The sequence below is a fragment of the Pseudoalteromonas sp. NEC-BIFX-2020_015 genome, assembly GCF_012952265.1.
Classification (GTDB): domain Bacteria; phylum Pseudomonadota; class Gammaproteobacteria; order Enterobacterales; family Alteromonadaceae; genus Pseudoalteromonas; species Pseudoalteromonas neustonica.
This window is the reverse complement of the sequence record NZ_JABCJL010000027.1, coordinates 1-57,671: the sequence shown is the minus strand read 5'-3', so window position 1 is coordinate 57,671 and position 57,671 is coordinate 1. Positions and strand designations below refer to the sequence as shown.

The window sequence follows — 57,671 nt, the reverse complement described above, 5'->3', positions numbered from 1 at the left end:
CGCTTTCACGCCGGCAAGTACTTCTGATGTGTTAACAGTATCAAATGCTGCTTCACCAACGGCACACGCTAATGGGTTGCCGCCATAAGTAGAACCATGAGTTCCCACTTTAAGATGCTTAGCAATTTCAGTCGTTGTGATCATCGCGCCGATTGGAAAACCGCCACCAAGCGCTTTAGCTGTTGTTAAAATATCAGGTGTTACATCCAAACCTTGGTATGCGTATAAATCACCAGTACGGCCAACACCGGTTTGTACTTCATCAAAAATAAGCAACGCATTGTGCTTAGTACATAACTCACGAACGCCTTTAGCAAATTCATCCGTTGGTGAAATAATGCCGCCTTCGCCTTGCAAAGGTTCCATCATTACTGCGCATGTTTTATCTGAGATAAGCGCTTCAAATGCCGCTAAATCATTGTAATCACAATGTACGATATCGCCTGGTTTTGGACCAAAACCGTCAGAATAAGCAGCTTGACCACCTACTGTTACGGTAAAAAATGTACGGCCATGGAAGCCTTTGTTAAATGCGATGATTTGTGATTTTTCGGCACCAAAGTTTTCAAGTGCTAAACGACGCGCAAGTTTAAGGGCAGCTTCGTTTGCTTCTGCACCAGAGTTGGCAAAATATACTTTTTCAGCAAATGTCGCATCTACTAACTTTTTAGCTAAGCGCAGTGCTGGCTCATTCGTCATAACATTTGATAAATGCCAGATCTTCTCACCCTGCTCTTTTAATGCTTTAACTAATGCAGGATGACAATGGCCTAGACAATTAACAGCGATACCACCGGCAAAATCGATATATTCACGGTCTTGCTGATCCCATACGCGTGAGCCTTCGCCACGAACTGGAATAATGCTTGAAGGTGCGTAGTTAGGAACCATTACTTGATCAAATAAATCGCGATTAACTGTCATTTTATATCCTCTTAATTGTGAGCACACAGAGAGTGTGAATATCGAAATGATGGTATAAAATACCATTCTCTTTGGCGTAGATGAGCATAGCTTAAATTGCCAAAAAATACTCTCTGGTTCAATTTTCAGACACGCATTATTTCAGAATTTTAGTCATCTGTCTCTTAGAATACTTTCATACAGCCCTTGTAAATAAAGGGTTTGAGATATTATTTCAGAGATAGTGAATAACTATTTGAAAAAGAAAATCACAATAAATTTGTTCTAAATTGCAGCCTATAACATGCCCAGCAGAGCTATTGAACTAAAATACAGCGCTACTGGTGAGCTTAATGATGAATGAATAGTCGCAAAAAAAATTAACAATTATTTTATAAAACTAGTCAATTTTAATATGAAAGTGTTGAAAATTAGTTTTTTCGAGTAGATTTAGCTCAGATTGCGTAAAGTTGAGGTGTTTTAGCCAAACAGTTTTTTCATCAGCTTCGATCAGTTGATGCTCTTCCAGAGTGATATATTGTGAATAGCAGCGAGCCTTCTGCATTAATACCGTTAATGGCAATAAAGATTCGCCTTTAGGAAGCGGTGCCGTTAGTTGCTCCATTACTGTATTAAAAGGCAAATAACGAAATGACATTTTCTCAATCACTTTTGCAGTTACTTTTAATGCATGCTGGCTGAGTAGCGTGCTTAAAAACAACGGATCTGGTTTAAGTTCCAGTAAAGCCGTATGTAAGTCTTTATGTTGCTCTTCGCGCGCGATAGACACTTTACGCTGCCAAACAAGTTCAAAAGTTCGTAAGTAAAGCCTAACTAAAGCAATTTTACCCACATCTAATAGCATCCCCAGCGTGAAAGCATGCATTTCATTCATACCATTTACCTTAGCCAACTCTTGTGCAGCAATAGCGCAGGCCATCGAGTTATCACGTAAGCGACGCTTTAATAATGGGAAAGGTTCAGTACTGTGTGGCATCCAGTGGCGTACCGCAAAGGTGGGGACTACAAACTGCAAGTTATCTAAGCCAATATAACGCAGCGCCAAAGATGGGTTATCAACTTTTACTGATGTGTGCTTATTACGCTGCTTACGGTAATAAGGCAGATTCACAAAAGAGACCAGTTCTCGACCTAACCAACTTAAATCATTTACTAGGGGCTCTAAACGCCCTACCGACGCAGATTTAACGGCTAAAACTTCTAAAATTGCAGGAACGTTATCCTCTATACCTATTGTTTCATGCAATACCGTGTCTATATCTGCCAATTGTTTATTCATGGCGGTTTCGATCACTTGATGTAATTGCTGGCTTGCTTGAGCGCGATACTTATGATGAGCCGTACTGGATTTTTGTCGCTTTTTTTGCGCAGCCATTTCAACTTCAAGTAAAGTGCGCTGCTTCATTGGCGCGCCATAATCAATTTCTAAAGTATGAATATAGCCGATTTGACGTTGCGCAAAACTGTGACCAAGCAGCAGATCATGAGCTCGCTGTTCAAGTACTTTTGCCGTTCTGTGTTCGCGCATTTCATCAGTCATTCATTAATATCTTTCTTTAAGTAAAATCAAACCAGTTTAAGCCTAGAACCGAGTTATAAAGTTGGCAAGTAATTCAAGCCCCTGCTCCGTTAATATTGCTTCAGGGTGGAACTGTACCCCTTCTAACGCTAAGCTTTTATGCACTAAGCCCATAATCTCATCAAACTGACCATCGCTGGTCTGACTCCATGCAGTGATCGATAGCTCAGCAGGCACACTGTTTTTTTCGACAACTAACGAATGATAACGACACACCGTTAGTGGATTAGCCAATCCTTTAAACACGCCTTCTCCTGTATGGCAAATAGCAGAAGTTTTACCATGCATCACTTGCTTTGCTTTTACCACTTTAGCACCCAATGCTTGTGCAATTGTTTGATGGCCTAAACATATTCCTAATATAGGAAAATCACCTTTCAATTTGTCAACAACATCTAATGAGATACCAGCCTGATCGGGTGTACATGGCCCAGGAGATAACACTATATGTTGAGGGTTCAACTGTGCAATTTGGCTTACGGTGATTTCATCATTACGCTTTACTAACACATCCTGATCTAAACGCTGAAAGTATTGCACTAGGTTATAGGTAAACGAATCGTAGTTATCGATCATTAACAACATCTGGTTAGTAACTCATTTGTATTTAGTAGCTAAAAAGCAATATGATAATTCGCCCGCATTCTAACTCAATCAAAAAGAACTTTCAGTTAATTGTCGATTGAAAACATCATGCAGATGCAAAATTAACTTTTCATTTTGTTCATATTATCCTTTTACCGATACTAACCTTGATAAAAACACACAATAAAACCTTATCCCGCATCATAACCTTTAACGATAAACCATTGATTATAAACCAATTTAAAATCTAAAACCTTATAATTAAATTGCTCATATCTAGATAAGCGACTTATTCCCTATCACCCCTTAATATTCACTCATCGCTACCGCTTAGCGATAACATTTTTTAACTTAACATTACTTACCACATCACATATTGGTAGTAATACAGACTAAATAATAAAGGAATAAATCATGAAATCATTTACTAAAATCGCAACAAAAACCGTTTTAGCAAGTACGCTTGCAGCAACTTTATTTAGTGTAAACGCAGCAGAGAATGACATTGAAACACACACTATTACTCCTGTAACAGCCTCAGTACAAGTAAAGGAAGTAACAACAGTTGAATATGATTTCACGAGTGACTTTAACGCTTCAATTGAAAACCAATTAAATCAAATTGATGCTGCAATCAACAAAAAGATTGATAGTTCAATTCAAAAAATAAACCAAACAATTGCAGAAAAATTAGCAAGCTTGTTTAATTAATATCGTTTTTAATCACCAAACAATAAGGAATGAGGGATGTTCAATTTTCGCAAAAATTTATTAAATAAAAGCCTACTTATAGGCTGCTCTTTGCTAACTTTAAGTGCCGCCGCCCAAACTTCTGTTTGGCAAGTTAAGAAAGGTGAAGATACAGTGTATATCGGCGGCACTTTACATATTTTACCTAGCAGCCAAATGCCACTGCCTGCTGAGTTTGAATTTGCTTATCAGCAAAGCGATACCGTTATTTTAGAAGCTAAAATGCCTGATCCAACGGATGCTCAAGCACAAATGAATATGATACAAACATTGTCATATAAAAATGATGAAACGCTCAGTGAAAAGCTGACGCCACAAGTAAAGAAGCAACTTGAAGCTAAACTGGCACAATTTGGTACTAGTTTGAATGAGCTTAATAGCTTTAGACCATTTATGGTCAGTGTTGTTTTAATGTCAATGGAGCTACAAAAGCAAAGTTTAATTGGTGAAGGTGTCGATGCGTATTTTGCAAAACGGGCTAGTGCTGATAATAAACCACAGCAGTATTTAGAAGATATTGCATTCCAGCTGCGGTTATTTAAAGAAATGGGTGAAAACAACGAGAATAAATTCATTCAATCTAACTTAGACCAACTCAATGATTACAGCACTTTATTTAATAGCATGATGAAAGCGTGGCGCAGCGGCGATACTGAGTTGCTCAATGAATTAGTGGTATTACCTTTACTCAAAGATGATCCTGATACATTCAAAAAGCTTTTAAAAGATCGCAATTACAATTGGTTACCTAAAGTAGAAGCCATGTTTGGTAATGAGCAACAAGAGCTCGTCCTTGTAGGTGCAGCGCACTTGGTTGGTGAGCATAACTTACTATCGCTATTAACAGAGCAAGGCTACACAATTACTCAGCTAGATATCGCAGGTCAACAATAATGAATAGAACAGATAAACAGGCAATTTCTATGCTCACTATTTTTGCAACTTTAATGCTGGCGAGCATAGTGCTACCTAGGGCGTGTTGACCTTTCGTGATTGATTTTGCAGCAGTATGTTTGGTATTTAGGCAAGGCAGCGCCTATGCAATGTGGTTGTTCCCCATAAATAGGCGGTAACGCAGTATAAATGCCAAGCATGCGCTGCCCAAGGGGTTCTTCCTAGGGGCGATTGACTCTTTGTTGCTCGGTTTTTACTTAGCCCGCTAGGTTACAAACCTCGCGCCGCGATTAAATCGCCCCTAGATTGAACAAATTTCAATCCACAAAGGTCAACATGCCCTAGCCAAGCAGCCACTGTGGACGCAACGACTGTTAATGCAAGTAGTGAAGTATTAACCACACTGCCCGCCGCCCAACAATGCCTGATTGGCAGTGATATTTTCTTACAGTGATGCAACCAACCAATACGCTGAAGCGCAACCACTTCAGCGTATTACTTATCGACTAAATGATCCGTTAACGCTGCTTTTTCATTTTGCGATAATGGGGTAGAACTTTTATTTATAAAATCATATCGCACCATGACTGTTTTCCCTACTGCACAGCATTTACCTTGCTGATATGCCTCTTGACGAATAACAAATGAGCTTGAACCAATATGTTCAACGGTTGATTTTACTTCAACCTCATGACCATAAAATAATTCCCCCAAAAAACTCACCTCTACTTTAGCTATGATCAATTTCCAATCATGTGGATTGAGATCTGGCGTAAAAAATCTAAAAATAGGTGCCCGCGTGGCTTCAAACCATACGGGGAGTACGGTATTGTTAATGTGTCCGAGCACATCTGTTTCACTAAAGCGCGGCATGATTTTTTCAATAAACATAATAATCCAATAATAATTATATAAAGGCAGCCCATGACGGACTTTATTCGCGTTTACGATAACGCCCTGAGCAAAGATTTTTGCAATAACTTTATTACTGAGTTTGAACAAAGCCCGCATCTTAAGCAAGGGATGACATCGGGCGGTATCGATTTAAATAAAAAAGACAGCCATGACTTACACCTCAGTAACCACCCTGAATACACAGAACAACTAAAACACATTCAACAAACAACGGCCGGTTACGTATTTAAATACCTTGAAGAACATATTTTTATGATGATAGGTGCATTTGGTTTAAAAGTGTATCATCCAAAAACTGGCGTACCCACTGACTTGACGCAAGCGAACTTTGAAGAGGTGGGAAAACCTCAGCTACCACTACTTGTCCAGCAAATTTTTCGCTTAGGTAATATCCAAGCACAAAAATATCAAATCAATAAAGGTGGCTACCCATATTGGCACAGCGAAGTGTACCCTCAGACTGGCCATAATGAGGCTTTGCATCGCGTACTGTTATTTATGTTTTATTTAAATGACGTGCAAGAAGGTGGTGAAACTGAGTTTTACTATCAAGAACGTAAAATATCACCAAAACAAGGTACCATGGTGATTGCCCCTGGTTACTTTACCCATACACATAGAGGGAATAAACCCATTTCAAATGATAAATATATTCTCACATCGTGGGTGTTGTTTAACCGCGCCGAGCAAATATATGGGCAACCACAATCGTAAGCGGTAAGCGGTAAGCGGTAAGCGGTAAGCGGTAAGCGGTAAGCGGTAAGCGGTAAGCGGTAAGCGGTAAGCGGTAAGCCAAAAATCTACTCAATTCAGATTTTATGTCAAGGCTTACCAAGCGCTCTGGTCGCTTAAAACTTACAGCTTATGACTTATAGCTCTAAAGTAATTGATCAAACAAATTAAACAACTTATCTAGCTCTTCGATGGTGTTGTAATGCATACAACCGATGCGCACAACACCACCGGAATCTAATACACCTAACTGCTTACATAAGCCTTGTGCATAGAAATTACCATCCCATACACAAATATGCTGCTTACCTAAAAATTCGGACACTTCACGTGGGGTAAGTCCTTCAAAGGTTAAAGCAAAAGTGGGAGTGCGCTCAGCTAAGCGATCTAAATCATCAATTCCAAACAGCTTAATATTAGGGTAATTAACTAAGCGGGTTAGGAAGTACTCACTTAATGCCATTTCGTGCTGTTTTGTTTTAGTAAATGCCACGGCCAATTTTTCACGGCGTGGGTGGCTGTCATCTAATTCACTTATTGCAGCAATGTAATCCACTGCAGCAATTAAACCTGCGAGTGCTTCAAAATTTTGCGTGCCCGTTTCCCAGCGACCTGGGATCACGTCTTTTGCTGGCTCTACTTTATAAGGCGTAAACCCTTCTAAGTGTTCGCGCTTACCGTAAACCATACCTAAGTGTGGGCCAAAAAACTTATAAGCTGAACAGGCTAAAAAATCACAATCTAAGGCTTGAACATCAATCAGTTCATGCGGCGCATAATGCACGGCATCTACATACACCAATGCACCTACAGCGTGTGCAAGCTCAACAATGCGCTTAATATCGTTAATAGAGCCGGTTGTATTTGATGCATAGGTCACAGCAACTAACTTAGTATTGTTGTTTAGTAAGCTTTCAAAATGCGCTAAATCTAAACTGCAATCAGCTTCGTTAATAAGGGCGGTATTAACTTTAACACCTTTATCTTCTGCTGCTTGCTGCCATGATGATACATTTGAGAAGTGATCTGCATTAGTAACAATGATCTCATCACTTGCTTGCCAGTCCCGTGAAATCGCGCGGCTAAAACTAAACGTTAGACTCGTCATATTTGCGCCAAATACGATTTGATCGCTCGATGGCGCATTGAGTAAATCAGCAGCCGCTTGACGAGCATTAGTCATTAGTTCAACGGTTTTATCGCTTGAGAAAAAAGCACCACCTAAATTAGAGTTGTAATAACCTAAATAAGCCGACATGGCGCTTAATACTGATTGCGGGACTTGCGAGCCACCTGGGCCATCTAAAAATATGGGCGACTTTCCTGCTACTTGCTGCATTAATGCTGGAAATTGACGTCGTAGTTTAGTTAAATTCATCGTTATTCCTTAAGCCGTCAACACAAAACAATCAAGGTAGCCTGCTTTACTCGCATCAATTTTATTCATTGGAGTCGCGTTGTGCCACACTTCACGGTCATTAATAAGCGCAAACATACCGTCTTTAATTTCCATTTTGAAACACGGCTCAGCTTGTTTGTTTTCATACACAAGTAGCTCGCCACCTTCTAAATTCTCATGTGAGACACCACAAATACACACATGGTCAAAACCATCTTGATGAATACCTTCGGGCGCTGGCGGTGTGTTGCTTTCAATTGCAAGCATGCGAAATTGATGAATTTCAATATCACGTTCTTCGCTTATACCTGTAATAGCACGAAACTCATTCACGATGCTTTTCATACCATTGCTTGCTAATAAGCTCGGCTCTAGATTTTCATAAGTGCGCTCTACATTACCTTGAAAAGTATTAATTGAATCATCTTGTACAAATGCTTTTGTAGCTTGTAATACTAGTTCATCATTTTGGACTTTAATCACTGAATAACGGCGTTTACGGAAAGCACCGTCGGCATACGGATTAGCCGGAAGATTAGCGAATGATGGCTTAACTGCCTCAATATGAGCTTGGTTTACAAAACGAAGTTGTAGGAGGTTTTGGTTGTTTAATGCTGTCATAAAGATCTCGCCTAAAAATAAGAGGATTAACCCATAGAATAATGCGAGGATTTTAATGCAAACTCAGTAGATAATTGATTTTATATCGACACAAAGAAAAAATAGTTAACATTAATATTGCTCTAAATAACTAAAAATCAAATTAAATAACCAAACAAATTAGACTCTCCTGAATTGGTAGCTGCAATAGTTAGATATAAGAAATAAAAAAGCCTGCAGTGCAGGCTTTTATCTAACGATTAAGTAATATTTAAACTGCTTGCTGAATGATCACTTGGTCTGCTTTTTTAGTATAAGCAGGCATGCGATGGAAATTTAAATAACGGTATGTATCTGCTGCTGTTGCATTGATTTTCGCTGCATATTCTTGATATTCATCAGCCGTTGGTAGCTTACCTAAAATAGCCGCTACTGCTGCAAGCTCAGCTGATGCCAAGAATACATTTGCGCCATTACCTAAACGATTTGGGAAGTTACGGGTAGAGGTAGAAACCACTGTGGCTTTATCTGCTACACGTGCTTGATTCCCCATACATAATGAACACCCAGGGGTTTCGATTCGTGCACCAACACGACCAAAAATACCGTAGTAGCCTTCCTCTGTGAGTTGGTCTTTATCCATCTTAGTTGGCGGAGCAACCCACAGCTGCGTGGGAATGCGACCTTCAAAGCCATCGAGTAGTTTACCCGCTGCACGAAAGTGACCAATATTAGTCATACATGAACCAATAAATACTTCGTCGATTTTCTCACCCGTAACATCTGATAATAAACGTGCATCATCAGGATCATTTGGCGCACAAAGTATGGGTTCTTTAATGTCAGTTAAATCAATTTCAAGTACGTGTTTATACTCTGCGTCTGCGTCAGCTTCCATTAGTTCAGGGTTTGCTAACCAGTCTTGCATTGCTGTAATTCGACGCTCAATAGTACGCACATCACCGTAGCCTTCAGAGATCATCCACTTAAGCATTACAATGTTAGATTCAAGATATTCAGCGATAGACTCTTTAGAAAGTTTAACCGCACAACCCGCAGCTGAACGCTCTGCCGACGCATCAGATAATTCAAACGCTTGCTCAACAGTTAAGTGCTCAACGCCTTCAATTTCTAGTACGCGACCAGAAAACTCGTTGATCTTACCTTTTTTCTCAACGGTTAATAGGCCTTCTTTAATACCGTAGTAAGGGATTGCATGTACAAGGTCACGTAACGTGATACCTGGTTGTATTTCACCTTTAAAACGAACCAAAATAGACTCTGGCATATCAAGTGGCATTACACCGGTTGCAGCTGCAAATGCAACGGCTCCTGAACCTGCGGGGAATGAAATGCCTAATGGGAAACGTGTATGTGAATCTCCGCCCGTGCCTACGGTATCTGGTAATAGCATACGGTTTAACCATGAGTGAATTACACCATCACCAGGGCGAAGAGAAACGCCTCCACGGTTCATGATAAAATCAGGGAGCGTGTGATGTGTGTTTACATCAATAGGTTTAGGGTAAGCCGATGTATGGCAGAAAGACTGCATTGTTAAATCTGCTGAGAAACCTAAACAGGCTAAATCTTTAAGTTCATCACGCGTCATTGGGCCTGTTGTATCTTGCGAACCCACAGTGGTCATTTTAGGCTCACAGTATTGACCTGGGCGAATACCTACAACGTTGCATGCTTTACCAACCATTTTTTGAGCCAATGTAAAGCCTTTGTCAGATGCTTCCGTAACCGCAGGTACTTTAAACACATCTGTTGCATCTAAACCAAGTGATGCACGCGCTTTATCAGTTAAACCGCGACCAATAATCAGCGGAATACGACCACCTGCACGCACTTCATCTAAAATCACCTCAGATTTAAGTTCAAAAGTAGAGATAAATTCATCAGTACCGTGGCGCTTAACAACACCTTCGTATGGATAGATGTCGATTTGCTCGCCCATATTGAGTTCATCAACATTTAACTCGATTGGTAATGCGCCTGAGTCTTCCATTGTGTTGAAAAAGATTGGCGCAATTTTATTACCTAAACATACACCACCAACACGCTTGTTAGGTACAAACGGAATATCATTGCCCATAAACCAAAGCACAGAGTTAGTCGCAGATTTACGTGAAGAGCCCGTACCTACAACATCACCTACATATGCAAGTGGCAAACCTTTTGCTTTTAATTCTTCAAGTTGTGTAATGGGGCCAACTTCGCCGCCTTTATCGGGTGTGATCCCATCACGTTCAATTTTTAACATTGCTAAAGCATGCAATGGGATATCAGGACGAGACCATGCATCTGGTGCTGGCGACAAATCATCAGTATTTGTTTCACCCGTTACTTTAAATACAGTCACTGAAATTTTTTCAGCAACCGCGGGCTTAGCCATAAACCACTGTGCATTTGCCCAAGATTCGATGATTTGCTTAGCAAAAACATTACCCGCTTTTGATTTTTCTTCAACATCATAGAATGCATCAAACATTAATAATGTGTTTGCAAGGCCCTTAGCTACAACTGGCGCTAATGTTTCGTCATCAAGTAGGTCAATCATTGGCGCAATATTATAGCCACCTAGCATGGTGCCTAATAATTCAGCTGCTTTTTCTTTTGATATGAGTGGTGAAATGGCTTCCTCTTTAGCAACCGCCGCTAAAAAACCAGCCTTAATGTAAGCAGCATCATCCACTCCAGGTGGCACACGATTTACTAATAAATTTAGAATAAACTCTTCCTCACCTGCAGGTGGAGTTTTTACTAATTCGATAAGATCAGCCGTTTGCTGAGCATCCAATGGCGCTGGTACGATACCTAACGCAGCACGCTCTTCGACGTGTGTACGATAATCTTGTAGCACAATATTTGCCCTCTTGGTGACGTTAAAGTAGTCAGCAGTGCGCGCTTTCACGAAACTTACCAAATACTTATAGAATTTTGACAATTAATTATAGAGCTTTTAAGTATAGATTAAAGCCCATACAGTAAAGCTAACCGCAATACCCACTATAAATAAAATGAATACAACTTAAAGAAGTCACTATTCACATGAATACCAATTGCGAATCATTATTATCAGACATAAAAAAACCCAGCACTTGGCTGGGTTTTTAAATACTATAACTATTAACGTTTAACTTTTACACGCTCAACAGTTGATACATGTGCTTCAACACGACGGTTTTCTGCGTGTGCAGCTCGTGTGTTAGCTGTATTTTTAAGACGCTCTTCACCGAAACCAACAGTAGTGATACGGTCTCTTGAGATGCCATCTTTAACTAACTCATCAGCAACATCATCTGCGCGCTTCTTAGAAAGTTTTTTGTTGTAGCTTGCGTCACCCACAGCTGAAGCATGACCTTCAAGTAATACTGTTGTATCTGTATGCTCTTTTAAGAACTTTGATACTGAAGCAATATCATCGAAGTACTGTTGCTTAACCATTGCAGAATCATGCGGGAAAGTAACTAATAAGCTAGTTGTTACTTTAGTATCTTTATACAAAGTACAACCGTTAGCATCAACTGCATCAGCCATTGGTGTATTAGGGCAGTTATCATTTGCATCAGCAATATTATCGTTGTCGCTATCAGTAGGCTCTACAGCAACAGGTACTACAGCAGCAGTCACTGGCGCAGGTTTAACTGGCGCAGCTGACGAAGTTTGATTACCAAATAAGTAGCTTAAACCTAATTTACCAGCAACATCTGTGTAACCACGGTCAAGGCCTTGGTAGATAGACGTTTCAGCATTAAATGCAAAGTTATCTGTAAAGTAATGTTGGTAACCAGCACCTACGTTTGCAAAAGTAAGTTTTTCCATAACATCGATCTGTTTAAGACCGAAGATGCCATAAAATGGACCGCCGTCGATGTGGTAAAGACCATCGATACCTAAGCGATCGCCGCCCATACTTGTTTTTGTCATAGCAGGATTTGCATTTGAGATATCAAAATCCATATCAGCGTACTCAAGACGTGCACTCCAGTAATCGTTAAAACGATAACCTAGTTCAGCACCCCAGCCTGTTGAATCATCAACGTTAGTACCAGCGCTGCCACGTACATTTTCCCATGAAGCATCGTAATAATCGCCAAATGCGCCAATAAAGAAACCTTCTTTCTCAGCAGCGAAACTTGAAGCGCTAGTTGCAGCTAGTGCTAATGCAATTGTAAGTGATTTTAATTTCATTGTTTTCTTCCCATTTTAACAATTAAAACTGTAGCTAAGTAGTCCTAGCTCATTAAGTGTGCCCAGAGTACCGAATCTTTTGTTAATCATTACTTAACGAAAACACTTAAATTGTATTTTTTTACAAAATAAAGTATTTATTAAAAATAAAGCGCCCTACATTATAGTTCAGATAAAAAACTTTACCTAACCTACTTAAATCTCGTACTGGATTAGTTAGTTAATAGATGACAACCATTTACAGTTGAATAACATCTTAAGGAACAAGGCCTTTTTTCACTAATCCTAGTGGTGTGCATTATATTGGTTAATTTTAAATCAACAAGTAGAAAACGCATTTATTTCATATAATAAGTAAGAAATAATCATGAAAAATTCCTTTTATCATGATAAATGCTGTAGCTTGATTATTACCTTTAATAATTAACCCATTATAGGTCCGAAATACATCTATAAATTCATCAATTTAGGTACCACAAAAGGTTTTATATTGCGCACCGCCATCGGCAGGTGGTTGTAGCCATTGTGCGTTCTCTATCATTAACTTATACGGATTTTGCAGTGCAACTAAATATGCAGCCAATACCTCACTTGAACCTTTATTCTCAAATTCTTCAATAATAGCTTCAACAATATGGTTACGTGGGATCATCATTGGGTTTGCCGCTCGCATTATCGCAAAACTATGTTGGTCGGTGCGTTTTAGCCACTTTAGTGACCACGCTTTTAGTGGCTGAGATATTACCTGCTCACCCTGCAGTGACTTGGTAAGCTCATCAAAGGTATTGGTATAATCTAATTTGTGGTCTTTTAATATCGCCAATAACTCAGCAACTAACTGCGCATCATCTGTATGGTGACCTGCAAAACCGAGTTTTTGAGCCCACATTTGCGTAAACGCTTGGTTAAACTGCTCAGCAAAACCATTTATTAATGGGCTAAGTAATTCGACGGCTTGTTCATCATCTTCGTGTATGAGTGGCAGTAAGCTCTCAGCCAAACGCGCACAATTCCAGTTAGCTATGTTAGGCTGACTGCCAAATGCGTACCGCGCTTGTCGATCAATTGAGCTAAACACAGTATCAAAATCAAATTGATTCATCATCGCACATGGGCCGTAATCAATCGTCTCACCACTTATTAGTGTATTATCTGTATTCATCACGCCATGAATAAAACCAACCCGCATCCAACTTACGACCAAAGTGATTTGCTTTTCAATAACAGCTTTTAAAAATGCTAAGTAACGATCTGACCCTGTGGATTGAATTTCAGGGTAATGGCGCGCAATTGCACTATCAGCTAATGCCTGTAGCGCTGACACGTCCCCTTGAGTTGCTAAATACTGAAAAGACCCCACTCTAATATGGCTACTTGCAACACGCGTTACTATCGCACCTTGCTGTGGTGGTTGCCTATAAACCGTTTCTCCACTGGCAACCACGGCTAAACAGCGTGTAGTCGGAACACTTAAGCCATGCATTGCTTCACTCATAATGTATTCACGTATCGCAGGGCCAATAGCACAGCGCCCATCACCACCACGAGAGAATGGCGTAGCACCGGACCCTTTTAACTGAATATCCCACAGCTGTTGATGTTGATCAGATACGGCACCCAATAAATGCGCGCGGCCGTCTCCTAAGCGTGGTGAAAAATGCCCAAATTGATGCCCTGAATACCCCAACGCAACGGCCGCAACAGTGCTGTTACTGGTATTTCCGCTAAAGATGGATGCGCGCTCTGACGGACTCACTTGAATATCGAGCTGTTTAGCTACCGCCTCATTCCAAAGTAATAAAGTTGGTGCAACAACAGGGCTAGGTAAATCAGGGACTGCAAAATCTTCTGCAATATGAGTATAGCGACTAACAAGTTTCATTGGATTCCTTAGGCTTCGGTTGTTTGTATGCCAACGCGGTTATCACCCACGCTGTATGCCACTAATAAACTCAGCACTTGGAGGCTTAAGCCACTTTGCTGCTGTAATTCATTAAAAAAGTGTTGTGCGCTATTTAGTGATTTTTTAGTTTGCAAACCACCATCAATAATTTTATGCCCACGAAGATAAGCCTCAACATCACGCGACAACAAAAAGGTATCTTTGCCTAATGCGCGCAGTGTGTACGGGCCTGTGTTACCCCCTAAACGTGCACCGTGCTTTTTAAAATACGCCCACAAACCAATTATATCGTCACTTGGCCAATCAGCCACAAACTGACTAAAACTGCCATGCTGCTGAGCAACGTCGTGAATCATATATGCATTTTCTGGAATAGTTTGTACTTTTTTAAAGTTGCGAATAATACGTTCGTCAGTTGCTTTTTGCTCTAGCATATCAGGTGGCATCATCAGTAATTTTTCTATATTAAAGTCCCAAAAAACCTCTCTAAAGCCTGTCCATTTACTATTAATAACCGACCAATAAAAGCCGCTTTGAAATACCTTACGGGTAAATTCTTCAAGCCATGCATCATCAGGCAAGCATTTTAGTTGCTTATTAGAAAGCGGCGCGTAAAGCAATTGCTCAAGCATCGCTTCACTGCCTTTACGCTGCGCTGCTCGCTGATAAATTTCCTGAAATTTTTCCATTACTGAATACCCTTAAACCGACTTTGTTTGCTAGTGTACGAAAAAAAACATTAATACGTAACCACCCTCTCGAAGCGATCGTTCAAAAGCCAACTTGACACCTAGACGGCTAAAATGCTTTAATCACTGCCATTACCCCTATTTAAGGTGTAAGTTTTTTATTTAATGAAACTTACACTGTGGGCTAGAAGAGGTGCGTTATTCAGGTAACGTATGTGAGGAGCACACACTCCAATGATCATACGTGAGGGGAATTAACGCCGAGAAGTAACACTTTTTGTGAAGGGTTACTTCGGGCGACTGGGTTGAATCCCAGCGACTGTCACCAATAACAGCGCTGCTGTTAAATTTTTTGGTGGAGAGCTTCTGGTCTTAGCATGATAAGGCCATTGCGCCCTATTATATTAAGTCCATTCGCTCTTCGGATTATATTAGTTCGAATGACTACGATGCGGCGCACTTTCACGTACCCCACAGCATACTCATCGAACACTCTATAAGTTCGTTGTAGATGAAAAACAATTTTGATTTAAACAACTATCCTTTATGGACAGCACTTGTAACGCCTTTTACTGACGCTGGCGAAGTCGACTATGCGATTCTTGATCAATTAGTTGCGCAACAGCAAGCAGCAAATAACGGCATTTTACTGCTTGGCAGCACAGGCGAAGGCCTTGCCTTAACGCTTAAAGAGCAACAAGCCATTGTTGAACATGTATGCCAATTAAATCCGACCGTACCGCTTATGGTTGCTGTTGGCGGTATGAACCTCAAACAACAAATTGCTTGGGTTGAATACTGCAATAAACTGCCTATTCACGGCTACTTACTTGGCTCTCCTCTTTACGCAAAGCCAGGCGTGATTGGTCAAACCCACTGGTTTGAAAACCTACTCGATGCCTGTGTTCATCCATGCATGCTTTATAACGTCCCAGGGCGCAGCGCTGTTGATATTCCACCTGCCGTAATTAGCAATTTAAAAAATCATAAAAATTTATGGGCGCTAAAAGAAGCCAGTGGCGACATCGCCAAGTTTGAAGGTTTTAGAAATGCCGCACCACAGTTAGCTATTTTTAGTGGTGATGACGCACTTATGCCTTACTTTGCCCAAGCGGGTGCAAAAGGTTTAGTGTCTGTTGCAGCCAATGCGTGGCCGACACAAACCCATGAATTTGTAAAACGTAGCCTTAGCGGCCAACACCCCAATTTATTTGCCGATTGGTCACAAGCGATTCAAAGCTTGTTCGCCGTGGCAAATCCTATTCCCGTTAAAGTATTGATGCATTTGCAAGGGCGTATTACTAGCCCGTATTTGCGCCCACCTTTAACGCACCTTGAGTTAACGCAAACTGATTGTATCAGTAATGCAAATAACACCATTTTATCTTGGCATTAAATACAGGTTTTTATAATGAGCTGGTTAGAACTATTAAATAATTTAGAATCGGGCGCCGTACGCGCAGCAACACAAGACGATAACGGCCAATGGCATGCAAACGTTGAAGTAAAAAAAGGTATTTTAGAAGCGTTTAAAAACGGCACTAATACTGAATTCGCTGGTGGTTTTGTAGATAAACATAACCTAGCACCACAAGAATTCACTGCTGAAAATGGTGTGCGTATGGTACCAGGTGGCTCAAGTGTTCGCCGCGGTGCACATGTTGCTAAAGGCACGATTATCATGCCACCAGCGTATGTAAACATTGGTGCATTTATTGACGAAGGCACTATGGTTGATAGCCACGCCTTGGTTGGTTCGTGTGCGCAAGTAGGTAAAAATGTACATTTAAGCGCTGCAGTACAATTAGGCGGCGTACTTGAGCCAATTGGCGCAAGCCCGGTAGTCATTGAAGACGACGCATTTATTGGCGCAGGTTGTGTGATTGTTGAAGGCGTAGTCGTTAAAAAAGGCGCAGTACTTGCCCCTGGCGTACGTTTATCAGCCACTATCCCTGTATATGACTGCGTAAATGAGCGTCAGCTTGATAAAGGCGAACCTATTCCAGAATACGCGATTGTTATACCAGGTTCTCGTCCGGCATCAAACGCATGGGCACGCGAGCAAGGTTTAAGCATGTCATGCGCGTTAATCGTAAAATACCGCGACGAACAAAGCGATGCGTCATTACTTCTTGAAGAGGTTTTACGTTAATGACCTTTTTGAGCACGCCAGTTAAAACCGCCATTGATGAGTTATCAAGCCAGCTTGATACGCCATTTTTTGTGTATGACCTTGATACCCTAAACGCACACTTAGCGCGTTTAGTAACGCAAACACAGGTAAAGCTTTGGTATGCCGTTAAAGCTAATCCCCTATCTAAAGTGATTCAAAGCTTAGATAGCGCAGGCTTTAACTTTGATGTTGCAAGCAAGGGCGAACTTGAGCAAGTACTTGCTCAAGGTATTAACAGCGAGCGCGTGCTCAACACCGGGCCTGCAAAGAGCCCGAAACAAATTAAACACTTTATTGAGCGCGGAGTACGCATATTTGTTGCCGAAAGCCTCAATCAAGTACGCTGGCTCAATGAGCAAGCAAGCTTACTAAACTGTCAGCTGCAAGTATTGCTGCGCGTACAATTACGCTGGCCCGAAGGCGAAAAAAACCCACTAGGTGGCGATAGCTTAACGCCGTTTGGGCTCGGTTGTGATGAATGGCAGGCGCTAAATACTCGCGACTACCCTGCGCTAAACTTTGACGGCCTGCATATTTTTCAGTGGGGCAATATGCTCAGCAGTGACAAACTCGCAGAGCTCTGGTCACAAATGATTGCGCCGCTAACGCAACTTGCCGACGACTTAGGCATTAATTTAAAAGTACTCGATTTAGGCGGTGGTTTAGGTATTCCATACACGTTAGATGCGCCCACTCTAAGCTGGGATGCACTGATTGATGCACTTGCAAAAATTAAACGCGATGCTGGCGTAGATGAATTATGGATGGAACTTGGTCGTTATGCCGTAGGTGAGTGTGGTCATTACGCAACGCCTGTCGTTGAAAGTAAATTAAACTATGGCCAACAACAAGTGATTTTAAGCGGTGGAATAAACCACTTATTACGCCCAGCGGTAACCAGCCAAGACTTCCCTGTGCGACTATTGCGTGAGTCAAACGCAACAACGCAAGCAATGAGTTTATATGGCCCACTGTGCACTGCGCTTGATTGCTTAGGCGAACACCATTTACCTAAGGATTTAAATGAACATGACTGGCTTATATTTAGTCAATGTGGTGCCTACGGATTTACCGAAAGCATGCCGTACTTTTTATGCCATGAATTAGCTGCCGAATACACGTTACAAAATGGCCAATTAACCTGTGTACGCCAAGCTGAAGATGCTAGCTACTACCTGAGGTAATTAATATGAGTACCACAACACCCATTAGCCAAGAAAACATTGTAGTCGGTGAAGTCGCCAATGGTTTACCGCTCACGATTCCAGTGTATCGAATTAAAGGCGATGGCAGCGGCCCTAGCGTTTACGTGCAAGCAAATATGCATGGCGCAGAAGTGCAAGGTAATGCCGTTATCTTCCAATTACTTGAGCAGCTTAAGTGCCTTAAACTCAAAGGCGATATCACTTTAGTCCCTTACGCGAATCCTATTGGTTGCAATCAAAAATCAGGGGAATTTACCCTCGGTCGCTTTGATCCAATAACGGGCACCAACTGGAACCGTATGTATCACTGCAACAGTAGCTTAGCGGTGCAATTTGCCGAGCAATATGCAGATGCAGATGATCACACTTTAAAAAGCGCATTTAAAGCCGCGCTGATCGATGAAGTCGATCAGCAATTAACGGGCCCCGCGTACCGCCTAACCACAGGTAAACGCATTGCTCTTAATTTGCAAAAGCTCGCCCACCAAGCGGATATTGTTTTGGATTTACACACGGGGCCAATCTCTAGCCAGCATTTATATTGCCCTGATTATGCGAAAGCCAGCGCCAGCTACTTTAATATTCCCCATGTGTTATTTATCCCAAATGACTTTGATGGTGCAATGGACGAAGCCAGTTTTTGCCCATGGTGGCAATTAACAGACGCACTTGCCAAACAAGGTCGTGAGTTTGCCGTGCAGGTTGAAGCGTTTACCGTGGAGCTTGGTAGCCAAGAAAAAATTGATTTGAGTGCAGCATTTGATGATGCCTATAGTATTTTAAGCTATCTAAATCATAAACAAGTATTACTTGATGCACCTCACCTGCCAAAAGCGATAACTCGCTATGGCTGCAATTTAAATGACTACCTTGCCTATTACGCACCAATGGGCGGCATGGTCGAATATATTGCGCCATTGGGGGGTCACATCAAAGCGGGTGAGCCAATTGCAAAAGTACTGCGCATGGAGCGTTATTTAAGTGAGCAGCCTTTGCAAACACTCACACTTGATTGTGATGCCATCGCAATTTTGCACTTTGCATCAGCGAGTGTAAACCAAGGCACTGAACTGTATAAATTTTTTACTAACGTATTTGAGCTTTAACTTTTGTGTAAAGCTCACTCCCATCTCATTGCGTGAGAGCAATATCACCTTAGGGTAATATTGCATTGAACAAGCGGCTACGGCCGCTTTTTCTCTTTTTGCATAGTATAAAATCAATTCAAATAGCTAAGTTCAGTAAAAGTTCACCATCATTAAGTTAAAAACACGGTATACTTTTAACAACACACGGTTTTTCTCAAAGGAATAATAATGACTTGGCGCTACGGGATTCTATTTACTACATTGTTGTCCAGCACTGCAATTGCACAACAAGCACAAATCGAAAAAAAGAACGAACAAAGCAGCAATATTGAACTCGTAAAGCAATGTATTTTAAATGAAGCTATTGCTGGTGATGGCAACCAAACGCTAGACCAACTTCGTAAAAAGTGTTCAGCACTTGATGAAAGCAAACAAATTACAGCACTTGATAAACGTCAAGCCCGTGAAAAAGTAAGCCAGAAAAACCGCAATGTCATAACTCCGCACAAACGTAATTACATATTGCCTTTGTCATATGTATCAAACCCAAATGTGCGCCCGTTTGATGGCTTAAATGAATTAACTCAAGACAGTGATGGCGAACCGCTTGATAACCTTGAGGCAAAGTATCAGCTATCAATCAAAGTTCCTTTATATAACGACTTTGATGATGAAGATCAGGCTGTATATTTTGGCTTTACATTACAATCATTTTGGCAGCTTTATAACAAAGAAATCTCATCTCCATTTCGCGAAACAAATTACGAACCGGAGATTTTTTGGGTAAACTTTCTCGATCCTGAACATGTGCTTTGGGGTGATGAAATGGCAATTTCAATTGGCGCAGTACATCAATCAAATGGCCGAAGCCAACCCAACTCGCGATCATGGAACCGCATTTATGCTGATTTCATCTGGGAAAATGAAGGATTTGTTTTTAGCTTTAAACCTTGGTATCGCATTTCAGAAGAAAGAAAAGAAGACCCTATGGTAGCAAAAGGCGATGACAACCCTGATATCCACAAATATATGGGGTACTTTGAATTTTCAGGTGCATATCGCTGGAACGAACACGAATTTAGTTTTATGACCCGCAATAATTTAAATTCAGATAATCGTGGCGCCATACAATTAGATTGGTCTTTTCCTTTATGGGGTAGGCTACGCGGCTACGGGCAATACTTTAACGGCTACGGTGAAAGTTTAATTGACTACAACGCAGATATAGAGCGCATCGGCATCGGTATACTCTTGACTGATCTTCTATAAGCACTATTTAAAAAGCCAAGTATTCACTTGGCTTTTTATTTAGCATATAACAGCGCTATTTTTTAATAATAAATTGCCCTTCAAATTCAGCGACCAGCACATCGCCATCGTATATTTCAACAGGCACTAAATAACTGGCTTTACCTTCACTTTCAAGCTCGGCTAGCTTTCCTTTACAGCCACTTAAATCAACACTCCCACGAGGCTCATTATTCAACGGCTTTAAATATTTAATATTAGCATCGGCCAACACTATATTGCCTTCAAGCTGCGCTTCTTTAAGCGCTAAGTAAGTCGCTCCCCACCCAGTTAATGTCGCTAAGCTATAAATAGATCCTGCAAACATCGTATTGTGCAGGTTTAAATTAGCATCCAAGTCTGCACTGGTCGTGAATTGCCAATCGGTGTAGCTCTCCACTTTAATACCCATTGCATCACTGATCGGGATCGACTCACGCCATGTATTTTGCAATACTTGAGTCCAATTTGGATGACGAAACCAGCCTGGCTCAGACGGCTTTTGCTTTATCATTTTCCAATGCTGTACATCGTCATAGGCTAAATGGGCTTTTTCTTTTAATTCGTAGCCGTGGCGCTTATAAAAATCCAATGCGCGTTCACGCGCATACAACACAAGCTCACCTGCATCTTGTGTCCATGCTAATTTTTCAAGTTCATGTAATAAGCGACTGCCAATATGCTGATTTCGATTACCTTCGGCCACGGCCATATAACGGACTTGTGCTTGTTGGTGATTATTAAAATGAAGCCGTGCAACACCTAACACTTCACCTGCTTTATTCTTTATAAAACGATGTTCAGCATCTTGCTCTAAATCATCTTGCTCAGAGCCACGCGGTTCATTCCAAGGCGCGCGCAGTACCTGCCAACGTAATTGATAATAAGCTTGCCAATCTTCGCTACTTTGTGGTGTTGTCACCTGAAACATAATCACTCCTGTTGCAATCAAGGCCGCCATAAACAACTCATTAAATTAAAACATCTACACACGCGAGCGGTTTATTTAATAAGAATGCGGTCTGTTATTATTTGCAAACTACCATACTCGATTTGATAAACACTTGGAATACGACTTTGGTTAGCCAAGAGAAATAACTATTGTTACCTGTAAAACCTAGCAGACAAGCTGGCACTTTACCTTGACTCATCTATTCTCATGTAATGGAATATTTATTAAAAGCAAACGGGACAGTAAAACAGTGTTTTGTTGAAGACTGTCACCGTATAGGGCAATTACTATATTGGCAAAAGTGCGGCGCTGATTGCATTCAAGTGCGTGAGTATAAACAACTTCGTTGGTTACTCATCAACGACACACTTCAATCAGTGGTAACAACGGACGATCCCAGTCAGCTACACTTTCCTCACTTACAACACTTGGCAAAGTTATGGCAGTCAATTCCAGTTCCACAAAGCATATTGGAGCTTGGCCTAGGCGGTGGTGCTATACATAACTATCTACGACTCACCTACCCTAATTGCAATCTAATATCGATAGAAAAAAACCCGGACATAATTCATTGCTACACACATTTTTTTGATAAAAAAAGTGACTCAAATTTACGATGTTTAGATGCTGAAATAGAGCTTGAAAGAGAGCAGGTATATGACTGGATTATACTTGATTTATTTAGCAAACTCGATGTTCCACTATTTTTATACAAGCAGCAGTTTTATCGAAAAATCTATAAAAAACTATCAAAAAATGGCTGCCTGTTTATTAACTTCCTTTCCCAACATGACTCTCAATTAAAACAACTCGAATCGATATTACTTAGTACATTTTCAATACAACCCACCATAAAGCACATCTCTGGTTATGCAAACCATATTGTACTGTTGAAAAAATAACGGTCTATTTACTCTACTTTGATTTTTGCGCCCAAAAATGTTGCGCGATACTATTTAGAGCAGTTGAATGCGTTTGTAAAGCTGCGCATTTAGCAATATTTTGCTCAGAAGATTGTAAACCGCTATCACTATAATCCTTAATTTTTGTAACATTTTCAGTTATCTCTTCCGCAACTTTCACTTGCTGCTCAACTGAAGTCGCAACCTGAATATTAAGATCCAGAATATGATTCATCTCCGTGCTCATATACTCAATTGATGTTTTAGCTTGGGTCGTTGAATCCACACTACTCGATACGCGTTGCTGTGCTTTTTCCATTGCGGCAACAGCGGATTTTGTACCTTGATTTATCTTCTCTATTGTCTTCACAATTTCTTCTGTGGACTGATGGGTTCTATTAGCCAAAGTACGAACCTCATCTGCAACAACAGCAAAACCACGACCTTGCTCACCTGCTCTTGCAGCCTCAATTGCTGCATTTAAGGCTAATAAGTTAGTTTGTTCTGCAACCGAACGTATAACAGCAACTACATCATTAATAGCTGCACCATCTTTTTCTAATTGCTCTACAACGCTTGCTGCATTGTTAACATCATTACTTAGCTCGTTCATATTATTAACTGCTTCTTCAACCTGTAATAAACCTTGTTGAGCATACTCATGTGTCGATTTTGCTGCGCTTGATGTTGCATGTGCATTACTCGATACTTCATTAAAACTTGCAGACATTTGAGTAATTGCCGATGCCATGGAGTCTGTTTGCTGATATTGCATAGACACACGAGAATGATTTTGTGACAACTCATGCTCTAAACTATTTAATGCATCGCCCATATTCACTGATGCATCATTTATACGCCCTACAATCGCTCCAGCTTCTTTACTTAACACCTCCAGCGCCAGTAACACCTTGTTCGCTGCATTATTATTTCCCGTATAAATATAGGTAGCTAATGGATCATCTACTATCGATTGTGCTTTTTCGATTACTTTATGCCATTGCTTTGATTGCCATAATAAACTGGTCAATAATAAACACATAGGGATAAGCGGTAACCCTAGTGCACTACCTAAAGAGGCTTGAGTGAAATTAAAAATCAAAAAGGCTGTTAATAAATAACAAAATAAAACCCCACACACCATAAACATTGTCGCAGAAGCCTTCTCCCACCAAGGGATTCTAAATTCCCCTCCGCTTTGTAATTTTTTGTATAAATTTTCAGCTCTATTTTTAACGGAGTCTTTTGGCCTCACCCTAATCGACTGATATTCAATTTGACCTGTCGCTGTCTTTAAAGGGCTTGCATAAGCGTCGACCCAATAATGGTCACCATTTTTACAGCGATTTTTAACTATTCCCATCCACGATTTACCTGATTGCACACATTGCCAAAGGTCAGCAAACGCAGCAGGAGGCATATCTGGGTGACGAACAATATTATGATACTGACCTATTAAATCAGCTTCATCAAATCCAGAAATGGCTATAAAATCTTTATTTATATACTTTATTTTACTATCGGGAGATGTAATCGAGAGAATATTAACAGAGGAAGGTAACTCGATGTTCTTTTGGGTTACGGGTTCATTTTTACGCATTATTGATTCACTACCTTTGTAAACACCAATATTATTGAAGCGAGGCCCTACTCAAGCTTGCTTGCCACTTTTTAGGCTCTACGGACTTTTTATTATTGTAGTAGGGAATCAGCTAATGGGTATAAATAAGCAAAAATATATACCCAAGTCCCCAAAATATCAGTTTATGTAGGAATTAAAAGCGATGTAGGCAGGCATTGATTGTAAAGGATGGTTATTCCCTTGTTAAAATAAATAACGCAATATAAATCGTTTTAAATCAACTTTTGGCATATTGAAGTGAGTTGGATAGAGTAGCTATATAGTGAGCAAAAAAGTCACTGGCCCGTCGTTACATAAACTCACCTGCATATCAGCAGCAAAGCGCCCTGTTGCAACGCTCAGCCCCGCAGCTTTTGCTTGGTCTACAAAATATTCGTATAGCTCATTTGCCTGAGCAGGTGTAGCCGCAGACGAAAAGCTCGGCCGCATACCTTTTTTTGTATCTGCAGCAAGTGTAAATTGCGAAACAACGAGTAATTCGCCTTTTATATCTTTCAAACTGAGATTCATTTTATCGTTTTCATCACTGAATATACGATAGTTACTCACTTTATGAAGTAGTTTATTTGTGGTGTCTTTATCGTCATGTTTTTCAACACCTAATAACAGTACTATTCCTTGTTTTATTTGACCTACAAGCTGATCATCTACCTCTACCTTTGCGTGTTTTACTCGCTGGATTAATCCTTGCATTTATTCCTCGTTAATTTGATATACATAAGATCGGCTGCTCGCCTTGCTGCCGCTAAATATACCTGATTATCAACACCGTGCCCAACACCATCTAAAATCAATAGTTGTGAGTTCAGGCTACTTGCAAGTCGTTGAGCAACACTAAAGCGACACACTAAATCTTGGCGTCCATGAATAAACCAAATAGGTAAATGAGATAAACAGTCGCCATGCTGCGCTATATAATTATCATCTATAAAGCAGTGATTAATAAAGTAGTGCACCATTAAACGCGCCATATTTAAACCATGCTGCGGGCAACTAAGCGTCCATTGTAGCGACTGCTTCCCTTGACTTAAAACAGCCTCCCACTGGCACCATAACTTAGCAAATCGACTGGCACTTATTTGATTCTCACTAGCCAATTGCTGTTCGTAGAACGCTAAAATACTCATTGCATCAGGTAAATCATGAGAAAACTTAGCGTATAGCTCAGGGTAAAACTGCGCACCGGCACCTTGCGAGCTGTATAACCACTCTAAATCAGCATGTGCAGCTAAAAATGTACCACGTAAAATCAACCCAGAAACATGCTCTGTATGCTTAATTGCATAAAGTAAACATACGGTTGCCCCCCACGAAGCGCCAGATAGCAACCATTTAGTAATGCCTAGGTAAGCCCTCAAATAATCGAGATCTTTGATTAAGTCAGCCGTTTCATTCGCGATAAGGTGATGAGGAGTTGATAAACCGCAGCCTCGTTGGCTATATAAAATAATGCGGTACCGGGTTGGGTCAAAAAAGCGGCAGTTGTCAGCATGTAAACCCACACCGGGCCCGCCATGACAAATCACAACGGGTAAACCATTGGGGTTACCGTATTCTTGCACATGTATCTGGTGTCCATCCCCCACACTCAAATGAAAATCGTGGTAGGGGGTTATGTTCGGATATAACGGCATATTGCTGGCTCCTAACAAAACACATTGCTATTTAACGGATGTTTTCCTCCTCATCAAGAATGATCTCAGGCGTATCTTCGATATCTTTTGGGCTTATGCACACGGTAAACTCAGCACCGAGCAACACCACAACCCACGACAAATACACCCAAACAAATAAGATGGGGATTGTAGCCACCGCACCATAAATAACTTCGTACGAAGGAAAGTGACTAATATAAAGTGCAAAACCTTTTTTAGTTAGCTCAAAAAGTAACGCCGCAAAAAAAGCACCCGGTATCGCAGCTCTAAACGATACTCGCGTATTAGGCACTAAAGTATAGAGCATAATAAAGCCAGCCATAGAAATTAAATAAGGCAGTAGTTTAAGTAAAAACCCACTGAATCCTGGAATCCCTTGATCAGCAAACGACACTAAAGATACTATGTATGAAGTCACACCAATACTTGCGCCTAATAACAATGGCCCTAAGCTTAATACCATCCAATAAACTGCAAACGAAATCATCATTGGGCGTTTATGTTTTATGCGCCAAATTCTGTTCAGTGTTGCGTCCACATTGCGGATCAAAAGCAGTGCTATTGCGGCTAAAAAACCGATACCGACAGCGGTCATTTGATTGGCATTACCAGCAAAAGAGCTAATATGCTCCTTAATCACATCAGAGGAAGTCGGTACAAAATTGGTGAATAAAAAATTTTCTATTTCGATTCTTGTAGATTCGAACCCCGGAAAAGCCGAAAATATTGCCACGCCAACTGCTATCAATGGCACTAAAGATAACAAAGTAACATAGGCTAAATAACCTGCATTAACAGTGATTTGGTCATCAATGCAACGATTTATATACTGCATCCACCAACCAGGTTGTTGACGTATAAACGAAGCTGCTTGCTGCCTATAGTGCGTGACCTTATCGCTCATAAAGTTAACTTTTTACAAAATAATTTTGATTATCATAGCAATCGCCCACATAATTTGCAGTATCAACGGATTTAAAAAGAGATCTCAATGAAAAAAAGTACATTTCTCAGCGCACCACTTTTAGCACTCACCCTAGCTTTATCGGGTTGCCAATCTGCCTATTACTCAGCAATGGAGTCTGTCGGTGTACATAAACGCGACATACTCGTTGATCGTGTAGAAGAGGCAAAGGAATCACAAGAGGAATCGCAAGAAGAATTTCAATCAGCATTAGAACGCTTAACCACTTTAATTAACTTTGACGGTGGCGAGTTACAAGAGGCTTATAACCAACTTAATGATGATTACGAGTCAAGCTTGAAAGCTGCTGAAGATGTAACCACCAACATCAATAAAGTTGAAGACGTTGCGGACGCGTTATTTGACGAGTGGGCAGATGAACTTGAGCAATACAAAAGTGCATCTTTAAAGCGTGAAAGTAGCAAAAAACTTAATTCGACTAAGCGCCAATTTGACCAACTACTGCGCTCAATGCGAAGTGCCGAAAGCAAAATGGAGCCAGTACTTTCATCGTTAAAAGATAATGTATTGTACTTAAAGCATAACTTAAATGCGCAGGCTGTAACCGCCATAAAAGGTGAATTTACAAACCTTAAACGCGATATTCAAATATTGATGAATGATATGAACAAGTCAATTGCTGACTCAAACAAATTTATTGAACAAATGAATAAAGCAGGATAATAATCCTAGGATCTAAAACTATTAAGCCCATTCACTGTAATGGGCTTTTTTATTGTTATTTTTTGTTACTTTTAAAATGTTTTTTAATCGGCTGTTTTTGGTACACTTTTATGCAGTTAAAATTACAAAGCGTAAATAAACAATGAAGGTATACGGTGTTGGTTTAATCATTGCTTCGTGCTTATTGGCCGCGTGTGGTACGCCCAATCAAGTGACCCAGATAACCGCACCAGATGCTGTTATTGCACAATACAAAGAGGGTGATCGTGCTGGTCGCTACCATAATGTATACCCAAAAAAGCAAAATTACCCGACCACCTGCGAAACTGACTGCTACCCTGCTCACCCCGATTTGCTGTGTGAAACGAGCGCTGAAAACTGCCAGTATCAAGGTAGGCAAACACTGCCACAGTTAAATACCAACTACACTGTCCGCTGGCTGGGTCACGCTAGTTTTTCGATCAATACCCCAAACGGTCAGCATGTATTATTTGACCCTGTAAAAGCGCAGTTTGATTCCCCCGTTGATATCGCATTTAAACTTACAGGAGGCATCTACCGTCAGCCTGGCGCTTGGTTAAATGAGCAAGAGTTAGCCAATATTGATGCCGTTATGTATTCACATATCCATTATGATCATTTCAATAAAGCCGATATAGAACTCATAGGTAATAAGCCCTATTACTTAACGCCACTTGGTATGGCGGATAACTTTCCTACAGGTGGTTTTAACATCAGCGAAATGCCGTGGTACTCAAAAACCAATATTGATGACTTAACCATTCACGCAGTACCAGCTCATCATTTTAGTAATAGAGTACTTATTCCCTACATCTACGATGATGACAATAAAGATTCATGGAATGGCTGGTTGTTAAAACAAAATGGTAAAACTTTATTTTTTGCAGGCGACACGGGCTATTCAAAACACTTTCAAGACATTCAGCAAAAATATGGCGATATTGATGTATGCCTAATACCCATCGCTTCTTACTATCATAAAGAAAACGGCAAATGGTATCGCTATGTCCATACCACACCGGAAGACGCGCTAAACGCAGCACAAGAGCTTAATTGTAAAGTTATGATACCGTGGGGCTATGGCAACTCAAGTTGGCAGATGGGCGATCACAGCAGCCATTCTGCGTTACTGCGTTTATTGCATATGTATAAAAAAATGGATTCACAAGTACAGCTATATATTCTTAATGAAGGTGAAAGTGTGCAATTGTAGTCATTAACAAGCTGTAGAGCATTCGACGATATTACTGAGCGAATCAGACAATGTACGTTTTAGCGAAACCACTTAACTTTTCAACGAGGGAAACGACTGCAATGTTTGTCGATTATATTGATACACCGCTAGGGTGTGTTGAATTTAAAGCATCAGATAAAGGCATTACTCAAGTTATATTTTCTGGGGAAATAAAAACCCACGTCATAGCCAGCGATATAACAACTGAGTGTAAAAAACAGTTACATGAGTATTTCGCAAAAGCACGCAAAGAATTTGACCTGCCCCTTGATCCTAAAGGAACAGATTTTCAAAAATCAGTGTGGTACTGCTTATCAAACATTCCCTATGGTGAAGTCGTCACGTATTTAGACATCGCTAAAATGGTGAATAAGCCCAAAGGCTCTCAGGCCGTTGGCGGCGCTAATGGCCGAAATCCTATTAGCTTAATTGTACCGTGCCATAGAGTGATAGGCAGTAATGGCTCACTCACAGGCTATGCAGGAGGAATTGAGCGTAAATTGTGGTTACTCAGCCATGAAGGCTTTGAAGTTAAGCCATCAAAAGAAAGCCAACAACTCGACATTCAAAATGTGATTCATTCACGACAAGCCAAAACCGAGTTTTTAGCTTAACCTCTGCCCTGTTATTATTCACCTTGAAATTACTGAGTTACTTAAACTGTAGGTCGAGATTTATCCCGAAAAAGTAATTACGTTAGCGCCTGCGCGAGGTAAATTCCCACCTATGGTGTTAGCTTTAGTGTCTAAATCTGTTTTAGGTAAAGCTTTATGTGGTTGTCTTTCACCTACAACCAATCTACCCAACCACGCTTGTTCTAATCTGACCGCTTATAGCTTACAACTCTTGTTTTCACCCACTAAAAAGCCGCTGTATCTTACAATACAGCGGCTTTTGAAATCATTATTCTAAATTAATAGATTATGACTTAGGTGCACGACCCGCACGTTTACGTTCGTTTTCTGTAAGGTGACGCTTACGGATACGAATGTTTAGTGGTGTAACTTCAACTAGCTCGTCATCATCGATGAACTCAAGCGCTTGCTCAAGTGAGTAGTTAAGGTGCGGAGAAAGCGTTTGCGCTTCATCTGTACCAGATGCACGTACGTTAGTTAACTGCTTGCCTTTAAGGGCGTTAACTGTAAGGTCGTTATCGCGGTTATGAATACCGATAACCATACCTTCGTATACTTCAACACCGTGACCGATGAATAAACGGCCGCGTTCTTGTAAGTTGAATAATGCGTTAGTAAGTGCTTTACCCGTTGCATTTGCAATCATTACGCCGTTCTTACGAACACCGATGTCGCCACCTTTGTGAGGACCGTAATGATCAAACGTATGGTACATAAGACCAGAACCCGATGTAAGCGTCATGAAATCAGTTTGGAAACCAATTAAACCACGGCTAGGGATCATGAAATCTAAACGCATACGGCCTTTGCCATCTGGAGTCATGTTAGTAAGTTCACCTTTACGTAGGCCAACTTGTTCCATAACAGAACCCTGATGCTCGTCTTGACAGTCAATAGTTACTGTTTCATACGGTTCTTCTAGAACGCCATCAACAGTACGTAAGATAACTTCTGGACGAGAAACAGAAAGCTCGTAACCTTCACGACGCATGTTCTCGATTAAGATACCTAGGTGTAATTCACCACGACCAGAAACACGGAAGCTATCTGGGCTAGCAGTATCTTCAACGCGAAGTGCTACGTTGTGTACTAATTCTTTGTCTAAACGCTCACGGATATTACGTGATGTTACAAACTTACCTTCTTTACCACAGAAAGGTGAGTTATTTACAGAGAATGTCATTGTTACAGTTGGCTCATCAACACTTAGTGGTGGTAATGCTTCAACGTTTCCTGGGAAACAAACTGTATCAGAAATCTTAAGCTCACCAATACCTGTTACAGTTACGATGTTACCAGCGTAAGCTCTATCAGTTTCGATACGCTCAAGACCTAGGTAGCTTTGTACTGCGCCAATTTTACCGTTACGTGTTGTGCCATCAGCACTGATAATAGTAACTTGTTGGTTAGGAGCAACAGAACCACGTTTGATACGACCAATACCAACTACGCCAACATAAGAGTTGTAATCTAGTTGAGAGATCTGCATCTGGAAGTCACCTTCAGGATCTGCATCCGGTGGTGATACTTCGTCAACGATCATCTTGAACATAGGTTCCATGTTGTCTGATGGCTCGTCTAAATCTAGTGTTGCCCAGCCGTTGATAGCTGAAGCGTAGATTACTTTAAAATCTAACTGTTCGTCAGTTGCGCCAAGGTTGTCGAATAAATCAAAGATTTGATCCATAACCCAATCAGGACGTGAACCAGGCTTATCAACTTTATTGATAACAACGATTGGCTTTAAGCCCTGTGCGAATGCCTTTTGCGTAACGAAACGCGTTTGTGGCATTGGACCTTCTTGAGCATCAACAAGTAGTAATACTGAGTCAGCCATCGAAAGTACGCGTTCAACTTCACCGCCAAAATCGGCGTGTCCTGGAGTATCTACGATATTGATATGGTAATCGTTCCATGAGATGGCTGTGTTTTTAGCCAAAATGGTAATACCACGTTCTTTCTCAATGTCGTTTGAGTCCATCACGCGCTCTTCGTTACCGCCGCGTGTTTCTAATGTACCTGATTGCTCAAGTAGTTTGTCAACCAGTGTTGTTTTACCGTGGTCAACGTGCGCGATAATCGCTATATTTCTTAACTTTTCGATGCTCATATATTCACTCAGAGAAATTGAATCTCAATGATCCTGCAGGGGCTTTACGCTCTCACCCGCGTTTTCACGAGATGTCCCAGCATTGGATTTAAAAGGGCGCATATTATCCCCTATAAATGACATGGATGAAAGTTTATCCAATATATATTTCAAAACTTTCTTAATAGTTCCAATAAGTATCTGTTTTATATATGACATTTTTATTAATTTAATTTCTGAATTAACTGTTATTTTGTACATTCATTACATTTCATGCCATATTTTGACAGTATTTTATAAGTAAGTTAGTTTTACAGCTGTGTTTATAATTCATACAAGTCGTACCAAATCCCGTTACGCACCAAAATGATCTTTTCATGCTTCACATTGGTGCAACGCAATAGGTAGCATAACGTAGAACTATATTTTTTAAACTTATAAACAAAGACTTATAAATATGGCACAGAAAACGCTTACTATAAACAAAAGCAATTATGCAGCAAAAATAAAACCCAACAGTTGGAGGACACATGTCACAATCGGTTTTAGATTTTATTAAAGAAAATGACGTTAAGTTCGTTGATTTACGCTTTACTGATACAAAAGGTAAAGAGCAACACGTTTCTATTCCTCATCACCAAGTTGATGAAGATTTCTTTGAAGACGGTAAAATGTTTGACGGTTCTTCAATTGCTGGCTGGAAAGGTATTAATGAATCAGACATGGTATTAATGCCTGTTGCTGAATCAGCTAAGCTAGACCCTTTCACAGAAGAAGCGACATTAATCTTACGTTGTGACGTCGTTGAGCCTGCAACATTACAAGGTTATGAGCGCGACCCGCGTTCAGTTGCTAAACGCGCTGAAGAGTATATGCGTTCTACAGGTATTGCTGATACAGTTTTATTTGGCCCTGAGCCTGAGTTTTTCGTATTTGATGATGTTAAATACAAAACGGATATGTCTGGTTCAATGTACAAAATTGATTCTAAGCAAGCTGCTTGGAATTCAGATAAAGAATATGCAGATGGCAACACAGGTCACCGTCCTGGCGTTAAAGGCGGTTACTTCCCAGTTGCTCCAGTTGATGATTTCCAAGATTGGCGTTCAGCTACGTGTCTCGTTCTAGAAGAAATGGGCCAAGTAGTAGAAGCACATCACCACGAAGTAGCAACCGCTGGTCAAAATGAAATCGCGACTCGCTTTAATACGATGGTAATTAAAGCAGATGAAATCCAAGAGATGAAATATGTTATCCATAACATGGCTCATTTATATGGCAAAACTGCGACTTTTATGCCTAAACCAGTTGTTGGTGACAACGGTTCTGGTATGCATTGTCACCAGTCTTTAGCTAAAGACGGTGTTAACTTATTCGCAGGCGACAAGTATGGCGGTCTTTCTGAAGATGCACTTTACTACATCGGCGGTATTATCAAACACGCTAAAGCAATCAACGCGTTTGCAAATGCGTCGACTAACTCGTACAAGCGTTTAGTACCAGGTTTTGAAGCGCCAGTTATGCTTGCATACTCTGCACGTAACCGTTCTGCATCAATTCGTATTCCAGTGGTTCCGTCTGAAAAAGGTCGTCGTATCGAAGTACGCTTCCCAGATCCAACAGCTAACCCATACCTTGCATTTTCTGCAATGTTAATGGCAGGCCTTGACGGTATCAAAAACAAGATTCACCCTGGCGATGCAATGGATAAAGATTTATACGACTTACCTGCTGAAGAAGCAGCTGAGATCCCAACTGTTGCGGCATCACTTGATGAAGCACTCTGTGCACTTAGCGCAGACCGTGAGTTCTTAACGCAAGGTAACGTATTTACTGATGACTTAATTGATGCTTACATCAAACTTAAGAGTCAGGAAGTTGAAAAGCTTAACATGACAACTCACCCAGTTGAGTTTGAAATGTACTATAGCTGCTAATAACGCTGTAGAGAAAATTATCTAATAGATAATATATATGTGTTCTCAAGGCCCGTTTTACGGGCTTTTTTTATGGTAAATTTGGTCATTATCCACTACAGTTTAATTAGTGCAAAAAATGCAGGACTGTACAGTGAAAAAAACAATTTTATTACTTTTAAGCATGTCTTTAGTTAGTATTAACAGCTACGGCGGTGACAAAAAAATCTACTCGTGGAAAGACAAACATGGCGTACTGGTATTTTCTGACAGCCCTAGAGCAGGAGCCCAAGAAATTAAATTATCAAGCCAAAATTTATCTATGCCCGCTGTTGATATTACCGTGTTAAATGAAGATAAGCCCGCTGCGGTGGTCAACTTTAAAATTGTTATTGCTTCACCCACTAATGAAGAAACTGTCCGTGAAAATACAGGGTCTGTTTACGTTACTAGTAGAATAGTTCCACGCTTTGAGAGCGGTTTTAAAATTCAATTACTCGTTGATGGTGTCGCATTCGCTAAGCCGAGCAACACGGGTACTTTTGCACTTCGTGATGTAAACCGAGGTGAGCACACATTGCAATTGAAACTATTTAACTCCGAAGGTTCTGTGGTCTCGGTTAGTGAAAGCAGCACTTTTTTTATGCATAGGGCATCGTCTTTGTAAGAATAGTGTTTTTTCTACCACGACACATTTCTTGTACGTAACTCTGTGATAAGCTGCTAAATATCATCAACGCACTAAAATGGTGCAACCATGCCCAACAATAATATTTTCCGCCCCGAACTCCTCGCAAGTATTTGGCAAAATCTGACTACGGCCGTTATTTTACTTGATGAACGTTTTACCCTTGTGTACGCCAATGACAGTGCGAGTGAGCTATTAGGCTTAGGCCCTAAACGTATTTTAAAACAATCTTTCGATAGCCTATTTAGTTACCACTCAATTGATTTAAAACGAATAGCGCAATACGCTCTAATTGATGGTGTAGATTGCCACCAGCACAGAGCTGACGTAGTTTTCGTTGATTCTCGCCATGCTAAATTAGCGATTAGTGCACGACGCGTTATGCTGGAAAATGCCTATTATATTTTGCTCGAATGTCGGCAAACGGATGATGAAATCCGCCACGATCAAGCTTCAAATCAAATGCACCAATACCAAGCTGCACGTAACCTAATTAGGGGGCTTGCGCACGAAATAAAAAATCCTTTAGGTGGTATTCGTGGAGCGGCGCAATTATTGCAGTATGAGGTTGATCAGCAAGAACGGGATGAATGCGCTGAGCTAATTATTGAGCAAGCAGATCGCTTGCGAGAACTGGTTGATAGATTACTAGGGCCGAATCAATTACCGCAAAAATCATACGGTAATATTCACCAAACCTTGGAGTCGGTTATCAGGTTAAGTACTCTCGACAACTGTGCCAACATCAGTTTAGAAAAAGATTACGACCCGAGTATACCCGATGTGTTTATTGACCAAGGTAAAATTCAGCAAGTTGTGCTCAATATCGTACGTAATGCGCAGCAAGCATTAGTGAATGGTGGTGTAATCAAAATTAAAACACGCATCAACCAGCGCCAACGACGCCCCGGAAAACCCCCTAAAAAGGCCTTGCAAATACAAATTTCAGACAATGGACCAGGTATCGATCCTAGCATTAAAGAAACGCTATTCTACCCCATGATCACGAATAAAGAAGGTGGTTCTGGCCTAGGCCTTTCGATAGCGCAAACCTTGATCGACCAACACAATGGCTACATCGATTGTGATAGCTGGCCTGGTCATACAGAATTTAATATATATCTGCCGTTTGTAGATTAAGCGGTTTTGGAGCACCTATGAAAACAGTTTGGCTTGTAGATGATGATGCATCAATTCGTTTCGTACTTGAAAAAGCACTCACCCGTGCAGGATTTAACGCTGAAAGCTTTTCTAATGCACAAGATGTCCTCACTGCACTTAAATTTAGCCAACCGACTGTGCTTATTTCTGACGTACGTATGCCCGGAATGGACGGTATGGCACTGTTAGAACTAATAGCAGAGCAAAACCCAGGGCTGCCAGTTATTATCATGACCGCGCATTCAGATTTAGATTCAGCAGTCAATGCGTTTCAAAAAGGTGCTTTTGAATACTTAGCCAAACCATTTGATTTAAATGAAGCCGTCAGCCTTGTTGAAAGTGCGTGCCGTGCGAATGCGACAAAAAAGACCAAGCGTAAGCAAGCTCCCCCCAAAAGTGCGCACATTATTGGTGAAGCCCCCGCTATGCAGGAGGTGTTTCGTGCTATAGGTAAACTATCGGCATCAAGCATGAGTGTGCTCATTAATGGTGAGTCTGGTACAGGCAAAGAGCTTGTCGCCAGTGCTTTGCATAACCATAGCCCACGAAAAGAAAATCAATTTATTGCTTTAAACATGGCCGCCATTCCTAAGGAACTGGTTGAGTCAGAGCTCTTTGGGCACGAAAAAGGTGCCTTTACAGGTGCTGATAGCGTACGTAAAGGCCGTTTTGAACAAGCTAATGGCGGCACCTTATTTTTAGATGAAATCGGTGACATGCCATTGGATGTGCAAACACGCTTATTACGCGTATTAGCAGATGGTGAATTTTACCGTGTTGGTGGGCATCAAAGTATTAAAGTAGATGTGCGTATTATTGCTGCAACACATCAAAACCTTGAAGATCTCGTTAAGCAGGGTAAGTTTAGAGATGATTTATTTCACCGTTTAAACGTCGTCAGGTTACGCCTTCCCGCGCTACGTGAACGCACCGAAGATATAGAACGCTTAGCGCAACACTTTTTGCATAAAAGCGCCAAAGACTTGCAAGTAGAAAGCAAAATTCTTAGCCCAAAAGCAACCGATCAACTGCGCTTATTCAACTGGCCCGGAAATGTTCGTCAATTAGAGAATACTTGCCGCTGGCTAACCGTTATGGCACCGGGTGAATTAGTCAGTGAGCAAGATTTACCTCCTGAGATTCTCGAAGTAGAGGCGTCGCAACAAGAAGGTGACTGGCTCGATGCATTTCAGCAATGGCTGAATCAAGAGCTTAAACAAGGTAAAGAGAATATTTGGCCTAACGTACAAGCTCAATTAGAAACCCGCTTGATTAAAACGGCACTAGCCAACTGCGCTGGACACAAACAAGAAGCAGCAGTAAAAATTGGCTGGGGTCGTAATACATTGACCAGAAAATTAAAAGAGCGCAATATTAATTCATAAAATGACAATATTGGTTTTTGATGAAGTTAATCGAGCACATTCCTCTCATAAAACAGATGGAAATTATTAATAGACTGAATTTTTTTAGAGAGTTCTCACTCAACGAACGACAAGTTTTGCTTGAATCATTCAGTCAATTATATTTAATTAGCCAAAGCCGTTTTTTATTTAAGCAGTTTGATAACGACAAACGCTTATACATTGTTCTCAGCGGTGCCATTGTTGTCTATAAACACAGCCACTTACTTGACTTAGGCACAATTGAGCCTGGTGAATTTATTGGTGAAGGCGCATTTATTAACAACCGAGAGCGTAGCACCAGTGCACGCGCCAAAAGCGACACTATCGTGCTTGCTATTACACCTGAAGCACTGACTCGCTTACCTAATGTGATCCGCGAAAAAATTAAAGATCGTATTATTGAAGGCATGAGTGAACGCATTACAAAATTAAATGACTACCTTGAATCACGCGGCTAATTTGCATTTAAATAGCTTCTCAACGAATGTCTCAGGTACCTGAATTTTAAATACCTCTGTAATCAACTGATACAATTGCGCTGAACTTGTAATGGCTAATTCGGTGCTGTGCTTGTTCTTTTCATTCCAATAAAAATACTGATTGTTACGAATTAGAAAGCGCTCTGAGTCGGCTATACGCGATACAACTAAGTTATTTACAAATGCGGCACTTTGATGTTGATGACTATAAAAGTGAGCAATCTCACAATCACTTTCATAAAATTCACCGAGCTCAATACGATAAATATATTTGAGCTCTGGCTGAGTTTGCTTAACTTCAATGAAATTATCAGTACGTTTTACTTGGTATGTATTCACCCCTTGCTGATGCAACCCTGATTTATCAATAGGCAGCGGTATAATTGGTGTACTAACACCAAAGCCAACATCAATTAAATATTGCTTGTTATCCAAGGTGAGCAGAATGAGACGATGTGAGCGTGGGTTTTGTGTTTGGCCATTGAGCATTACACGGCCAATAAGTATTTTTACATCAAAACCAAGCGCCTCTAGTGCAAGGTGAAAAATTTTATTGTGCTCAAAGCAATATCCGCCCTCGCGCTGCTCTATCAAACGCTCAAACAATATTTTAGGCTCTAAACTTAGCACTTTATCTTGTAGTGCATTGATGCTGCTAAAGCTGTATTGCGCTAAATGCGCGGCTTGCATGTGTGAGACTAAATCTAAATCAAGCTGAGCATGCGTGTTAACTAATAGTGTCGCAAGGTAGTTTTTTATATAAGTGGGCATAGTTAGTCCTTTAAGGTATATAGGGTATGCACACACTTTAAAACCTCAAGCTAAGTTGAGGTCAATACTTTTTATGCAATATTCAAACATGCGTAGTTCTCGTTATATAATTGCTCGGCATATTGTTCTGACAATGGTCGGCTCATTAAGTACCCTTGCGTGTAGTGGCAATATAGCTTAGATATTTTTTCAAGTTGATTGTCAGTTTCAATGCCCTCTGCAGTTACTGTTAAATTAAAGCTTTTTGCGATCGCACAAATTGCCTCCACTAATTGCAAAGAATCTTTACGGTGCTCTAAATCATTAATAAACGAGCGATCTATCTTCAATCCTGTCACGGGCAAACATGTCAACCGAGATAAACTGCTATAGCCTGTGCCAAAATCATCAATGTAAATACCAAACCCTAACGAATGCAAGCGCAGCAATGGCTCTATTAAACTGTCTTCTTCTGCCATCATTGCCGACTCTGTTAATTCTATTTTTATTTGTCGACAGCTGATAGAGCTCCGTTGCATTCGTGATTCCAACCAATCTAAAAACCCTTGACTATGTAGCTGAATAGGCGAAACATTAATACTTATAAATACTTCATTTCCTGATAGTGACTCAATAAAACTTAGAGCGCGCTCAAATACCCACTGACCTAGTTGAACTATTTTCCCGCACTCTTCAGCGATTGGAATAAATTCAGCAGGACTCACGTGACCTAAAGTTGGGCTATACCAGCGTAATAGCGCTTCAAAACCGTTTAGTTTACGGCCTTGGTTACAAAACATAGGCTGCAGGTGCAATGCTAACTCATCACTCACAGAGGATTCATGCAGCATTTTTTCAACTTGCAATTTACGTGATACCTCATCAGCAATACTATCACTATAAATATAATAACCATTTTTACCGCGTCGCTTTGCTTCATACATAGCAACATCTGCATCATGCAATAGCTTTTCCGCCGTGCACTCATTACAGGGTGCTTTAAATGGTCGCACGCCAACACTGCCACTCACCGTGTATTGCTGCCGTTGATAGATAAATGGCCTACGGATCTCGCCCAACAAATCCTCCATTACCCCTTCGAGCGGTTGTAGTAGCTTGTGTGCTTTAATTAAAATAGCAAACTCATCCCCGCCTAATCGAGCTATTGAGCTACAAAAACCCATTAATATTTGCATTCGGGCGGCAAATTCAATAAGGAGTTTATCGCCAGCTATATGCCCTAAAGTATCATTAATTAATTTAAATCTATCGAGATCGATATACAGTAAAATAAAATCATCTTGGGTGGCTTTTCTTTTTACTTCAAGCGCATCTAAGAATGTTTGCCTGTTCAGTAAATTGGTCAGCCCATCATGCTGTGCTTTATACTTTAATTGCTCATGAAACAAGGTGTGCTGAGTGATATCAATCAAACGCCCCTCATAACGACGATTCCCATCATGTGTTGCCCAATTACCTGTTTGCCTTAGCCACAACGACTTGCCTTGACCATTCACCCCTAACCACTCAAATTCTTGATGATTACTTTGCTGTTGTAAATACGACAGCCACTGTTGCTGAGAATGTTCATCAGCCATTAGTTGACTAAAACGCATTGATGTTGATTGCTTATGATTACTTAATAATAGTCGCTGGAAGGCCGGATTAGCCTCCAATATATGGCCATGTTCATTGAGTACAAACAGCCCTTCGTGGCTATTTAAAAACACACTTTTATATTTTTTTTCTGCCGCTAGTTGCTGCTGTAATGCAATAAGCCGCTGACTGGATTCCCGCTCTAATTGCTGATTCGTTTTTGCCAAACATGCAGTACGCTCAACCACTGTTTTGTTCACTAGCTCATTACGATTAAGCAACGTCCTTACATGGAGTAACACCATTAAACCACAAAGTAGTGCAATCACTTCAAACGCTATAATCAAACAAATACTGTCATCGAGTAATGAATGTGACAATTGCTCTTTGCTATATAAAGTAAGCTTAATAGGCTCACCAAAAAAATTTACCTCACTACTCGCGCCAGCTGCCAACTCAGATAACGAAAACGTATTTTTCCAATCAGAGCTAAAAATCAAACGGTCTGCGACAGCGACTTGTAAATGCTGCTCTGTTCTCAAATACACATCTGAAAAAAGACTCTCGAGTAGATTATCAAGTAAAAAACTAATCCCAAGTACGTGTCTAAAACCATCTACATCGCCTTGCTCGATCAAAATACTCCATTTGTTCTCACGGTTTGGCCAGACGAGAAGATACAACTGGTTACTCGCTTGCAAGCGCGCAACATGTGCGTTATTAAGTGTCACACTTTCTCCAACTGTATGGCCATACTCTGCCACTGGTGCGGCGCGGTTTATAACGAGCATATGCTCGGCATTTGCTTCTACACCTTTAATTTTAAAATCAAAATGCCCAGCCTTTTTAAGCGCCTGCGTTAAAACTTGCTGTTGTTGTGGCTTAATTAACGCATACGACTCCAACCGCAATGGAACATCAATGCCCTGCAGTTGTGATTGTGCCAGTTGTAAAAATAATTCAGGTTCATATCCATTGAGTTGCTGATAGGCGTCAATTGAGTAAAGTAAATGCGAGATATGTAACAACTTAGTCTTTAAAAGCTGCTCATGGGTGGTTAATTGCTTTTCTAATGTTTGCCGCGTTTCATTTTGGTAGTAGCTATGCAATATAGAACCAACATAAAGCATCATGAAAAAATACAAAGCGAAAAGTAAGTAACCTATTTGCATAGGCTGTTTCAAAATATTTAATTTCACAATATAGACTTATCATTTAGATTATGTACACTAATTGAATACGATAATAATTCTTATTTGCGATGATTAAAAGTAAACTTTACCTTTTATTTCTATTTTCGGTACTAAGTGCTGATTTTACGTTCGCTAATCAAAGCGAAATTAACATTTACTCTTTTCGAAAGCAGGAGCTCATTGCACCTTTACTTAACGATTTTGAACAAACCACTAAAATCAAAGTTAATTTAGTCAATGGTAAATCTCAAGAACTATTGCGTCGTTTAAACAATGATGGTGCCCAAAGCTTAGCTGATATAGTGCTGAGCGCTGATTTGGCCCAATTGCATAATCATCGCCACCTTTTACAACCTTTCAACGATTTTGCACAGCTGATCAATGTACCTACCCAGCTGCGAGATACTAATAATCTGTGGTTAAGTGTATCAATACGAGGACGGGCATTATTTACCAGCGATACAACACACGTACCTACACCAATCTACTATGGCGATTTACAACAGCCACAATACCAAGAAACATTTTGCGTACGGGACTGGCAGCACAGTTATAATCAAACCTTGTTTGCTGGTCTACTTGCCAGTAATAACAACCAAGACTCAGCTTGGATACAACACGCAAATAAGTTATTGGTAAAACGCCCCAGCGGCTCTGATAGAGATCAGCTAAGGTCATTAGCGCAGGGAAAATGCCAGTTTGCTTTCGCCAATCATTACTATTTAGCAATGTTACAAAACTCTCAGAATAAGCGCGATCGCGATATGGCCAGCAAACTCTCTATCAACTGGCTTAAAAATCAGCAAGGGTTAACACCTATATCAACAACCACTGTGGCTATCGCCAAATATGCGCCAAACGCTGATAATGCAAATCGCTTTATTGAATACCTAATAAGTGACAGCGCACAAAAAATGTACGCCAGTTTGCTGGCTGAATACCCGGTCACCAGCGTAATTAAAAACAGTGAGTTTAAACCTGCGCTCGAAGGCGTTAAACGCAGCATAGGTTTATTAGATCAAGCTAAAGCAATCAGTCCTTAATCCATATAAACAATCTGTAATGAACAATTTAGCCATTGTGGACTCCCAACATGCGCAGTATAGCGAAATGTATCTGAGGGTTTTTCCCCAAAAGGTGTGGCGACCAAAGGGGTTGAATGCGTGTATGACTGCGAAGTACCTCTATAATTGATGATTACATAGTCCTCATAACGCCCCCACTCTAACTGAGCACGAGTACCATTTAATAATGTAAACGCGACCACGTTTTCGTGAAATGTCACTTGTAAATCGTTGTATCTGTCTTCGTAGCAGTTAGTTGTACGCATTAATTTAGGCATATTAAAGCCCGGCTCAATGTGCTCACCACGTAGGTAAAAACCAATGTTACCATCGCTATAATGATGGTTTGCCACCGATACATAATTTATCTGTGGTTGGTAGCCCATCAACTGCATAATATCAGCAAGTGACTGTGTTTCATGTGTGAGTAATTTATCTTGTGAGGTTAACAATGTAGCCGCAGTAAACTCTTTCGGTATAGGCAATTGGGTAAATTGATAAGGTAATGTCTGCAGTTGTAATTGCTGTGTCAGTTGCTGCTTTTGTATTGCAGTTAAGCCTTGCGTATATACATAAACAGTCGGTTGTTGACACGCTGTTAGTAATAACAGCATGGCGATTAAAATTCCATTTTTCATAGTCACCTCAAATAGATTACGAATGTAGTCTATTTGAGTTTCTATTTTATAGCAACCTAATTTACTTGGCTATCAAGCCACGCATCAACACTTTTACGCGTATACAAAACGTCTTTAAATAAACGATGCCGCTGAAATTCAAGTAGCTTTTCTTTGCTATTTTCACCGCAACTCAATTGACTGTGATTGTCGTTAAAACGCGAAATTAAAGAAAAACCACGATCTGATCTATCAGGCACTTTTTTTACAATTTTGCTAAGTTCAGATCGTACATCGTCAGCGGTCATAAATCCCGAACCTTCCAAGCCCATTAGCTCTTTTTTCATGGCTGATCTAACGCCCATTTTAAATCTCCAGTACTGCGGCATTTGTAATTAAATGGCCAACTAAATATCGAATTCGACTCGAATAGCAAATTGCAGGCCAGCTGTTCAGGCGGATATTACGCGTGAAATACTACCGTTTTCTTAAAGACAGAGAAAAACACTAAAAAGTTGCACATTAATTTTATTTAATGCTTCGCTGACTTGAGACAGCTAGATGCAAAAATCACACTAAGCCTTTATACTATAGGCTGTGCCCTACCTTAATGAGATCGAACATGAACCAAGAATATATTGAAATTGAATTAGAAGAAGAGCCAATTGAGCTATGCAAACTCTTAAAAGTTCTTGATTTAGTCGAAGGTGGCGGCCAAGCCAAAAATCTCATCACTGAGGGCTACGTGGGCGTTAACCATGAAATTTGTACAATCAAGCGGAAAAAATTATACAGTGGCGACATCCTTGAATTTGATGGTGAGCACTTTCAACTGACATTAAGTGAAACTGCAATCCCAGCTGAACGTTCTGCTTCATCAACACAGCCTGAGCCACAAAAGAACACTGAGCAAGCAGTTAATGCCCCCGCAAAAGCCAAACGTAAACGTGTTAAAAAACCAAAGGTTGATGAAAAAACAGGCCGCCGTCCTATTTCATTTGGTTAATCGACTCCAGACTTGTAAAAGTAGCCGTAATCGACTTAAATTACCTTTTTGAATAATGATTAAAAAGGTAATTTATGACCCCTCCAGACTGGTTAAAATCCGTAGCTTGGGCCGCCCTTGCTTGGAACTTACTCGGGGTAATTGCGTTTATTATGCAGCTATTTATGACCCCTGATATGATCAGTAAACTGCCTATAGAACAACAAGCTGCTTACTCAAACATTCCCCTTTGGTCAACGATTGCCTTTGCGGTAGCCGTATTTGGCGGCGCACTAGGCTGCATTTTATTATTACTAAGAAAAGCCATTGCACGAGACGTTTTTGCACTTTCACTTATTGCAATTTTTATTCAACAGTTTTATAACTTCATCGTTATTAACAGTATTGAATTGCTCGGTGCCAGCGCCGTATTTATGCCACTATTTGTAATCGTTATTGCCATTACTTTGCTACTGCTGAGCCACACAGGCAAACAACAAGCTTGGCTACAATAAAGTAGCCTAAGAGGCACGCCTTGGTTTGATCACTCATGCTTGAAATATCAATTTTCGGCATCATCTCTACTATACTTACTTGTATAAAAATAATACAAAAATAGACTGGTATGCACTTTGCATTTTAATCAATTAATCAATTAATCAATTAATCAATCAAAGGTTACGCTCATAACACTTAATACCAATCGTGTTAAGTTACTGACCACTTATAGCGAAATACGGCAGAAATTTTGACATGTATTTGTTCTACATGAAAAATTTATAACGCAGTTAGCGCTTTATTTAGCCCGCTAGAATGGTTAAATATTTAAGTCAATTGGTATAAGTACTATTTAAGGATATTCATCTAATTAAGGGGCACATAATGAACAATAGTTTTGACACCCAAAAACAACTCACAATCAATGGCGAACAATTTCATATTCACTCACTGCAAGGTTTAGGCGATCAGGCTAAGCGACTACCATTCTCACTAAAAATACTACTCGAAAACTTACTGCGTAATGAAGACGGCGTTAATATTAAAAAACAAGATATTAAAGCACTTCTAAATTGGGATTCACAAGCCAAGCCCAGCGCTGAGGTTGCATTTACGCCTGCTCGCGTAGTCATGCAAGATTTTACCGGCGTACCTGCAATTGTTGATTTAGCCGCAATGCGTGATGCTATGGAAAGACTCGGTGGCGATCCAGCTAAAATAAACCCACTCTCACCTGCAGAGCTGGTAATTGACCATTCAGTACAGGTAGATGGTTACGGCGAAGATGGCTCTTTTGATTTAAATGCCAAACTTGAGTATGAACGCAATAAAGAACGCTATGAATTTTTACGTTGGGGTCAAACCGCCTTTGATAACTTAAAGGTCGTGCCACCTGCCACCGGTATTGTTCATCAAGTAAATTTAGAATATCTCGCTCGTGTGGTATTTAACGAAGAGCGCAATGGTCAACGCTTTGCTTATCCTGATACATTAGTCGGCACTGATTCGCATACTACTATGATCAATGGTTTAGGTGTACTTGGTTGGGGCGTAGGTGGTATCGAAGCCGAAGCCGCAATGCTTGGACAACCAATTAGCTTACTTATCCCGCAAGTCGTTGGTATGAAACTCAATGGCCGCTTACCTGAAGGCACCACAGCTACCGATTTAGTACTCACGGTAACTGAAATACTGCGCAAGCATGGGGTGGTAGGTAAGTTTGTTGAGTTTTATGGCGATGGGCTTGCTGATTTACCACTGGCTGATCGTGCAACCATAGCTAATATGGCCCCCGAATACGGCGCAACCTGTGGTATTTTCCCTATCGATGATGAAACCATAAATTACTTACGTTTAACCAATCGCGACGAAACTCAACTCAAGCTGATTGAAGATTATGCAAAACACCAAGGTCTATGGCGTAACGATGGCGATGAAGCCAATTACACCGATACATTAGAGCTCTCATTAAATGATGTAGTGCCTAGCCTTGCAGGACCAAAACGTCCCCAAGACAGAATTGCTCTCGATCAAGCTGGCGATATTATTGGTAAGCATTTAAAAGGTTTTCAAGATGAACGTCTTGCTAAACGCGACAATAGTGATGAACAACAAGCTCGTATTGAAGATGAAGGTCCAACAACGAATCCTGACGAGCCAATCAACGAAGCACAATTTATGGGCGCTGCAAAGGTAAACTTTAAAGGCCAAGAATTTGAACTTAAAGACGGCGCTTGTGTTATTGCTGCTATTACCAGCTGTACTAACACCTCAAATCCAAGTGTTATTTTAGCTGCCGGTTTAGTTGCTAAAAAAGCCCGTCAACTAGGTATTAATGTTAAACCATGGGTTAAAACATCGCTCGCACCAGGCTCACAAGTGGTAACTGATTATCTCAAAAATGCAGATCTAATGGATGACTTAGATGCACTAGGCTTCAACCTTGTTGGTTACGGTTGTACTACTTGTATTGGTAATTCAGGCCCGCTTGCAGATGAAATCAGTGAAGCAATTCAGCAACATAAATTAGTAGTGAGTTCTATTTTATCAGGTAACCGTAACTTTGAAGGGCGTATTCACCAAGATGTGAAAATGAACTTTTTGGCGTCGCCGCCACTGGTCGTCGCTTATGCAATTGCAGGACGCACAGATATTGATGTGTATAACGAACCATTAGCGCAAGATGCTAATGGTAACGATATTTATCTTAAAAATATTTGGCCTAGCGTCAGCGAAGTAAATGAACTCGTGAAAAAAACCGTCACTAAAGAAATGTTCGCTACCAGCTACGGCAATGTTTATAAAGGGGATGATCGTTGGCAGCAGATAAAAATTCCAGATGGCAAACTGTATGACTGGAATGACGCCTCAACCTACATTAAAAAAGCACCATTTTTTGATGGTATGAGCATTGAGCCTCCTGGTATCCCTGCAATTAGCGGCGCTCGCTGTTTAGCTAAACTTGGCGATTCCGTCACCACGGATCATATATCCCCTGCTGGCGCAATTAAAGCAAGCGCACCTGCGGGCGAATACTTGCAAGAAAATGGCGTAGAAAAATCACAATTCAACTCCTACGGATCTCGCCGTGGTAACCATGAAGTGATGATGCGCGGCACCTTTGCCAATGTTCGATTAAAAAACTTACTTGCTCCAGGTACTGAAGGCGGGGTAACTCGTACTCAACCCGATGATGAATTGGCCAGTATTTACGATGCGGCTATGGCTTATCAACAACAAGGTGTGCCATTAGTTGTGCTAGCGGGGGCTGAATATGGTACTGGTTCATCGCGTGATTGGGCAGCAAAAGGCTCCTTATTACTTGGTATTAAAGCCGTTATTGCGCAAAGTTATGAACGTATTCATCGCTCTAATTTAATTGGTATGGGTGTACTACCACTGCAATTTAAAGCAGGAGAAAGTCACGAGTCTTTAGGTTTAACAGGTCAAGAGCAGTTTGATATTGAAGACCTGTTCGATAAAACTAAAGAAGTGTGTGTGATTGCCACTAATAACGAAGGTAAAAAAGTCAGTTTTAGCGCCGATGTACGTATTGATACTCCCAAAGAGTGGGATTACTACAAACACGGCGGCATTTTACAATATGTACTGCGTAATATGCTCAGTAACTAAACACTTTGATGACTGGGCTTTGCAGTGCTTGACTGCTTAGCCCTTTATTATTTCTTTGATGTAAAACAAGTCAGCCTACAAATTATTAGCTACACTTAATTCACGTTATCAATGGTATGCATCGAGTATGACAGAGCAAAAAACGATACAAGTACTTAAGGTGTTTATCATACTTGGCATATGCCTTATTTTAGCTGGGCATTATTTATTAACATCTGACATTTTTGGCGAACAAAATAGTATCCGCGGCATTATGATTAGTGCAATTTGCATTGCGGTAGGGGTTTTATTTTCTCTACCAACAAAAATCTATCTCACCATCATACTAATGAAGTTAGAAACTGAACACCAAACACATGCCCCCACAAGTAAGCATGCTACAGATGAGTAAATTTCGACTTATTAAAAACACCTCAGTTATTAGTCTATTACTGCTGGGGATCTCATCCAATACCATTGCTGCCCATGAAAAGCTAACAATCGCTTCTGGAAACTTCGCCCCTTATTTCATTCAAAATGAAATCATCGGTAATGGTTTCTTTGATAATGTCGTCGTAGACGTTCTTAATAAGCAAGGTTATACCAAGCTAAAAATCATCCCGTTAAATAACGATGCAATTCAACGTTATTTTGATAATCAAGTCGCAGATATTGCCATTAACTACACAGCTCAGCCACCCAAAGGAGCATTTCCTTCACGGTTTAGAATCAAGTTTATGAATAGAGTGATTATGCACTCATCCGAATGGGCGGAAAACATAACCAACTTAAGCGATTTAAAAGATCTCACTGTAGCGAGCTTTATTGGTGCGTCACAATTATTTGGTAATGATTACCGTAAACTAACGCAGCAAAAAAACATAAATTACTCAGAGATTGGTAACCAACAAGCACTTAACAAACAGCTGCACACTAATCGTATTGATGTACGTATAGGTGACTACCTTGTATTTTATTGGAATACAGCACACTTAACCCAATTAAGCCCTAAGCAATTTATTTATCGCGATATTTTAAACTATGACGGCTCATATATTGTATTTCAACAATCAGCCCTTAGAGATGAATTTGATGATGCTCTAATGAGAATGATGCACTCAGGGGAATTGGATAAATTAACCCAACAATGGTTGACTCAGTATAATCTTCCTAGCGTCGATCATCAGTTTTTTGCTAACAATACAGCCTCACTCCAACCCTAGCCTATAGGCTTAATTATTCGACTCTAAAGCTTGAGTGCGTTGCTCTAACTTTGTCTTTATTTGCTCTGCATCATCGAATAACTTTTTAATTACCACCGGGTCATAAACACTATTTGAGCTTTTAGGAAGAGTTAAATTACCAGCTTTTGCACTCCCTTTTAATATTGATGTGTCTTCGGCTGCAATGACTGTAATATCTTTAGGATCGAGTACTAATCGCTCACTTTTACCATCAGGGTTTGGTTGATCAGAGTAATGCCATTGACCTCTTTTATCTTGCCATTTGTAAATTGTAGTGACTTTTTCAGTGCTATCACCTGATATTTTTTCTACAACCTGATTACTTGTTTTTACTACAGCATCAACCGCATGATCTAAAGCTCCGCTCGACAAAGCGACCATTTGCTCTTTAATATTGTTCGATGTACTGCCGATATCTTCACTATTTAACCACGTTTCACCATCTGGGCGCTGTAAGTAAAATAAGGCTGTAATGCTAATTAGCAAGATCATTGTTGCTAAGTACGCAAAATATTTCATAATCAATCCTTTGGGTTAAAAGTAAGCCATTCATAAACTACCTTTACTGGTAGCGGCTAATTATACTAGCAAGCTCTTTACTTTCTTTCAGCTCTTTTAAAAAAAGATTAAACTCTCGAACAAGCTTTCTTCCCTTTGGAGTGTATGAAAATTGCAACTGAAGTGGTGCTTTACCAACATTGAAATCACTTATAACTAATTGCGATAGGTGCGGGTGTTTTTTGATATACCAATTCACCACATCTCTCGACATAATGGTAAAGCGCTTACTCATAGGTGTATCACTATAGAGACTTTGCAGTATATCTAGATCTGAATAAAAGTTCTCACGATGCAGTACGTTACTATTCACTAGTAATTCATATTTTGGATAAACATAACCAAACCGCCCTAGTAATATCCCGTCTTTTAAACTATTCAACTCTTTAAAGTCAATTAGCTTAGTGCCATGAGACACTACCAGTACGTCTTCGACTATCGCTATTTCTTGGCTCCAATAATAAGATTCATCACCGATAAGCCAAACCTCTGATTCCATCCGCGCATCAACATAGCCTTGCTGTAACATCTTCGCAGATCGTTTTTCCGGTGCAAATATATACTCAATATCTACCTCTGAAGCCTCTGAAAAAAGAACCAGAAGCTCGTTTAAAATACCTTTATGCTGCGTGTCCACAAAATGATAGGGCGGGTAGTCTTCATCAGGCAATGCAATACGAAAACTATCCGCAACTGCAGAAGGTGACATAAGTAAGAAAAAAAGCAGACAGAATTGTTTCATAAATGCGATTCACATAACAAACTGGTTATTAAGCATACTACATTTACAAAAAAACGCAGCGTGTGCTGCGTTTTTAAAATAATACTAATTAAAAAGAATTAAATTCCATCGCCGTCAATATGTAGACCACATTCGCGATTTAAGCCAAAGAAACGCGTTTCTTCTTCAGTCATACCCGGCTCTAACTTACGTGTAGTATGCACATCTCCCATCGACACATAACCTTGCTCCCATAATGGGTGATACGATAAACCGTGCTTAGTTAGGTACTGATACACATCACGGTTTGACCATTCAATAATAGGATAAACTTTCACTGTGCCACGGCTAATTTCAATCACTTGCTTATCAGCGCGCGATGATGCTTGATCACGACGTAAGCCGCTAAACCATGTGCCTGCGTCAATATCTTTTAATGCGCGAGTCATTGGCTCAACTTTATTAAGCTGATTATATTGCTTAATACCCGCTTCACCTTGCTCCCATAGCTTACCGAATTTAGCCTCTTGCCATGCTGGGCTAAGGTGCGATTTATACACTTTTAAATTCAGTGATAAACGCTCGGTTAATTGCTCAATAAACTGATAGGTCTCTGGAAATAAATAACCAGTATCAGTAAGAACCACGGGAATATCTGGCTTTTGCGAGGTTACTAAATGCAACATCACAGCGGCTTGAATACCAAAGCTTGATGATAAAAATTGTGTGTCAGGCAAATTTTCAAGTGCCCACGCTACACGCTGCTCAGCAGTTAGCTCTTTAAGCATGCCATTTGCGTCAGCCAGCATCGCTGCTTGGCTTTCTTTATCAAGCTTTAAAATGTTTTTAAATTCACTCATAGTAAATTCCAAACCTTAGCCGATGTGTTGCATCGGCTTTAAATTATGCGTAAAAGTCGGTGACTGAGACTTTAACTTCAGCGACTATGCCTTTGCGGATCACAAAATCACCAAAACATTCGCCGTCATTACGTTCACTCGCCCATTGACCTATTAATTTATCAAAGGCTTCTAGATATACATCTTCACCGACATTTTCTAAATACAACTTAGGAATACGTGTGCCTTCAAGGTTACCACCTAAGTACACATTGTATTTACCTGGGCCTTTACCAACTAAACCTGCTTCTGCAAGCATTGCGCGGCCACAGCCATTTGGGCAACCAACAACACGCATAATGATGCTGTCATCAGGAATACCATGCTTAGCAAGTAACGCTTCGGTTTTTTCAATTAAACTTGGTAAGTAACGTTCAGCTTCTGCCATCGCTAATGGGCATGTTGGCAGTGCCACGCATGCCATTGAATTTTTACGCTGCTCTGAATCTTTGTCGTCAATCAAACCATGGTTACGGGCAATTTCTTCAATCACTGCTTTTTGATCTGCTGGCACACCGGCAATGATCAAATTTTGATTTGCCGTCATACGCATATCACCTTGGTGAACTTCTGCAATTTTACGACAACCTGTTTTAAGTGGTTTACCTGGGTAATCTAAAATACGACCACTTTGAATAAATAATGTTAAGTGATGCTTACCATCAATACCTTCAACCCAACCAATGCGATCCCCTCGATGAGTAAACTCAAACGGGCGACTCGGTGCAAATTTAACACCTGAACGCGCTTCAACTTCGGCCTTAAATACATCAGACCCTACACGGTCTAGCGTGTATTTAGTTTTTGCATTTTTACGGTTTGAGCGGTTACCCCAATCACGCTGAACAGATACCACATGCTCAGCAATTTTTAGCGTATCTTCTAACGCGATAAAGCCAAAGTCATCGGCTTTGCGTGGGTACGTTGCAGTATCGCCATGAGTCATAGCAAGGCCACCGCCCACTAAAACGTTAAAACCAACTAGCTTGCCGTTATCAGCAATTGCTACAAAGTTTAAGTCATTCGCATGCACATCCACTTCGTTATTTGGCGGAATGGTTACCGTAGTTTTAAACTTACGTGGTAAATAATTAGACCCCAAAATTGGCTCTTCTGTGGTCTGTGCTTTTTCGCCATTTAACCAAATTTCAGCATAGGCTTTAGTTTTTGGTAATAAATGTTCAGAAATTTTCGCAGCCCAATCGTACGCCTCTTGATGAAGCTCAGACTCAACTGGATTAGTTGTACACAGTACATTACGGTTAACGTCCCCAGCTGTAGCGATTGAGTCAATGCCCACGCTATCAAGCATTTGGTGCATGCCTTTAATATTTGGCTTTAATACACCGTGAAACTGGAATGTTTGACGGGTCGTTAAACGAATACTGCCGTAGCTGGTTTTGTCATCGGCAAATTTATCAATCGCTAGCCATTGTGCTGGCTGAATAATACCGCCCGGCATACGTGCTCGTAGCATTACGTTATGAAGTGGCTCAAGCTTTTGCTTGGCGCGCTCACCACGAATATCACGGTCGTCTTGTTGATACATACCGTGGAAGCGGATTAACTGAAAGTTATCAGCAGTAAAGCCACCGGTGATCTCATTTTGTAAATCTTGCTCAATCGTGCCGCGTAAAAAGTTACTTTCTCTTTTCAAACGCTCGTTATCAGAAAGCTTTACGTTTTTATCTTGTTCGCTCATGGTAAATCCTAAATTAGTTACAGTGACGGCTGTTAACTTTTAACAAAGTAAGCAACGTTTAACTTTAATAAACGTCTTTCTGATAGCGGTTGGCGCTACGTAAATCTTTTAAATACTGTTCAGCGTCTTCATCGTTTTTGCCACTATTTTCTTTGATGATATCAACTAAGGCTTGATGAACATCTTTCGCCATGCGGTTTGCATCACCACAGATATAAAAGTGCGCGCCGGCTTCTAGCCATTCAAATACGGCTTTACTGTTACTACGTAGCTTATCTTGTACATAGACTTTCTCAGCTTGATCGCGGCTAAACGCCACATCAACTTGGCTTAATAGACCAGATTTTAAGTAACCTTGAATTTCTACTTGGTATAAGAAATCTTGCGTAAAGTGTGGGTTACCAAAGAACAACCAGTTTTTACCTGATGCTTCACGGGCATCACGCTCTTGTAAAAATGCACGAAATGGCGCAATACCGGTACCTGGGCCTACCATGATCACCGGTGTTTCATCATTCGCTGGTAGGCGGAAGTTATCATTATGCTCGCTGAATACTTTAACTTTACAGCCTTCTTCAGCACGACGTGCTAAATAACCAGAACAACCACCTAAATGCTCGCTACCAAATGCATCAAATTCAACAAGGCCAATCGTTAAGTGCACTTCGTCTTCTACTTCAGCTTGGCTTGATGCAATTGAATACAAACGCGCTTGTAACTTACGCAGGCAATCAACTAATGTTTGCGCTTCAAGCACAGCTGGATTTTGACGGATCACGTCGAAGATTTGACGAGCTTCAATGTATTCACGCATTGCCGCTTTATCTTCAACTAGCTTTAATAACTCAGGCGTACCTGTCGCGATTGCGTATTTTTCAACAAAGCCAGGGTATGACTGAGTGAGCTCAAGTTTCTCGATTAATGCATCACGAACACTTAATTCAACATCACCTAACTTTACGCTCGTTGCGCCATCAATTTGAGTCAGTGTCAGCACTTCATCAACTAATGCTTCATCATTTAGGAAGTAAACACCTAGTGAGTCACCCGGCGTATAGGTAATATCTGAGCCTTCTAATGAAATTTCAACGTGACGAACATCTTTGCTTGAATCACGACCAGTAATCTTTTGTACTAAACTCAGCTCTGCCGCAAATGGGTTTTGCTTGGTATATTGGCTGGCAGCAATTGCTGGTGCACCAAATGAAACCACTTGCCCACCAGTTGCACCTTGCTGCGCTTTTAAATCAGGTTCAAACGCATCAAGTGCACCCGTGATCCACGTTGCCGCTTCATCATCATAATCAACATCTAAATCAGCGCGCTGATAAATAGTCTCTGCACCTAATTTATTTAAACGCTCTTCAAAATCTTTTGCCGTTTGGCAGAAGAACTCATAGCTTGAATCGCCTAAACCAATAACCGCTATTTTAACACCATCAAGCTTAGGTGCTTTTTTGGTTGCTAAAAATTCATGCAATGTTTCCGCATCTTCTGGCGGCTCACCTTCACCGTATGTTGAAACCACGACCGTAAGGAATTTTTCTTTTTTCAGGGCTGTTGGTTTGTAATCAGACATGCTTACTAGTTTCACGGCTAAACCACGTGATTCAGCCTGTTCTTTGAGCTTAGTTGCAACGCCTTTTGAGTTACCAGTTTGCGAGCCATATAAAATGGTCAACGCTGCCGCCTCACCTGCACTTGGCGCAGCACCTACAACACCACCTAAGTTGGCCGTATTGGCATTCGCAGCAAGGTAACCACTTACCCAAGCTTGCTGAATTGGATTAAGCTCAGCCACTAAACCTTGCAGCTTTTGTACTTGCTCTTGCGATAGCGGACTTGCTAGCGCATTAAGTTGACCTAACAACATGAATTGATTCCCCGTAACCCTGAAAGTTATCTGCGAAATGACACTATTTAAGTTAATCACTTTGCCTAAAATTTGCCTCAACTCTATGGCTACAATCTAGCCTTAGAGGATTCTTTGAGTGTGAAGAATAACGGGGTATGGGCGAATAAAAAAAGAATAGAATCTGCTTTGTTATTCCATTTAGTTATGAACTTATATAAATACCTTCAAAAACAGATTAAAAGCTAAAACTTGAGCAATTTAAGCTTTTACTTATAAATAGTAAATAAAGCGGTAACAAAAATAGTTCATAATTAAATCACTTATATTTGCAAACAGCTGAACATTAACAATTATGCAACATGGAAGTTGTAAGGTATATTATTCTAGTTCAGTTATAGAACATAAAAATAAAATAAAAGGAAACACCATGTCACACGGGACATATAAAAAGCACATACTAGCCAGTACACTATTGTGTACTTCACTATCAAGCGCAGCCACCATTACTAATGGTGGCTTTGAAAATTGGGTAAACGGTGCACCAGAAGGTTGGAGTACAATTGATTCTGGCATTGCTCTTTCAGCGAATAGCTCAGTAGTTAATTCGGGAGTATTAGCTGCTAAAGTAGTCGTCACAACCGCCAGCCAAAGTAGCACTGATCTATTACAGCAAGTTAACGTAGAAGCGGGACAAAGTTATTTATTCTCAACGTGGGTTTACCACACTGAAGGAGGTGTTAAAGCGCGCCTATTCGCCAACGGTTATCAAGGCTATTCAAATCCGGCACTATTAAACCAATGGCAAGAAATAAGTTATCAATACACCGCTTCGAGCAACACCACTATTGCTGTTGGACTGCGTTTTTACGATGTAAATGGCTTTGATGGCAATGAGACTGTGTATGTAGATAGCTTCACACCAACCGCAACGGTTACACCCCCACCGCCAGGCTGTGCTGATAACACTGTAGATTTAACACTCGCAACCGATAACTATGGCGAAGAAACCAGCTGGCAAATTACCAATCACCAAAATATTACGGTTGCATCGGGTAGCAGTTATACCGGCAACACAACTTATAACGAACAAGCCTGCCTTATTGATGGTGATTACACCTTTAGTATTTTTGATAGCTATGGTGATGGTATCTGCTGCTCATTTGGCAATGGCAGCTATACATTAAACCAAGGACAAACAGCCCTTGCCAACGGCGCTAGCTTTGAGCACTCACAAGCTACACCTTTCACATTAGGCAATACCGATCCTGTTACCCCACCCGTTGACCCTACAGGCTATTATGTAACTACACAGGGACTTACAGGCTACGCTTTAAAAACTGAGCTTTATAATATTATTAAAGGTCATAACTCACAGGGTTATTCTGCCATTTGGAGTTTTTACGATAGCGCATCTCGTGATAAGTATTTTGAAAATGACAACTCAATTCTCGATCGCTATTCAGAAAAACCAGCCGGGCAAGATAGCTTTAATTATGTAGCAGTGACTAATCAATGCGGAACTTATCGCAGTGAAGGCGATTGCTACAATCGAGAGCACTCTTTTCCTAAGAGCTGGTTTGGCGGTAAAGTTGAACCTATGAACTCGGATGTACATCATATTTTTGCAACCGATGGTTACGTTAATTCAAAACGCAGTAACTTTCCATTTGGTGATGTAGGCAGCGCAATATATACCTCAAGCAATGGCAGCAAACTTGGCACCGCTTCAAGTTCATTAAATTATTCAGGCACTGTATTTGAGCCAATTGATGAATTTAAAGGTGACTTTGCTCGCGCCTACTTTTATATGGCAACACGTTATGAGAACGTTATTGGTAGTTGGCAAAATAACACCACTTACAGCAACGCAGTACTTAATGGCACATCAAACCAAGTGTTTGAAAACTGGGCGGTAACTATGTTGGTTAATTGGCATAATAGTGATCCTGTCAGTCAACTTGAACTAGATAGAAACCAAGCCGCATTTGAGCATCAAGGTAATCGCAATCCATTTGTCGATCATCCTGAATTTGTAGAGATGATTTGGTAAAAAGACTCAAGCTAGGTTAGAAAGAAATAGCCCTCTTAACTGCGAGGGCTTTCTATCATCTAATTTGTAACATTATTTTTATAATAAAAATTAGATACTTTTTATTAACAAATGCCAACATTTCATATTAAACAATCAGATTGTGGAGAATTGCTAAATACTCTAAAGGAATATTAATTATCAAGAAATTCACTATATGAGGGAAGATAGTAAAACCAACCCAATTGAATGTTAATTCCAATATGTAGTCAAATATGTGTTCAAATACAATGAACAAAAAAACCTCATATCCACCAAGAAAACCACTTGAATCAGAACTTTCTTGTTTTACTTCTGGTTTTTCCTTATAGGTATTAATTGTGACGAAAACACAGTCTTTATAATTACTTTTATTATTCTTTTCTTCCATTATTTTTCCTTATTTAAAGGCACAACTGAACCCACATTAAGGTTACCTTGACGTGTATTGTTTATTTTTGTTTGAAGTAGAGTTGTGCTTGTGGGCTATTGAAATGATACATTACGATTGGATAACTTAGAGGTATTTTTAGTTAGCACCTCCTTTCTTGATTAATTTGATATGGTATCTATAACTTAAATGATTACTTATTTTTCCTTATTAACCACTGATAGAGCCATTATAAACCCAAAAGAAGACCCTGCCAAATAACACAAAATACAAGCAAAAGTCAAATTTAAATAAGCAAAAAATCAGCAATTTACAAATAATAATCTTAACGTATTAATAGCATTCCTTTGTGGTGACATAAATGTAATGCCAGCGTATACGCTTGCTTGCTGTTTCATTATTCTTTGAGGGCGAAGACAGAACGAATATTGCTAAGCGGCTAAATACAGCACGCGGCAGTATCAATAAATGGAATTAATATCAAAAGCCACAGAGCCGGGACGTCAGTAGTTGTGATCGTTGATGGTGCTGGTTGACATACTATTTATTGATACTGTACAACCATTTAATAATATAACGTTGATAAAGCTTCCACCTTACTCCCCGGAATTAAACCCAATGGAGCAAGTATGGAGTTGGCTACGGCAACACTGTCTATCAAATCGTGTATTTAGTGGTTATGAAGAAATAGTCGAACAGGTATCGCAAGCGTGGAATGGATCCATCTCAGTTCCTGGTACGGTTAAAAATGAGAGATTGGATAAAATTGACTTAATCTTTATGCAAATTGGTATTAACTCAGTACGATATAGGTCGTGATTTATCGCGACAACCGATATATGGAGGTGTGTTGCTTTCAGATGAGCGCCCGAGCGACACTGGCCACCTTGCACCTAGCTCGCTTTTTCACTTTCCTGCAGACGTAAAAAAGCCCGACTCTATGAGTCGGGCTTTCTTTATTTGGAGCCTGGCGATGACCTACTTTCACATAACAAATGCTACACTATCATCGGCGCTGTTTCGTTTCACTACTGAGTTCGGCATGGGATCAGGTGGGTCCAAAACGCT

At 40.4% G+C, this 57,671-nt stretch carries 50 protein-coding genes, 1 rRNA gene and 1 riboswitch (1 of these 52 running past the window's edge); of the genes, 24 read left to right on the top strand and 27 right to left on the bottom strand.

Features of this window, described 5'->3' with window-relative positions; genetic code table 11:
* The 3 genes from HH219_RS17490 to HH219_RS17480 all read right to left on the bottom strand — a co-directional run.
* On the bottom strand, positions 1 to 924 hold the 5' portion of the coding sequence (locus HH219_RS17490; protein WP_054204543.1) for an aspartate aminotransferase family protein. 282 nt of this gene lie to the left of the window's left edge; 924 of the gene's 1,206 nt are visible here — the first part of the coding sequence; its start codon is at positions 922 to 924; its stop codon lies off the left edge, out of view.
* A gap of 379 nt (positions 925 to 1,303) precedes the next feature.
* Positions 1,304 to 2,464: an HDOD domain-containing protein gene (locus HH219_RS17485; RefSeq protein WP_054204544.1), complete on the bottom strand. Its 1,161-nt coding sequence runs from the start codon at positions 2,462 to 2,464 to the stop codon at positions 1,304 to 1,306.
* A 42-nt stretch (positions 2,465 to 2,506) separates the two neighbouring features.
* Positions 2,507 to 3,088, bottom strand: a complete 582-nt coding sequence (locus HH219_RS17480) for an aminodeoxychorismate/anthranilate synthase component II (RefSeq protein WP_054204545.1) — start codon at positions 3,086 to 3,088, stop codon at positions 2,507 to 2,509.
* A 414-nt stretch (positions 3,089 to 3,502) separates the two neighbouring features.
* Here HH219_RS17480 and HH219_RS17475 point away from each other — a divergent pair, with 414 nt between their 5' ends.
* Together HH219_RS17475 and HH219_RS17470 are read left to right on the top strand one after the other, a co-directional pair.
* A complete protein-coding gene (locus HH219_RS17475) occupies positions 3,503 to 3,799 on the top strand; it encodes a hypothetical protein (protein WP_054452879.1) in 297 nt (98 codons plus the stop codon).
* 36 nt (positions 3,800 to 3,835) lie between these two features.
* On the top strand, positions 3,836 to 4,732 hold the full coding sequence (locus HH219_RS17470; RefSeq protein ID WP_054452881.1) for a TraB/GumN family protein: 897 nt from the start codon (positions 3,836 to 3,838) through the stop codon (positions 4,730 to 4,732).
* 495 nt (positions 4,733 to 5,227) lie between these two features.
* Here the strand turns inward: HH219_RS17470 and HH219_RS17465 are convergent, their stop codons facing one another.
* On the bottom strand, positions 5,228 to 5,623 hold the full coding sequence (locus tag HH219_RS17465; protein WP_054204549.1) for a thioesterase family protein: 396 nt from the start codon (positions 5,621 to 5,623) through the stop codon (positions 5,228 to 5,230).
* Positions 5,624 to 5,656: 33 nt separating this feature from the next.
* On the opposite strand from HH219_RS17465, the gene HH219_RS17460 reads away from it, so the two are divergent.
* A complete protein-coding gene (locus HH219_RS17460) occupies positions 5,657 to 6,361 on the top strand; it encodes a 2OG-Fe(II) oxygenase (protein ID WP_054452885.1) in 705 nt (234 codons plus the stop codon).
* 163 nt (positions 6,362 to 6,524) lie between these two features.
* Here HH219_RS17460 and HH219_RS17455 read toward each other — a convergent pair whose 3' ends face one another.
* The 6 genes from HH219_RS17455 to HH219_RS17430 all read right to left on the bottom strand — a co-directional run bounded on the left by HH219_RS17455 (position 6,525) and on the right by HH219_RS17430 (position 15,170).
* Positions 6,525 to 7,757 carry a cysteine desulfurase-like protein gene (locus tag HH219_RS17455; protein ID WP_169328177.1) on the bottom strand — a complete coding sequence of 411 codons (1,233 nt, stop codon included), beginning with the start codon at positions 7,755 to 7,757 and terminating at the stop codon, positions 6,525 to 6,527.
* 9 nt (positions 7,758 to 7,766) lie between these two features.
* Positions 7,767 to 8,399, bottom strand: a complete 633-nt coding sequence (locus HH219_RS17450) for a 2OG-Fe dioxygenase family protein (protein ID WP_169328176.1) — start codon at positions 8,397 to 8,399, stop codon at positions 7,767 to 7,769.
* Positions 8,400 to 8,649: 250 nt separating this feature from the next.
* A complete protein-coding gene (gene acnB, locus HH219_RS17445) occupies positions 8,650 to 11,247 on the bottom strand; it encodes a bifunctional aconitate hydratase 2/2-methylisocitrate dehydratase (RefSeq protein ID WP_169328187.1) in 2,598 nt (865 codons plus the stop codon).
* 266 nt (positions 11,248 to 11,513) lie between these two features.
* Positions 11,514 to 12,578 carry an OmpA family protein gene (locus HH219_RS17440; protein WP_054204552.1) on the bottom strand — a complete coding sequence of 355 codons (1,065 nt, stop codon included), beginning with the start codon at positions 12,576 to 12,578 and terminating at the stop codon, positions 11,514 to 11,516.
* Positions 12,579 to 13,044: 466 nt separating this feature from the next.
* A complete protein-coding gene (locus HH219_RS17435) occupies positions 13,045 to 14,460 on the bottom strand; it encodes a protein adenylyltransferase SelO family protein (RefSeq protein ID WP_054206874.1) in 1,416 nt (471 codons plus the stop codon).
* A gap of 8 nt (positions 14,461 to 14,468) precedes the next feature.
* Positions 14,469 to 15,170 carry a DNA-3-methyladenine glycosylase I gene (locus HH219_RS17430; protein WP_054452891.1) on the bottom strand — a complete coding sequence of 234 codons (702 nt, stop codon included), beginning with the start codon at positions 15,168 to 15,170 and terminating at the stop codon, positions 14,469 to 14,471.
* A 180-nt stretch (positions 15,171 to 15,350) separates the two neighbouring features.
* Positions 15,351 to 15,544: riboswitch (Lysine riboswitch) on the top strand.
* 137 nt (positions 15,545 to 15,681) lie between these two features.
* On the opposite strand from HH219_RS17430, the gene dapA reads away from it, so the two are divergent.
* The 5 genes from dapA to HH219_RS17405 all read left to right on the top strand — a co-directional run bounded on the left by dapA (position 15,682) and on the right by HH219_RS17405 (position 20,905).
* Positions 15,682 to 16,566, top strand: coding sequence for a 4-hydroxy-tetrahydrodipicolinate synthase (gene dapA / locus HH219_RS17425; protein WP_169328175.1), 885 nt, complete (start codon positions 15,682 to 15,684; stop codon positions 16,564 to 16,566).
* 15 nt (positions 16,567 to 16,581) lie between these two features.
* Complete coding sequence (locus tag HH219_RS17420) at positions 16,582 to 17,322, top strand: 2,3,4,5-tetrahydropyridine-2,6-dicarboxylate N-succinyltransferase (protein ID WP_169328174.1); 741 nt, start codon at positions 16,582 to 16,584, stop codon at positions 17,320 to 17,322.
* On the top strand, positions 17,322 to 18,527 hold the full coding sequence (locus HH219_RS17415; protein ID WP_169328173.1) for a PLP-dependent decarboxylase: 1,206 nt from the start codon (positions 17,322 to 17,324) through the stop codon (positions 18,525 to 18,527). Before HH219_RS17420 ends, HH219_RS17415 begins: the two co-directional genes overlap by 1 nt.
* A gap of 5 nt (positions 18,528 to 18,532) precedes the next feature.
* Positions 18,533 to 19,654: a succinylglutamate desuccinylase/aspartoacylase family protein gene (locus HH219_RS17410; RefSeq protein ID WP_169328172.1), complete on the top strand. Its 1,122-nt coding sequence runs from the start codon at positions 18,533 to 18,535 to the stop codon at positions 19,652 to 19,654.
* 210 nt (positions 19,655 to 19,864) lie between these two features.
* Complete coding sequence (locus tag HH219_RS17405; RefSeq protein ID WP_169328171.1) at positions 19,865 to 20,905, top strand: phospholipase A; 1,041 nt, start codon at positions 19,865 to 19,867, stop codon at positions 20,903 to 20,905.
* 55 nt (positions 20,906 to 20,960) lie between these two features.
* Here the strand turns inward: HH219_RS17405 and HH219_RS17400 are convergent, their stop codons facing one another.
* Positions 20,961 to 21,854: a bifunctional GNAT family N-acetyltransferase/hotdog fold thioesterase gene (locus HH219_RS17400; protein ID WP_054206913.1), complete on the bottom strand. Its 894-nt coding sequence runs from the start codon at positions 21,852 to 21,854 to the stop codon at positions 20,961 to 20,963.
* A 233-nt stretch (positions 21,855 to 22,087) separates the two neighbouring features.
* Here HH219_RS17400 and HH219_RS17395 point away from each other — a divergent pair, with 233 nt between their 5' ends.
* Positions 22,088 to 22,777: a fused MFS/spermidine synthase gene (locus tag HH219_RS17395; RefSeq protein ID WP_054206881.1), complete on the top strand. Its 690-nt coding sequence runs from the start codon at positions 22,088 to 22,090 to the stop codon at positions 22,775 to 22,777.
* A 13-nt stretch (positions 22,778 to 22,790) separates the two neighbouring features.
* Here the strand turns inward: HH219_RS17395 and HH219_RS17390 are convergent, their stop codons facing one another.
* From HH219_RS17390 to HH219_RS17375, 4 genes are all read right to left on the bottom strand, one after another.
* Entirely contained in the window at positions 22,791 to 24,377 is a 1,587-nt protein-coding gene (locus HH219_RS17390) for a PAS domain-containing methyl-accepting chemotaxis protein (protein ID WP_169328170.1), read from the bottom strand.
* Between the two features lie 297 nt (positions 24,378 to 24,674).
* Positions 24,675 to 25,112 (bottom strand): D-aminoacyl-tRNA deacylase, encoded by a 438-nt coding sequence (gene dtd / locus HH219_RS17385; protein WP_054452901.1) that lies wholly within the window; start codon positions 25,110 to 25,112, stop codon positions 24,675 to 24,677.
* Positions 25,100 to 26,053 (bottom strand): alpha/beta fold hydrolase, encoded by a 954-nt coding sequence (locus HH219_RS17380; protein ID WP_169328169.1) that lies wholly within the window; start codon positions 26,051 to 26,053, stop codon positions 25,100 to 25,102. Before HH219_RS17380 ends, dtd begins: the two co-directional genes overlap by 13 nt.
* A 31-nt stretch (positions 26,054 to 26,084) precedes the next feature.
* A complete protein-coding gene (locus HH219_RS17375) occupies positions 26,085 to 26,978 on the bottom strand; it encodes a virulence factor BrkB family protein (protein ID WP_054206885.1) in 894 nt (297 codons plus the stop codon).
* Between the two features lie 87 nt (positions 26,979 to 27,065).
* Between HH219_RS17375 and HH219_RS17370 the strand changes: the two genes are divergently transcribed.
* The 3 genes from HH219_RS17370 to HH219_RS17360 all read left to right on the top strand — a co-directional run bounded on the left by HH219_RS17370 (position 27,066) and on the right by HH219_RS17360 (position 29,591).
* Complete coding sequence (locus HH219_RS17370; RefSeq protein WP_054206886.1) at positions 27,066 to 27,722, top strand: DUF2959 domain-containing protein; 657 nt, start codon at positions 27,066 to 27,068, stop codon at positions 27,720 to 27,722.
* A gap of 142 nt (positions 27,723 to 27,864) precedes the next feature.
* Complete coding sequence (locus tag HH219_RS17365) at positions 27,865 to 28,956, top strand: MBL fold metallo-hydrolase (protein ID WP_169328168.1); 1,092 nt, start codon at positions 27,865 to 27,867, stop codon at positions 28,954 to 28,956.
* 101 nt (positions 28,957 to 29,057) lie between these two features.
* Positions 29,058 to 29,591, top strand: a complete 534-nt coding sequence (locus HH219_RS17360) for a methylated-DNA--[protein]-cysteine S-methyltransferase (RefSeq protein WP_054206888.1) — start codon at positions 29,058 to 29,060, stop codon at positions 29,589 to 29,591.
* Positions 29,592 to 29,898: 307 nt separating this feature from the next.
* On the opposite strand, the gene typA is transcribed toward HH219_RS17360, so the two are convergent.
* Positions 29,899 to 31,722 (bottom strand): translational GTPase TypA, encoded by a 1,824-nt coding sequence (gene typA / locus HH219_RS17355; protein WP_169328167.1) that lies wholly within the window; start codon positions 31,720 to 31,722, stop codon positions 29,899 to 29,901.
* A gap of 509 nt (positions 31,723 to 32,231) precedes the next feature.
* Between typA and glnA the strand changes: the two genes are divergently transcribed.
* The 5 genes from glnA to HH219_RS17330 all read left to right on the top strand — a co-directional run bounded on the left by glnA (position 32,232) and on the right by HH219_RS17330 (position 37,330).
* Positions 32,232 to 33,638, top strand: coding sequence for a glutamate--ammonia ligase (glnA, locus tag HH219_RS17350; protein ID WP_054206891.1), 1,407 nt, complete (start codon positions 32,232 to 32,234; stop codon positions 33,636 to 33,638).
* Positions 33,639 to 33,771: 133 nt separating this feature from the next.
* Positions 33,772 to 34,284: a DUF4124 domain-containing protein gene (locus tag HH219_RS17345; RefSeq protein WP_231659121.1), complete on the top strand. Its 513-nt coding sequence runs from the start codon at positions 33,772 to 33,774 to the stop codon at positions 34,282 to 34,284.
* Positions 34,285 to 34,374: 90 nt separating this feature from the next.
* Positions 34,375 to 35,445 carry a nitrogen regulation protein NR(II) gene (gene glnL / locus HH219_RS17340; protein ID WP_169328166.1) on the top strand — a complete coding sequence of 357 codons (1,071 nt, stop codon included), beginning with the start codon at positions 34,375 to 34,377 and terminating at the stop codon, positions 35,443 to 35,445.
* Positions 35,446 to 35,462: 17 nt separating this feature from the next.
* Complete coding sequence (gene ntrC, locus HH219_RS17335) at positions 35,463 to 36,851, top strand: nitrogen regulation protein NR(I) (RefSeq protein WP_054206894.1); 1,389 nt, start codon at positions 35,463 to 35,465, stop codon at positions 36,849 to 36,851.
* A gap of 20 nt (positions 36,852 to 36,871) precedes the next feature.
* Positions 36,872 to 37,330, top strand: a complete 459-nt coding sequence (locus HH219_RS17330; protein WP_054206895.1) for a cyclic nucleotide-binding domain-containing protein — start codon at positions 36,872 to 36,874, stop codon at positions 37,328 to 37,330.
* On the opposite strand, the gene HH219_RS17325 is transcribed toward HH219_RS17330, so the two are convergent.
* Together HH219_RS17325 and HH219_RS17320 are read right to left on the bottom strand one after the other, a co-directional pair.
* Positions 37,319 to 38,122 (bottom strand): arylamine N-acetyltransferase, encoded by an 804-nt coding sequence (locus tag HH219_RS17325; protein WP_054206896.1) that lies wholly within the window; start codon positions 38,120 to 38,122, stop codon positions 37,319 to 37,321. The two genes, HH219_RS17330 and HH219_RS17325, sit on opposite strands and share 12 nt — an antisense overlap.
* Positions 38,123 to 38,193: 71 nt before the next feature.
* Positions 38,194 to 40,896 (bottom strand): EAL domain-containing protein, encoded by a 2,703-nt coding sequence (locus tag HH219_RS17320; protein WP_349251627.1) that lies wholly within the window; start codon positions 40,894 to 40,896, stop codon positions 38,194 to 38,196.
* Positions 40,897 to 40,958: 62 nt separating this feature from the next.
* On the opposite strand from HH219_RS17320, the gene HH219_RS17315 reads away from it, so the two are divergent.
* Positions 40,959 to 41,933 carry an extracellular solute-binding protein gene (locus tag HH219_RS17315; RefSeq protein ID WP_054206897.1) on the top strand — a complete coding sequence of 325 codons (975 nt, stop codon included), beginning with the start codon at positions 40,959 to 40,961 and terminating at the stop codon, positions 41,931 to 41,933.
* On the opposite strand, the gene HH219_RS17310 is transcribed toward HH219_RS17315, so the two are convergent.
* Positions 41,930 to 42,592 carry a hypothetical protein gene (locus HH219_RS17310; protein ID WP_054452911.1) on the bottom strand — a complete coding sequence of 221 codons (663 nt, stop codon included), beginning with the start codon at positions 42,590 to 42,592 and terminating at the stop codon, positions 41,930 to 41,932. The two genes, HH219_RS17315 and HH219_RS17310, sit on opposite strands and share 4 nt — an antisense overlap.
* Positions 42,593 to 42,648: 56 nt before the next feature.
* Positions 42,649 to 42,936: a hypothetical protein gene (locus HH219_RS17305; protein WP_054206899.1), complete on the bottom strand. Its 288-nt coding sequence runs from the start codon at positions 42,934 to 42,936 to the stop codon at positions 42,649 to 42,651.
* Positions 42,937 to 43,193: 257 nt separating this feature from the next.
* Here HH219_RS17305 and HH219_RS17300 point away from each other — a divergent pair, with 257 nt between their 5' ends.
* The 5 genes from HH219_RS17300 to HH219_RS17280 all read left to right on the top strand — a co-directional run bounded on the left by HH219_RS17300 (position 43,194) and on the right by HH219_RS17280 (position 48,388).
* Complete coding sequence (locus tag HH219_RS17300; protein WP_054452913.1) at positions 43,194 to 43,577, top strand: RNA-binding S4 domain-containing protein; 384 nt, start codon at positions 43,194 to 43,196, stop codon at positions 43,575 to 43,577.
* A 74-nt stretch (positions 43,578 to 43,651) separates the two neighbouring features.
* The gene (locus HH219_RS17295) at positions 43,652 to 44,071 is read left to right on the top strand and encodes a hypothetical protein (protein ID WP_054206901.1); all 420 of its coding nucleotides are present in this window, start codon (positions 43,652 to 43,654) and stop codon (positions 44,069 to 44,071) included.
* Between the two features lie 367 nt (positions 44,072 to 44,438).
* Positions 44,439 to 47,186 carry an aconitate hydratase AcnA gene (gene acnA / locus HH219_RS17290; RefSeq protein WP_054206902.1) on the top strand — a complete coding sequence of 916 codons (2,748 nt, stop codon included), beginning with the start codon at positions 44,439 to 44,441 and terminating at the stop codon, positions 47,184 to 47,186.
* A 127-nt stretch (positions 47,187 to 47,313) separates the two neighbouring features.
* Positions 47,314 to 47,577 (top strand): hypothetical protein, encoded by a 264-nt coding sequence (locus HH219_RS17285; RefSeq protein ID WP_054452915.1) that lies wholly within the window; start codon positions 47,314 to 47,316, stop codon positions 47,575 to 47,577.
* Positions 47,570 to 48,388: a transporter substrate-binding domain-containing protein gene (locus HH219_RS17280; protein ID WP_054452917.1), complete on the top strand. Its 819-nt coding sequence runs from the start codon at positions 47,570 to 47,572 to the stop codon at positions 48,386 to 48,388. The genes HH219_RS17285 and HH219_RS17280 overlap by 8 nt, the downstream gene beginning before the upstream one ends.
* A 9-nt stretch (positions 48,389 to 48,397) precedes the next feature.
* Here the strand turns inward: HH219_RS17280 and HH219_RS17275 are convergent, their stop codons facing one another.
* The 5 genes from HH219_RS17275 to HH219_RS17255 form a co-directional block, all read right to left on the bottom strand.
* Positions 48,398 to 48,928 carry a DUF4124 domain-containing protein gene (locus tag HH219_RS17275; RefSeq protein ID WP_054206905.1) on the bottom strand — a complete coding sequence of 177 codons (531 nt, stop codon included), beginning with the start codon at positions 48,926 to 48,928 and terminating at the stop codon, positions 48,398 to 48,400.
* 43 nt (positions 48,929 to 48,971) lie between these two features.
* Positions 48,972 to 49,709: a transporter substrate-binding domain-containing protein gene (locus HH219_RS17270; protein WP_169328165.1), complete on the bottom strand. Its 738-nt coding sequence runs from the start codon at positions 49,707 to 49,709 to the stop codon at positions 48,972 to 48,974.
* Between the two features lie 98 nt (positions 49,710 to 49,807).
* Positions 49,808 to 50,548 carry a phosphoadenylyl-sulfate reductase gene (locus tag HH219_RS17265; protein WP_054206907.1) on the bottom strand — a complete coding sequence of 247 codons (741 nt, stop codon included), beginning with the start codon at positions 50,546 to 50,548 and terminating at the stop codon, positions 49,808 to 49,810.
* 43 nt (positions 50,549 to 50,591) lie between these two features.
* A complete protein-coding gene (gene cysI, locus HH219_RS17260; RefSeq protein WP_054206908.1) occupies positions 50,592 to 52,289 on the bottom strand; it encodes an assimilatory sulfite reductase (NADPH) hemoprotein subunit in 1,698 nt (565 codons plus the stop codon).
* A gap of 64 nt (positions 52,290 to 52,353) precedes the next feature.
* Positions 52,354 to 54,162 (bottom strand): assimilatory sulfite reductase (NADPH) flavoprotein subunit, encoded by a 1,809-nt coding sequence (locus HH219_RS17255; protein WP_169328164.1) that lies wholly within the window; start codon positions 54,160 to 54,162, stop codon positions 52,354 to 52,356.
* A 409-nt stretch (positions 54,163 to 54,571) separates the two neighbouring features.
* Here HH219_RS17255 and HH219_RS17250 point away from each other — a divergent pair, with 409 nt between their 5' ends.
* On the top strand, positions 54,572 to 56,194 hold the full coding sequence (locus tag HH219_RS17250; RefSeq protein ID WP_169328163.1) for an endonuclease: 1,623 nt from the start codon (positions 54,572 to 54,574) through the stop codon (positions 56,192 to 56,194).
* A gap of 127 nt (positions 56,195 to 56,321) precedes the next feature.
* On the opposite strand, the gene HH219_RS17245 is transcribed toward HH219_RS17250, so the two are convergent.
* Together HH219_RS17245 and rrf are read right to left on the bottom strand one after the other, a co-directional pair.
* Complete coding sequence (locus HH219_RS17245; protein ID WP_054206911.1) at positions 56,322 to 56,603, bottom strand: hypothetical protein; 282 nt, start codon at positions 56,601 to 56,603, stop codon at positions 56,322 to 56,324.
* A gap of 965 nt (positions 56,604 to 57,568) precedes the next feature.
* Positions 57,569 to 57,671 (bottom strand): 5S ribosomal RNA (gene rrf / locus HH219_RS17235); the annotation flags it as partial.

Bases quoted from the DNA above. Each gene is read 5' to 3' on its own strand.
- HH219_RS17255 (WP_169328164.1), bottom strand. From the start codon at position 54,162: ATGTTGTTAGGTCAACTTAATGCGCTAGCAAGTCCGCTATCGCAAGAG.
- HH219_RS17390 (WP_169328170.1), bottom strand. From the start codon at position 24,377: ATGCGTAAAAATGAACCCGTAACCCAAAAGAACATCGAGTTACCTTCC.
- HH219_RS17265 (WP_054206907.1), bottom strand. From the start codon at position 50,548: ATGAGTGAATTTAAAAACATTTTAAAGCTTGATAAAGAAAGCCAAGCA.
- HH219_RS17400 (WP_054206913.1), bottom strand. From the start codon at position 21,854: ATGTTTCAGGTGACAACACCACAAAGTAGCGAAGATTGGCAAGCTTAT.
- HH219_RS17405 (WP_169328171.1), top strand. From the start codon at position 19,865: ATGACTTGGCGCTACGGGATTCTATTTACTACATTGTTGTCCAGCACT.
- HH219_RS17485 (WP_054204544.1), bottom strand. From the start codon at position 2,464: ATGACTGATGAAATGCGCGAACACAGAACGGCAAAAGTACTTGAACAG.
- HH219_RS17275 (WP_054206905.1), bottom strand. From the start codon at position 48,928: ATGAAATATTTTGCGTACTTAGCAACAATGATCTTGCTAATTAGCATT.
- HH219_RS17250 (WP_169328163.1), top strand. From the start codon at position 54,572: ATGTCACACGGGACATATAAAAAGCACATACTAGCCAGTACACTATTG.
- HH219_RS17325 (WP_054206896.1), bottom strand. From the start codon at position 38,122: ATGCCCACTTATATAAAAAACTACCTTGCGACACTATTAGTTAACACG.
- HH219_RS17305 (WP_054206899.1), bottom strand. From the start codon at position 42,936: ATGGGCGTTAGATCAGCCATGAAAAAAGAGCTAATGGGCTTGGAAGGT.
- HH219_RS17395 (WP_054206881.1), top strand. From the start codon at position 22,088: ATGGAATATTTATTAAAAGCAAACGGGACAGTAAAACAGTGTTTTGTT.
- HH219_RS17360 (WP_054206888.1), top strand. From the start codon at position 29,058: ATGTTTGTCGATTATATTGATACACCGCTAGGGTGTGTTGAATTTAAA.
- acnA (WP_054206902.1), top strand. From the start codon at position 44,439: ATGAACAATAGTTTTGACACCCAAAAACAACTCACAATCAATGGCGAA.
- HH219_RS17365 (WP_169328168.1), top strand. From the start codon at position 27,865: ATGAAGGTATACGGTGTTGGTTTAATCATTGCTTCGTGCTTATTGGCC.
- HH219_RS17295 (WP_054206901.1), top strand. From the start codon at position 43,652: ATGACCCCTCCAGACTGGTTAAAATCCGTAGCTTGGGCCGCCCTTGCT.
- HH219_RS17280 (WP_054452917.1), top strand. From the start codon at position 47,570: ATGAGTAAATTTCGACTTATTAAAAACACCTCAGTTATTAGTCTATTA.
- HH219_RS17470 (WP_054452881.1), top strand. From the start codon at position 3,836: ATGTTCAATTTTCGCAAAAATTTATTAAATAAAAGCCTACTTATAGGC.
- typA (WP_169328167.1), bottom strand. From the start codon at position 31,722: ATGAGCATCGAAAAGTTAAGAAATATAGCGATTATCGCGCACGTTGAC.
- HH219_RS17285 (WP_054452915.1), top strand. From the start codon at position 47,314: ATGACAGAGCAAAAAACGATACAAGTACTTAAGGTGTTTATCATACTT.
- HH219_RS17300 (WP_054452913.1), top strand. From the start codon at position 43,194: ATGAACCAAGAATATATTGAAATTGAATTAGAAGAAGAGCCAATTGAG.
- glnA (WP_054206891.1), top strand. From the start codon at position 32,232: ATGTCACAATCGGTTTTAGATTTTATTAAAGAAAATGACGTTAAGTTC.
- HH219_RS17375 (WP_054206885.1), bottom strand. From the start codon at position 26,978: ATGAGCGATAAGGTCACGCACTATAGGCAGCAAGCAGCTTCGTTTATA.
- HH219_RS17330 (WP_054206895.1), top strand. From the start codon at position 36,872: ATGAAGTTAATCGAGCACATTCCTCTCATAAAACAGATGGAAATTATT.
- HH219_RS17415 (WP_169328173.1), top strand. From the start codon at position 17,322: ATGACCTTTTTGAGCACGCCAGTTAAAACCGCCATTGATGAGTTATCA.
- HH219_RS17465 (WP_054204549.1), bottom strand. From the start codon at position 5,623: ATGTTTATTGAAAAAATCATGCCGCGCTTTAGTGAAACAGATGTGCTC.
- dtd (WP_054452901.1), bottom strand. From the start codon at position 25,112: ATGCAAGGATTAATCCAGCGAGTAAAACACGCAAAGGTAGAGGTAGAT.
- HH219_RS17410 (WP_169328172.1), top strand. From the start codon at position 18,533: ATGAGTACCACAACACCCATTAGCCAAGAAAACATTGTAGTCGGTGAA.
- HH219_RS17380 (WP_169328169.1), bottom strand. From the start codon at position 26,053: ATGCCGTTATATCCGAACATAACCCCCTACCACGATTTTCATTTGAGT.
- cysI (WP_054206908.1), bottom strand. From the start codon at position 52,289: ATGAGCGAACAAGATAAAAACGTAAAGCTTTCTGATAACGAGCGTTTG.
- HH219_RS17430 (WP_054452891.1), bottom strand. From the start codon at position 15,170: ATGGAAAAATTTCAGGAAATTTATCAGCGAGCAGCGCAGCGTAAAGGC.
- dapA (WP_169328175.1), top strand. From the start codon at position 15,682: ATGAAAAACAATTTTGATTTAAACAACTATCCTTTATGGACAGCACTT.
- HH219_RS17460 (WP_054452885.1), top strand. From the start codon at position 5,657: ATGACGGACTTTATTCGCGTTTACGATAACGCCCTGAGCAAAGATTTT.
- HH219_RS17370 (WP_054206886.1), top strand. From the start codon at position 27,066: ATGAAAAAAAGTACATTTCTCAGCGCACCACTTTTAGCACTCACCCTA.
- HH219_RS17310 (WP_054452911.1), bottom strand. From the start codon at position 42,592: ATGAAAAATGGAATTTTAATCGCCATGCTGTTATTACTAACAGCGTGT.
- HH219_RS17270 (WP_169328165.1), bottom strand. From the start codon at position 49,709: ATGAAACAATTCTGTCTGCTTTTTTTCTTACTTATGTCACCTTCTGCA.
- HH219_RS17450 (WP_169328176.1), bottom strand. From the start codon at position 8,399: ATGACAGCATTAAACAACCAAAACCTCCTACAACTTCGTTTTGTAAAC.
- glnL (WP_169328166.1), top strand. From the start codon at position 34,375: ATGCCCAACAATAATATTTTCCGCCCCGAACTCCTCGCAAGTATTTGG.
- HH219_RS17435 (WP_054206874.1), bottom strand. From the start codon at position 14,460: ATGAAACTTGTTAGTCGCTATACTCATATTGCAGAAGATTTTGCAGTC.
- HH219_RS17475 (WP_054452879.1), top strand. From the start codon at position 3,503: ATGAAATCATTTACTAAAATCGCAACAAAAACCGTTTTAGCAAGTACG.
- HH219_RS17455 (WP_169328177.1), bottom strand. From the start codon at position 7,757: ATGAATTTAACTAAACTACGACGTCAATTTCCAGCATTAATGCAGCAA.
- HH219_RS17440 (WP_054204552.1), bottom strand. From the start codon at position 12,578: ATGAAATTAAAATCACTTACAATTGCATTAGCACTAGCTGCAACTAGC.
- HH219_RS17315 (WP_054206897.1), top strand. From the start codon at position 40,959: ATGATTAAAAGTAAACTTTACCTTTTATTTCTATTTTCGGTACTAAGT.
- ntrC (WP_054206894.1), top strand. From the start codon at position 35,463: ATGAAAACAGTTTGGCTTGTAGATGATGATGCATCAATTCGTTTCGTA.
- HH219_RS17480 (WP_054204545.1), bottom strand. From the start codon at position 3,088: ATGTTGTTAATGATCGATAACTACGATTCGTTTACCTATAACCTAGTG.
- HH219_RS17420 (WP_169328174.1), top strand. From the start codon at position 16,582: ATGAGCTGGTTAGAACTATTAAATAATTTAGAATCGGGCGCCGTACGC.
- HH219_RS17245 (WP_054206911.1), bottom strand. From the start codon at position 56,603: ATGGAAGAAAAGAATAATAAAAGTAATTATAAAGACTGTGTTTTCGTC.